The sequence below is a fragment of the Perlabentimonas gracilis genome, assembly GCF_011174675.1.
GTDB classification, from domain to species: Bacteria; Bacteroidota; Bacteroidia; order Bacteroidales; family Tenuifilaceae; genus Perlabentimonas; species Perlabentimonas gracilis.
In genome coordinates, this window is record NZ_JAANIG010000019.1 from 1 (window position 1) to 57,671 (window position 57,671).

At 44.9% G+C, this 57,671-nt stretch carries 48 protein-coding genes and 1 tRNA gene (1 of these 49 running past the window's edge); 26 read left to right on the plus strand and 23 right to left on the minus strand.

Features of this window, described 5'->3' with window-relative positions; all coding sequences use genetic code 11:
• The first annotated feature begins 264 nt into the window (after nucleotides 1–264).
• Both G8O23_RS09610 and G8O23_RS09615 read left to right on the plus strand, forming a co-directional pair.
• A complete protein-coding gene (locus tag G8O23_RS09610; RefSeq protein WP_166364197.1) occupies nucleotides 265–1,416 on the plus strand; it encodes an ATP-binding protein in 1,152 nt (383 codons plus the stop codon).
• 328 nt (nucleotides 1,417–1,744) lie between these two features.
• Complete coding sequence (locus G8O23_RS09615) at nucleotides 1,745–2,962, plus strand: ATP-binding protein (RefSeq protein ID WP_166364199.1); 1,218 nt, start codon at nucleotides 1,745–1,747, stop codon at nucleotides 2,960–2,962.
• Between the two features lie 720 nt (nucleotides 2,963–3,682).
• Here G8O23_RS09615 and G8O23_RS09620 read toward each other — a convergent pair.
• Both G8O23_RS09620 and G8O23_RS09625 read right to left on the minus strand, forming a co-directional pair.
• Nucleotides 3,683–3,991, minus strand: a complete 309-nt coding sequence (locus G8O23_RS09620) for a type II toxin-antitoxin system RelE/ParE family toxin (protein ID WP_166364201.1) — start codon at nucleotides 3,989–3,991, stop codon at nucleotides 3,683–3,685.
• Nucleotides 3,982–4,224 carry a hypothetical protein gene (locus G8O23_RS09625; RefSeq protein WP_166364203.1) on the minus strand — a complete coding sequence of 81 codons (243 nt, stop codon included), beginning with the start codon at nucleotides 4,222–4,224 and terminating at the stop codon, nucleotides 3,982–3,984. Before G8O23_RS09625 ends, G8O23_RS09620 begins: the two co-directional genes overlap by 10 nt.
• A gap of 571 nt (nucleotides 4,225–4,795) precedes the next feature.
• Between G8O23_RS09625 and G8O23_RS09630 the strand changes: the two genes are divergently transcribed.
• The 7 genes from G8O23_RS09630 (at nucleotide 4,796) to G8O23_RS09660 (ending at nucleotide 13,197) form a co-directional block, all read left to right on the plus strand.
• Nucleotides 4,796–5,941 carry an ATP-binding protein gene (locus G8O23_RS09630; RefSeq protein ID WP_166364205.1) on the plus strand — a complete coding sequence of 382 codons (1,146 nt, stop codon included), beginning with the start codon at nucleotides 4,796–4,798 and terminating at the stop codon, nucleotides 5,939–5,941.
• A 91-nt stretch (nucleotides 5,942–6,032) separates the two neighbouring features.
• Entirely contained in the window at nucleotides 6,033–6,326 is a 294-nt protein-coding gene (locus tag G8O23_RS09635; RefSeq protein ID WP_166364207.1) for a hypothetical protein, read from the plus strand.
• 214 nt (nucleotides 6,327–6,540) lie between these two features.
• Nucleotides 6,541–7,695, plus strand: a complete 1,155-nt coding sequence (locus tag G8O23_RS09640; RefSeq protein ID WP_166364209.1) for an ATP-binding protein — start codon at nucleotides 6,541–6,543, stop codon at nucleotides 7,693–7,695.
• 51 nt (nucleotides 7,696–7,746) lie between these two features.
• A complete protein-coding gene (locus tag G8O23_RS09645) occupies nucleotides 7,747–7,950 on the plus strand; it encodes a hypothetical protein (RefSeq protein WP_166364211.1) in 204 nt (67 codons plus the stop codon).
• A 140-nt stretch (nucleotides 7,951–8,090) separates the two neighbouring features.
• Nucleotides 8,091–9,245, plus strand: coding sequence for an ATP-binding protein (locus tag G8O23_RS09650; protein WP_166364213.1), 1,155 nt, complete (start codon nucleotides 8,091–8,093; stop codon nucleotides 9,243–9,245).
• Nucleotides 9,246–9,513: 268 nt separating this feature from the next.
• Nucleotides 9,514–11,193, plus strand: coding sequence for a capsule assembly Wzi family protein (locus G8O23_RS09655; protein ID WP_166364215.1), 1,680 nt, complete (start codon nucleotides 9,514–9,516; stop codon nucleotides 11,191–11,193).
• Nucleotides 11,194–12,405: 1,212 nt separating this feature from the next.
• Nucleotides 12,406–13,197, plus strand: a complete 792-nt coding sequence (locus tag G8O23_RS09660; protein ID WP_166364217.1) for a M48 family metallopeptidase — start codon at nucleotides 12,406–12,408, stop codon at nucleotides 13,195–13,197.
• A 463-nt stretch (nucleotides 13,198–13,660) separates the two neighbouring features.
• On the opposite strand, the gene G8O23_RS09665 is transcribed toward G8O23_RS09660, so the two are convergent.
• Nucleotides 13,661–18,274, minus strand: a complete 4,614-nt coding sequence (locus G8O23_RS09665) for an ATP-binding cassette domain-containing protein (RefSeq protein WP_166364219.1) — start codon at nucleotides 18,272–18,274, stop codon at nucleotides 13,661–13,663.
• 259 nt (nucleotides 18,275–18,533) lie between these two features.
• A tRNA-Ile gene (locus G8O23_RS09670) sits at nucleotides 18,534–18,607 on the minus strand.
• A 206-nt stretch (nucleotides 18,608–18,813) separates the two neighbouring features.
• On the opposite strand from G8O23_RS09670, the gene G8O23_RS09675 reads away from it, so the two are divergent.
• Together G8O23_RS09675 and G8O23_RS09680 are read left to right on the plus strand one after the other, a co-directional pair.
• The gene (locus tag G8O23_RS09675; RefSeq protein ID WP_166364221.1) at nucleotides 18,814–19,464 is read left to right on the plus strand and encodes an HAD family hydrolase; all 651 of its coding nucleotides are present in this window, start codon (nucleotides 18,814–18,816) and stop codon (nucleotides 19,462–19,464) included.
• Between the two features lie 14 nt (nucleotides 19,465–19,478).
• Nucleotides 19,479–20,321, plus strand: a complete 843-nt coding sequence (locus tag G8O23_RS09680; protein ID WP_166364223.1) for a restriction endonuclease — start codon at nucleotides 19,479–19,481, stop codon at nucleotides 20,319–20,321.
• A 20-nt stretch (nucleotides 20,322–20,341) separates the two neighbouring features.
• On the opposite strand, the gene G8O23_RS09685 is transcribed toward G8O23_RS09680, so the two are convergent.
• Nucleotides 20,342–21,322, minus strand: a complete 981-nt coding sequence (locus G8O23_RS09685; RefSeq protein ID WP_166364225.1) for a lipoate--protein ligase — start codon at nucleotides 21,320–21,322, stop codon at nucleotides 20,342–20,344.
• Between the two features lie 178 nt (nucleotides 21,323–21,500).
• Here G8O23_RS09685 and G8O23_RS09690 point away from each other — a divergent pair, with 178 nt between their 5' ends.
• Nucleotides 21,501–22,448 carry an NAD(P)-dependent oxidoreductase gene (locus G8O23_RS09690; RefSeq protein WP_166364227.1) on the plus strand — a complete coding sequence of 316 codons (948 nt, stop codon included), beginning with the start codon at nucleotides 21,501–21,503 and terminating at the stop codon, nucleotides 22,446–22,448.
• 19 nt (nucleotides 22,449–22,467) lie between these two features.
• On the opposite strand, the gene G8O23_RS09695 is transcribed toward G8O23_RS09690, so the two are convergent.
• Nucleotides 22,468–22,914, minus strand: a complete 447-nt coding sequence (locus G8O23_RS09695) for an EscU/YscU/HrcU family type III secretion system export apparatus switch protein (protein ID WP_166364229.1) — start codon at nucleotides 22,912–22,914, stop codon at nucleotides 22,468–22,470.
• A 55-nt stretch (nucleotides 22,915–22,969) separates the two neighbouring features.
• Entirely contained in the window at nucleotides 22,970–23,929 is a 960-nt protein-coding gene (locus G8O23_RS09700) for a calcium/sodium antiporter (RefSeq protein WP_166364231.1), read from the minus strand.
• A gap of 233 nt (nucleotides 23,930–24,162) precedes the next feature.
• On the opposite strand from G8O23_RS09700, the gene G8O23_RS09705 reads away from it, so the two are divergent.
• The 4 genes from G8O23_RS09705 to G8O23_RS09720 are packed head-to-tail and all read left to right on the plus strand — an operon-like array spanning nucleotide 24,163 to nucleotide 27,805.
• The gene (locus G8O23_RS09705; protein ID WP_166364233.1) at nucleotides 24,163–26,016 is read left to right on the plus strand and encodes an Ig-like domain-containing protein; all 1,854 of its coding nucleotides are present in this window, start codon (nucleotides 24,163–24,165) and stop codon (nucleotides 26,014–26,016) included.
• On the plus strand, nucleotides 25,946–26,236 hold the full coding sequence (locus tag G8O23_RS09710; protein WP_219932483.1) for a thiamine-binding protein: 291 nt from the start codon (nucleotides 25,946–25,948) through the stop codon (nucleotides 26,234–26,236). The genes G8O23_RS09705 and G8O23_RS09710 overlap by 71 nt, the downstream gene beginning before the upstream one ends.
• A 21-nt stretch (nucleotides 26,237–26,257) precedes the next feature.
• On the plus strand, nucleotides 26,258–26,968 hold the full coding sequence (locus tag G8O23_RS09715; RefSeq protein WP_166364237.1) for a porin family protein: 711 nt from the start codon (nucleotides 26,258–26,260) through the stop codon (nucleotides 26,966–26,968).
• A 6-nt stretch (nucleotides 26,969–26,974) separates the two neighbouring features.
• Nucleotides 26,975–27,805 (plus strand): septal ring lytic transglycosylase RlpA family protein, encoded by an 831-nt coding sequence (locus tag G8O23_RS09720; RefSeq protein ID WP_166364239.1) that lies wholly within the window; start codon nucleotides 26,975–26,977, stop codon nucleotides 27,803–27,805.
• A gap of 3 nt (nucleotides 27,806–27,808) precedes the next feature.
• On the opposite strand, the gene G8O23_RS09725 is transcribed toward G8O23_RS09720, so the two are convergent.
• On the minus strand, nucleotides 27,809–29,023 hold the full coding sequence (locus G8O23_RS09725; RefSeq protein WP_166364241.1) for an L-serine ammonia-lyase: 1,215 nt from the start codon (nucleotides 29,021–29,023) through the stop codon (nucleotides 27,809–27,811).
• A gap of 171 nt (nucleotides 29,024–29,194) precedes the next feature.
• On the opposite strand from G8O23_RS09725, the gene G8O23_RS09730 reads away from it, so the two are divergent.
• The 6 genes from G8O23_RS09730 to G8O23_RS09755 all read left to right on the plus strand — a co-directional run bounded on the left by G8O23_RS09730 (nucleotide 29,195) and on the right by G8O23_RS09755 (nucleotide 34,780).
• Nucleotides 29,195–31,603 (plus strand): ABC transporter permease, encoded by a 2,409-nt coding sequence (locus G8O23_RS09730; RefSeq protein ID WP_166364243.1) that lies wholly within the window; start codon nucleotides 29,195–29,197, stop codon nucleotides 31,601–31,603.
• Nucleotides 31,604–31,627: 24 nt separating this feature from the next.
• A complete protein-coding gene (locus G8O23_RS09735; protein WP_166364245.1) occupies nucleotides 31,628–32,101 on the plus strand; it encodes an alanyl-tRNA editing protein in 474 nt (157 codons plus the stop codon).
• Between the two features lie 107 nt (nucleotides 32,102–32,208).
• Nucleotides 32,209–32,589, plus strand: coding sequence for a YraN family protein (locus G8O23_RS09740; RefSeq protein ID WP_166364247.1), 381 nt, complete (start codon nucleotides 32,209–32,211; stop codon nucleotides 32,587–32,589).
• 9 nt (nucleotides 32,590–32,598) lie between these two features.
• Nucleotides 32,599–32,952 carry an MmcQ/YjbR family DNA-binding protein gene (locus tag G8O23_RS09745; protein ID WP_166364249.1) on the plus strand — a complete coding sequence of 118 codons (354 nt, stop codon included), beginning with the start codon at nucleotides 32,599–32,601 and terminating at the stop codon, nucleotides 32,950–32,952.
• 67 nt (nucleotides 32,953–33,019) lie between these two features.
• Nucleotides 33,020–33,859, plus strand: a complete 840-nt coding sequence (locus G8O23_RS09750; protein WP_166364251.1) for a hypothetical protein — start codon at nucleotides 33,020–33,022, stop codon at nucleotides 33,857–33,859.
• A 126-nt stretch (nucleotides 33,860–33,985) separates the two neighbouring features.
• On the plus strand, nucleotides 33,986–34,780 hold the full coding sequence (locus G8O23_RS09755; protein ID WP_166364253.1) for an energy transducer TonB: 795 nt from the start codon (nucleotides 33,986–33,988) through the stop codon (nucleotides 34,778–34,780).
• 5 nt (nucleotides 34,781–34,785) lie between these two features.
• Here the strand turns inward: G8O23_RS09755 and G8O23_RS09760 are convergent, their stop codons facing one another.
• The 7 genes from G8O23_RS09760 to ileS form a co-directional block, all read right to left on the minus strand.
• Nucleotides 34,786–36,003, minus strand: coding sequence for an alanine dehydrogenase (locus G8O23_RS09760; protein ID WP_166364255.1), 1,218 nt, complete (start codon nucleotides 36,001–36,003; stop codon nucleotides 34,786–34,788).
• Nucleotides 36,004–36,147: 144 nt separating this feature from the next.
• Nucleotides 36,148–38,715, minus strand: a complete 2,568-nt coding sequence (locus G8O23_RS09765) for an ATP-binding protein (RefSeq protein WP_166364257.1) — start codon at nucleotides 38,713–38,715, stop codon at nucleotides 36,148–36,150.
• A gap of 213 nt (nucleotides 38,716–38,928) precedes the next feature.
• Nucleotides 38,929–41,430, minus strand: a complete 2,502-nt coding sequence (locus G8O23_RS09770) for a tetratricopeptide repeat protein (RefSeq protein ID WP_166364259.1) — start codon at nucleotides 41,428–41,430, stop codon at nucleotides 38,929–38,931.
• A 103-nt stretch (nucleotides 41,431–41,533) separates the two neighbouring features.
• The gene (locus G8O23_RS09775) at nucleotides 41,534–42,214 is read right to left on the minus strand and encodes a 2-C-methyl-D-erythritol 4-phosphate cytidylyltransferase (protein ID WP_166364261.1); all 681 of its coding nucleotides are present in this window, start codon (nucleotides 42,212–42,214) and stop codon (nucleotides 41,534–41,536) included.
• Entirely contained in the window at nucleotides 42,204–42,845 is a 642-nt protein-coding gene (locus tag G8O23_RS09780) for a lipoprotein signal peptidase (RefSeq protein WP_317169003.1), read from the minus strand. The genes G8O23_RS09775 and G8O23_RS09780 overlap by 11 nt, the downstream gene beginning before the upstream one ends.
• 76 nt (nucleotides 42,846–42,921) lie before the next feature.
• Complete coding sequence (locus G8O23_RS09785) at nucleotides 42,922–43,299, minus strand: TraR/DksA family transcriptional regulator (protein ID WP_166364264.1); 378 nt, start codon at nucleotides 43,297–43,299, stop codon at nucleotides 42,922–42,924.
• 48 nt (nucleotides 43,300–43,347) lie between these two features.
• Nucleotides 43,348–46,785 carry an isoleucine--tRNA ligase gene (gene ileS, locus G8O23_RS09790; RefSeq protein ID WP_166364266.1) on the minus strand — a complete coding sequence of 1,146 codons (3,438 nt, stop codon included), beginning with the start codon at nucleotides 46,783–46,785 and terminating at the stop codon, nucleotides 43,348–43,350.
• 191 nt (nucleotides 46,786–46,976) lie between these two features.
• On the opposite strand from ileS, the gene G8O23_RS09795 reads away from it, so the two are divergent.
• The 4 genes from G8O23_RS09795 (at nucleotide 46,977) to G8O23_RS09810 (ending at nucleotide 50,274) form a co-directional block, all read left to right on the plus strand.
• A complete protein-coding gene (locus G8O23_RS09795) occupies nucleotides 46,977–47,366 on the plus strand; it encodes a VanZ family protein (RefSeq protein WP_166364268.1) in 390 nt (129 codons plus the stop codon).
• 72 nt (nucleotides 47,367–47,438) lie between these two features.
• Nucleotides 47,439–47,744 carry a hypothetical protein gene (locus G8O23_RS09800; protein ID WP_166364270.1) on the plus strand — a complete coding sequence of 102 codons (306 nt, stop codon included), beginning with the start codon at nucleotides 47,439–47,441 and terminating at the stop codon, nucleotides 47,742–47,744.
• A gap of 150 nt (nucleotides 47,745–47,894) precedes the next feature.
• Complete coding sequence (locus G8O23_RS09805) at nucleotides 47,895–49,544, plus strand: Na/Pi cotransporter family protein (protein WP_166364272.1); 1,650 nt, start codon at nucleotides 47,895–47,897, stop codon at nucleotides 49,542–49,544.
• Between the two features lie 127 nt (nucleotides 49,545–49,671).
• Nucleotides 49,672–50,274, plus strand: a complete 603-nt coding sequence (locus G8O23_RS09810) for a MarC family protein (protein WP_166364274.1) — start codon at nucleotides 49,672–49,674, stop codon at nucleotides 50,272–50,274.
• A gap of 43 nt (nucleotides 50,275–50,317) precedes the next feature.
• Here the strand turns inward: G8O23_RS09810 and G8O23_RS09815 are convergent, their stop codons facing one another.
• The 8 genes from G8O23_RS09815 to G8O23_RS09850 form a co-directional block, all read right to left on the minus strand.
• Nucleotides 50,318–50,848 carry a sugar transferase gene (locus G8O23_RS09815; protein ID WP_166364276.1) on the minus strand — a complete coding sequence of 177 codons (531 nt, stop codon included), beginning with the start codon at nucleotides 50,846–50,848 and terminating at the stop codon, nucleotides 50,318–50,320.
• Between the two features lie 138 nt (nucleotides 50,849–50,986).
• Nucleotides 50,987–51,580 carry a rhodanese-like domain-containing protein gene (locus G8O23_RS09820; protein WP_166364278.1) on the minus strand — a complete coding sequence of 198 codons (594 nt, stop codon included), beginning with the start codon at nucleotides 51,578–51,580 and terminating at the stop codon, nucleotides 50,987–50,989.
• Nucleotides 51,581–51,608: 28 nt separating this feature from the next.
• Complete coding sequence (locus G8O23_RS09825; RefSeq protein WP_166364280.1) at nucleotides 51,609–52,817, minus strand: YeeE/YedE thiosulfate transporter family protein; 1,209 nt, start codon at nucleotides 52,815–52,817, stop codon at nucleotides 51,609–51,611.
• A 70-nt stretch (nucleotides 52,818–52,887) separates the two neighbouring features.
• On the minus strand, nucleotides 52,888–53,406 hold the full coding sequence (locus tag G8O23_RS09830; protein WP_166364282.1) for a YeeE/YedE thiosulfate transporter family protein: 519 nt from the start codon (nucleotides 53,404–53,406) through the stop codon (nucleotides 52,888–52,890).
• A gap of 52 nt (nucleotides 53,407–53,458) precedes the next feature.
• Nucleotides 53,459–54,517, minus strand: a complete 1,059-nt coding sequence (locus G8O23_RS09835; RefSeq protein ID WP_166364284.1) for a rhodanese-like domain-containing protein — start codon at nucleotides 54,515–54,517, stop codon at nucleotides 53,459–53,461.
• Between the two features lie 8 nt (nucleotides 54,518–54,525).
• On the minus strand, nucleotides 54,526–55,182 hold the full coding sequence (locus tag G8O23_RS09840) for a cytochrome b/b6 domain-containing protein (RefSeq protein WP_166364286.1): 657 nt from the start codon (nucleotides 55,180–55,182) through the stop codon (nucleotides 54,526–54,528).
• Between the two features lie 23 nt (nucleotides 55,183–55,205).
• A complete protein-coding gene (locus G8O23_RS09845; RefSeq protein ID WP_166364288.1) occupies nucleotides 55,206–56,789 on the minus strand; it encodes a tetrathionate reductase family octaheme c-type cytochrome in 1,584 nt (527 codons plus the stop codon).
• A 139-nt stretch (nucleotides 56,790–56,928) separates the two neighbouring features.
• A protein-coding gene (locus G8O23_RS09850) for an ATP-binding protein (RefSeq protein ID WP_166364290.1) crosses the window boundary here: on the minus strand, nucleotides 56,929–57,671 show its 3' portion. Its footprint extends 451 nt past the window's final position; the window shows 743 of its 1,194 coding nt (coding positions 452–1,194); the start codon falls outside the window, past its right edge; its stop codon occupies nucleotides 56,929–56,931.

The following is a 57,671-nucleotide window of genomic DNA, read 5'->3' on the forward strand; positions in this document are numbered from 1 at the left end:
TTCGCCTGAAGAGTCCCATAATTTTAAAGTTTTTTGTCGAACTCAAAAATAGGGGATTCTGAGGGCATTTTTAAATTTCGTACTTTCGGATGCTAGTGAACCATCTATACAAAAGTCCGATTGATAGGGGGCTAAACCATTACAAAATACCTAGTCGGACCCTAGTGATAATCATCCTACAACTAGAATAGAGCCTTTGTTCTTAAAGCATTATTGTCTATATTTGCATTGCTGTTGCAAATTTATCCACTCAAATTTTGGTTAATGTTTATTAAAAGGGATATAGCGGCATTGATTGAGGAGTACCTAGAGTATTTCCCGGTGGTTTGTGTAACTGGCCCTCGGCAGTCGGGTAAAACTACGCTGGTTCGCAAAATGTTTCCCGACTATCATTACTTCTCCTTTGAGGATCCTGACCATAAGCTGTTATTTAACAACGATCCAAAGGGCTTTTTAGAGTCGGTAAAGCAAGGCGCAATACTTGATGAAGCTCAGAAAGCACCTGAAATTTTTTCGTATTTGCAGGGAATAATCGATGAACCCAACTATAATGGTAAATTCATTATTTCGGGATCACAAAACTTTCTATTACTTAAAAATGTAACTCAAACCCTTGCCGGAAGAGCAGGAATAGTGAATGTCCTACCTTTTTCGGTGGCTGAAATCGGTAAGGAATTTTCACTCGATGCCAATACTAGAATACTACAGGGCTTATATCCCCGAGTATTATCAAAAAATATACCCCCAGAGCTTTTCTATCCAAACTATATTCAAACATTTATTGAGCGAGACATAATAGATGTTAGAAGCATTACCGATAAAACGGCATTCTACCGATTTATTAAACTTTGCGCGGCAAGGTGCGGCCAAATACTTAACTACTCACAGCTCGCTCTCGATTGTGGAATTGCGGTAAATACAGCTAAAGCATGGTTATCGCTGCTCGAAAGTTCTTTCATCGTATTTCTTTTGCCACCCTACTTTGTTAATATTTCAAAGCAACTTGTTAAAAGCCCAAAGCTATACTTCTATGATGTTGGTCTTGTTTCCGCATTGTTGCAAATCAAAACTACCGATCAGTTGAAACATCATGCAATGTATGGTGCACTGTTCGAAAACCTCCTTGTAGCGGAAATGATGAAGCTTGCTGCATTATCCAAGGGGGCTATGATGAATTACTTTTTGAGGGATAAAACAGGGCATGAGATCGACCTACTGGTAAAAGGGAGCAAAACATCGTTTGTTGAGATTAAATCGGGCCATACCATAAAGGATGAACACATGAAAAACCTGTTATACTATGCGGGTATTATTACCCACGATGATAAATACATACTACACCAAGGCCAAAGTAATCTTAAAGTAAAGGGAATAAATATTCTAAATTGGATAGGTTTATTAGATATTGATTGGTAAACTAGTTCCAGTTCGTTCCTCATTAGGTTTTTTCGTCAGAAATAAAATTACCAAACCCTGAGCATTATCAGTGAGTCCTACTTCGATATGGATTTCGACCAGTTTTTCTACCTAACCGATAGGGCGATTATGCGAGAGGAAACGAGAGGGGTTAGAGCGAAAAGCGAGATCATCGCACATACGAAAAAACTAACCGATGAGGCGATAAGGCGAAGGGCAAAACGCACACCTCCACCCATAAATTTCCTAAGCAGATAAAAAAATTATGCGAAATGTAATGCATTACAAAACAAATGGCTAAATTTGTGTAATGCAATTCTAAAATGCTATGGAAAACCTATATGAACAAAGCCAACAGTTTATTTATAAACAAGAAAGCAAGAAGTACAGGAGCCTGTACTCGCAAATAGATTGGAGTAATAGGCTGATAGAGGTAAATGGTGCCAGAGGAGTAGGAAAAACTACCCTTTTGCTGCAGAGAGCCAAGGAGGTTCTTTCTGGCAATTCGCGGGAAGTGCTGTATGCTTCGCTTGATGATCCTTACTTTTACAGCAATAGCATTGTTGATACCGCCGAAATGTTTGTTAAGTACGGGGGAAGCTTCCTGTTTCTTGATGAGGTACACAAGTACCCACCAAAGCAAAGGGATTACGACTGGAGTGCTGAGCTCAAGGTTATATACGATCGATACCCCGAGCTCCAGATTGTTTACTCTGGGTCGTCGTTGTTGCAACTATACAAGGGGAGTGGTGACCTTAGCCGTCGTAAATGCAACTATAACCTGCCAGGGCTTTCGTTTCGTGAGTTTGTTAACTGGTACCATGATCAGACCTTTGAAGTTTTTTCGTTAGCCTCCATTCTGAATAGCCACGAAGGCATAGCAAAAGATATTGTTGCCCAAGTAAAGATTTTGCCACTTTTCCAAAACTACCTTAGGTTTGGCTACTATCCATATTACCATGAGGCCCCAAATCATTTCTATAAGCGATTGAAGGACACCATCACCGTAGTCCTCGAACAGGATATTCCTGCTGTAGCATCATTCTCTACAGAGAGCAGTATTAAACTTAAAAAATTATTGGCGGCTCTTAGTATTACTGTTCCCTATACCCCCAACCTCTCTAATCTCCGATCGGAGCTATTTATAGCAGATCAACGCACGCTTCTAAAATACTTAAATGCACTTGAAATTGCGGAGCTTATTGCCACCCTAGATAGAGAGGTCAAAGGAATAAAAACGCTACAAAAACCAGAAAAAATATACTTGAATAATACAAATCTTGCCCATTGCTTGGTGCAAGGCATGCCTAATATTGGAACAATAAGAGAAACATTCTTTTTGAACCAACTAAGAAGTCTGCATAAGGTAAGCTATACCAAATCGGGTGATTTTCTCGTCAACTCTTCTCTTAGTTTCGAGGTGGGAGGGAAAAGTAAAACGAGCCAGCAGGTGAAGCATATCGAAGGGGCGTCGCTAGCATTGGATGATATTGAGATTGGGTTTGGCAATCGCATCCCTTTATGGCTTTTCGGTTTTTTGTATTAGTCGGCTAGTATTACCTCAGTAGTACTATCGCCTATCAGAGCACGATGCAAGAATCTAATGAAAACCTACGACTACCAAACCCTAGGCATTATTGGCGAGCCCTACTTCGATATGGATTTCGACCAGTTTTTCTATCTAACCGATCTCATTTAGACTTGGCTCTTCCACAATGGGCCACAGTGCTTTGCCTTGAGCAGTTCGACAGGTGGTCAGTGAGTTTATCGAACTGCTCACTGTAACGCCTGTCGAAAGGTAACTCAGCGGGAACAGAGTGTAACACTCCCGCCATAGAGCGGCGGGACAGGTTGTGGAATTAAGAGCTGGTGTTGCAAAATGTGAAGAATTTGGTTAAGAGGGTTTTAGTTGTAGCTAACCGATGAAGTATAGCTTAAGTTTGAGGGCTTTAGCGGCGCATCTGTTATGCGAAGTTATTATATTCCTCTGCTGAAGCAAGATCTTTTGATATACAAACATAACGCTCCCAATTCTCCTCAATAGTTCTACTCTGAGATAGAGCTGAACATATGTATATCTGCGGTTGGGGTGTGGTCTCGTCTCGTCTCGTCAAAGTTTTGACGAGACGAGAGGAGTACGAAGCTGTGACTTCATCATTTTGCATTGAACATTCCTGCGACCGTTGTCTGATCGTGTAACTCATTCACCCAAAACTTGTCCCGCCGCTCTCTGTCGGGATTGGATACACCCCGTGTTGGGGGCTGGCTATATTATCTTCATTTTCTCGGGATTCTGACGACAATCGAACACAGATGCAATTGTAATTGTTTCATTTTCTTGCCAATAAATAATTTTATAGTTACTTTCTACAAGATATCGAAAGTCTTCTGACATTTCACTTAGAAGTTCTTCTTTGGGTCCAGACACTGGATTTTTAAGTAAAATCTCAACCCTATCAACAATCTTATTTACAATATTCTTAGCAATACTTGGACTGGCTTTAATAGAGTAGTAATCAAAAATATAATTTAATTGTTTTGTTGATAATTCAGACCATTCAATTTTTACTTCCATGATTTGATTCTCTTCTTTAATTCTTCATGCGAAATAACCCGACCGTTTGCTTTGTCTTGTTTTGCTTGGTCAATCATTTCATGGAAATCATTCAAAGACATAGGTTTTAATTCCCTATCATATTGTTTCTTTTTCTCAATTCTAATAAAAGATTCTAGTTTCTCAATGATACTCTCATCTGAGATTCTTAAAAATTCTTCTATTAGATTCAGTTTTCTTGCTTGTATGTTCATTTCTTCAATCTTTACTATCTACAAATATAACGAGTTTCGATTGAAAGTGTTTGGGTTGGTCGTCTTTTTTTAGCTTGCCCCCAACTATCATTTATATCTACTATTCTACGCGCACCACTCCTCTACTCTCACCCTTCAAATCCAAAAACACCCACCCCACCAATTACTCTTCACGCCAACGCAAATGAGATAAGCTAATCCTCACCCTCGCACTGTGTCTCGGATCTCGTCAAAAAAGATGACGAGATCCGAGATCAACGCATCAACATTGCCACCACTAGAGCAACTCGGCAGTGCCGTGGCTAAAGGAGTTGTTTTGGCAAAACACTAGAACCTATTAAAGAAGGCTTAAATTTATATTAGATAGCCACTCACATTAAGATGTGCGAAACAACTAACCACCGTGTAACTCAGTGTATGACATAGTGTAACTCAGTGGAATTAAGAGTTGGTATTGCAGAACGTGAAAAATTTGGTTAAGAGGGTAATTGCTGCAAAAAAACGATGAGCGCAAATAGATTATAAAATTTAATATGTATATTTGCAGTTCTAATGCATAATAGCATATTGTATGTACATTAAAAGAGAGATTCAGCCACATCTAGAGAAAATGCTGGGTCAATTCCCCGTTCTTTCTCTCACAGGGCCAAGGCAATCGGGCAAAACCACGCTCCTGCTTAACGCCTTTCCAAGCTATAAGTACTACAATTTGGAAAGGGTGGATTATCGTCAGCTTATTATGGAAGACCCTTTAGGCTTCCTAAAAAGCAATGGGCCAGGTATTATTTTTGATGAGGCTCAGAATCTTCCCGAGCTATTTAGCTACATTCAGGTAGTTTCCGATGAGAGTGGTGCGGCTGGGCAGTATGTGCTATCGGGTTCTCAAAGTTTTCTAATGAACCAGCACATTTCGCAATCACTAGCAGGCAGGGTTTACATTAGCCATCTGTTGCCTTTTTGCTTCAGCGAGGTAGGTGTATCAGCTGACCTGTTCAGCTCCATTCACAACGGTTTTTACCCGCGTTTAGTGGAAAAGGGAATTAATCCCACCGATTTTTACCCATCGTACTTGCATACATATGTAGAAAGGGATATAAGATCGTTAAAGGCAATTGAGGATTTAAATACATTCACAAGGTTTCTATCTTTATGCGCCGGAAGGGTTGGTCAGGTACTTAACCTCACCTCGCTTGCCAACGACGTGGGTGTTGCCGTAAATACAGTAAAGTCGTGGATATCATTGCTTGAGGCAAGCTACATTATTTTTTTACTGCAACCCTACCATAACAATTTTAGCAAAAGGATAATAAAATCACCAAAGCTTTACTTTACCGATACTGGTGTTGTCTGCTCTTTGCTGCGCCTAGAAAGTCCAGAGATGTTGAAAACACATTACCTATATGGATCACTTTTCGAGAATTTGGTAATTAGCGACATCCGCAAACAGCTCTATAACCTTGGAAAGGAACCAAATATATACTATTGGCGCGAAAGTAATGGTACCGAGATTGATTGCATCCTTGAACTTAGCGCCACAAACCGTATGGCCATTGAAATAAAGGCAGGTCAAACTTTTAGCAAAGATTACTTCAAGAATTTAAAAAATTATCCTGATAATACAGCAAAGAAAGTTGTTGTTTACGCTGGCGAGGAATCTATTAGCACGGGGGGTTTTTCATTGATACCGTGGTCCAAACTCACCAATATTGTTGATTAGGGTTTAACAAAGCAGAGTCCACCATAGAAAAAACCAGCTTAAGGAAAAACGACTACAGCCCCTGGGCGTAATTGGCGAGTCCTACTTCGATATGGTTTTCAACCAGTTCTTCTACCTTACCGACACCGCCCGCCGCTGGGATGGCTGGCGCACTAGCGTGCGGGATAGGGTTCCCCAGCAGGAGCGTTGGATTAAAGAGGGTCTGGTTTTTAAAACCACAAGCAATATTATTAAAGCTGCCATTTGCGGAAAACTTCCCCCTCAAATAATGATTACCGTTCACCCCCAGCGCTGGAGCAGTTCGGCTGCGCCGCGGGTAAAGGAGTTAGTGTTGCAGAACGTGAAGAATTTGGTTAAGCGGATTTTAATTGTTGGGTATAGATAGCAATTCATATTTAGTCTGGTTCCTCGAGAACGAGCCCGCCTGTGGCAAGATTATGAAGATGCATCCAGATTATCAGTATAATTTTAAATGAGTTAAGAACTAAGAGTTAAGCTATACCCACTACTCATCGCTTAAATCTCACTACTTCCGGTTCACCGCTAAATAAATGGCGTTTTGCGGATTGTGATTCCATATATTTCCATATATTTGCTGTATGATAACAAGAATCGCTTTACATAGGCTTAGGCATCTATCCTCAATGTTCAAAGTTGTTGCCATTACCGGGCCGCGGCAATCGGGTAAGACAACGCTGGTAAAAGTCGCTTTCCCTAACAAACCATACATTACATTGGAGAATCCCGACACCAGAAGGTTTTCAATTGATGATCCCCGTGGTTTTTTATTGCAATTTCCCGAGGGCGCTATCTTAGACGAAATACAGCGAAGTCCTCTTTTGTTTTCATATTTACAGGAAATTGTAGATAACAATACAATGCCCGGTCAGTTTGTACTAACTGGTTCAAACAACTTTTTGCTCAACGAACAGATTAATCAATCTTTAGCCGGTAGGGTTGGATTCTTAAACCTTTTTCCCTTTTCACTTGCAGAGATTAAAGCATATGATTTACCTTATTCTGAGAATGATTACATAATCAATGGGTTTTATCCACCTGTTTACGACCAGAATATCAGCATTAAGGAATGGATGCCCAGCTATATTAGAACGTATATCGAAAGAGATGTTAGGCAAATAAAAAATGTAACGGATTTGCTTGTTTTCGAAAAGTTTATGAGGCTACTAGCAGGGCGAGCCGCTCAGGAGCTTAACTATACATCCCTTGCGGTTGAGGTTGGGGTAGATGTGAAAACAATACAATCGTGGCTAAGTATTCTGGTAAGTAACTTTATTGTGTACTTACTCCCTCCCTTCTATAAAAACTATAATAAAACAGTTGTTAAACGGCCAAAACTTTTCTTTTACGACACCTCCCTAGCGTGTTCATTGCTTGGCATCCATAAGGTTGAACATCTGCAATCCCATCCGCTAAGGGGTCCTTTGTTCGAATGTCTTGTAGTTTCAGAAATAATCAAACAAAAGAATAATTCAGGCAGTACAGAATCCCTCTACTTCTGGAGAGATAAAACGGGTCGGGAAATTGATCTGGTAATAGACAAAACCACTTCCTTTATTCCTTTAGAGATTAAATCGGGTAAAACCATACACGATGACTTTTTTAAAAACTTAAGGTACTGGCTAAAGCTTACGGGAGAGAAACAGGGGAAGCTTATTTATGCTGGAGCCGAAAACCAGAAGCGTTCGGAAGGCATTGAGGTTATCAGCTGGGGGGAAATATCGCTTTTCGATTAACTTCAACATAACACTCTAAGCCAGAATCGAGAGGCAGGATCGAGAAGCCCATTGTCAAAATACGATAGTAAGGATCTATGTAAATACTACATCTACATGGGGTTAGGCATTATTGGCGAGCCCTACTTCGGTATGGATTTCGACCAGTTCTTCTACCTTACTGACACCGGCCGCCGCTGGGATGTTACCTTGGAGGAGCACATTGAGCGCAGGGCAAGTGAAGGTTTGACTGTCGCTGAGCCTGCGTTGCACTGAGCGTGTCGAAGTGTCGAAATGCAAAGTCAAGCCTTCACTGGTAGCCGATTACAAGTATAATTTTAAATTCACAAACTCGATTTTATTTTTTCTTAGCCTTACAATTCGGGAATTCAATTCCGATATTGTATATTTGTGCTATGGTAAAACGCGATGCAGAGAAAGAGTTGGTAGCGCTGTGTAAGCAGTATAAGGCAGTAGCACTAGTGGGTCCGCGACAATCGGGCAAAACAACACTTGCCCGTAGCGCATTCGCCCATCTTCCCTACGTAAGCCTCGAGAATCCCGACACCAGAAACTTTGCTCTTAACGATCCACGAGCCTTTTTAAAGCAGAACTCATCCGGTGCCATACTCGATGAGGCTCAGCGAGCCCCAGAGCTATTCTCATACCTGCAACAGGTGTTGGACGATAGCCCCGAAACAGGTCGCTTTATCATTACTGGTTCCAACAACTTCCTGCTTCAGGATAACATATCTCAGAGTTTAGCTGGCAGGGTGGCATACCTTTACCTTTTACCATTTACATTGGGTGAAGCGGATTCTACCAACGATATTGACTCCCTGATCCACAAAGGACTTTACCCAGCGATATACGATCGAAGTATTGAACCATCAAAATGGTACGCTAACTACATCAGAACCTATGTGGAGCGCGATGTGAGGCTGATAAAAAATATCACTAATTTAATTGCCTTCGAGAAATTCCTGCGGCTATGTGCGGGTAGGGTAGGCCAATTATTGAATATGAACAGCCTGGCCATCGAGTCGGGAGTCGACGGTAAAACCATAGCCTCTTGGATTGGAGTGCTGGAGAGTAGCTTCATAGTTTTTAGGCTACAGCCTCACCACGTTAGCTTTAATAAGCGCATAGTAAAAATGCCCAAGCTCTATTTCTACGATACGGGGTTGGCCTGCTCCCTGCTGGGTATTGGCTCGCCTCATCAGGTGAGCACTCACTATGCGAAGGGAAGTCTTTTTGAGAACCTCGTAATAGCCGAACTTGTAAAGCATAGGTATAACAAGGGCGAGAATCACAACCTTTTCTTCTGGCGCGATAATATTGGTCACGAGGTTGATATTCTGGCCGATACGCCCAATGGCATACTCCCTATTGAGATTAAAGCAGGGAGCACCATAAATGAAAACTTCTTTAAGGGCATTGAGTTTTGGAAAAAACTAACGGGCAGTAATAGGGGTATTGTTGTTTTTGCTGGCGATACTAAACAGGAACGGAGCTCGGGCATAAGCATTGTACCCTGGCTTAATTTACGTAGCATTTATGATCTTTTATAAATGGATTTCTACCAGTTTTTCTAACTAACCTATACCGGCCGCCGTTGGGATGGCTGGCGCTCTAGCGTGCACGATAGGGTTCTCCAGCAGGAGCGTTGGAACATACTTGGTCAAACAGGCAGGGATAACAGGTTTTTACGACTCTCGACTTCCAACTTTTGACTTTTGACTTTCCACTTTCCGACATTCAACCTTCCCACCCTCATCCACATAAATAAACAATTTACTACCTTTACAGTTACCTATAAAATCGATACACTAGACATTGATGAGACGAATTGCATACACACTCACCCTTATAATAACGGGTTTAACCCTACACGCACAGGTGGCATACCAGCATGTTAGCGATAGGGATATCTACAATTTCCTCGATGAGCTAGCCAGCATACACGTTATCTGTATCAACTCAACCGTGAAACCCTACCCCCGCACCACCATTGCAGGGTACCTGCAAAAGGCCAGCGAACAATCGCAAATGCTTAGCCGCTCGCAGAGGGCACGCCTGAGTCATTATATGGAGGAATACCAGATGGAGCTGGGCGAACTGAAGGAGGGCGAATGGCAGCTATTTAAGCGCGACTCATCCGTGTCGGTTCATTTCCTTCCCCCTGAGGTGGCCTACAGGGACTCGTTCTTTAGGGCGCTCATGCGCCCCGTTTATGGCTTTCGCTACTTCTCAGGCGGAGAAAGGGACTTCTGGGTATCGTACGGAGGGGCCGAAGCCATTTCGTACATGGGCGATACCTGGTCGGTTTACGCCAGTCTTCGCGACAACTACCAGGCGGGTGAGCGCTTGGCGCAACCGTCGTTCCTAACGCAGGAGCTGGGTGGAACATACAAGGCGCTAACAGGTGGTGGTCCAGGGGGCGAGTTTAGCGAGATGCGAGGTGGTATAACCTGGAGCTGGAACTGGGGATCCTTTGGATTAATAAAAGATCATATGATGTGGGGTGACAACCAGAACGGCAGTAATATCTTCTCGGGGCGCACGCCATCGTTTCCCATGGTAAAGCTGTATTTGAATCCTGCCAAATGGTTAGAGTTTAGCTACTACCACGGCTGGTTGGTATCGGAAGCTATCGATAGCGTTAACTCAATATTCCCAGCCGAGGGAAACGCACGCACCGTTCATAGACGGATGTACATAGCCGCCAATATGTTTACCGTTAAACCACTCGAGCGGCTAAACATCTCCTTTGGTAACTCCATTGTGTATGGCGATATGGATGTGCAGCCCGCTTACCTAATCCCATTCTTCTTCTACAAATCGTTAGTACACACCATTCACTGGGGATCGTCGTTTCAGAATAATGCCATGTTTATCAATATCAGCTCAAGGCAGCTAAAGCACCTGCATCTGTTCGGAACACTTTTTATCGATGAGTTCTCGGTGAAGCGTATCGGCGACCCCACGCGGCACAACTTTAACAGCTACAAGACCGGATTCACGCTGAGCCACTGGCCAATACGTAACGTGGTGCTGGGAGGTGAATACACCTTCACCAACCCCATTACATTTTTGCACGACGAGCCCACAACCAGCTTCTCCTCCAATAAATACAACCTGGGGCACTACCTAAAGGATAATGCCGAGGAGTTTTACGCTACCCTTCGGATATACCCAGCGGGAACACTGCAGCTTTCGGCATCGTACACCTATGCCCGCAAGGGGCATTACTACGAGTATATCCGTGGTATGCGCAATCCGCGGATTGATGAGCTACCTGTGCTTGAGGAGATTACCTGGGATAGCAGTAGCTTGGTATTCGCTGCACAGGTTAATCCGCTTCCAAATATCCGCATCTTTGGTAAGTACACCATTAGCAACGTGCAGGGTTACGATGTGGATGGCCGCACCGCCCAGCAGTACCTCAACATGTTCTCGGCACCCTACCTACACGGCAAAAACAACATTTTTGAGATGGGATTTGGAATGGGATTTTAAGGTTTGGTTTAGCATCATTCCTTCGATCCTTAAACCCAAAGACACTAAGCCACAAATTTAATCTAGATTGACTTGATTGTAGCCTTCTGTCTATGTCTTCGGTCTTTGGTCTTCGGTCAATCTTATAGTTGGCAGTTGACAAAAAATGCAGCTGGCAATGGTTTACCATCGTAACTTGTTTAAAACCCGACGCTGCCAGCTTGCCTGCCCTTTGGTTGGTTTACCTGCCCTTGGGAGGGACATACGAATCCTGCCTACCGCTTACTGAATACTGATTACTGATTACTGATCACTGATTACTGTTTACCGCTCACTGATTACTGATCACCGCTCACGGATCACTTTCCTCCGTCGTTATACTTCGCCTCCCGAGACAAGCCGAGGCAGGCGTCTTCTGTCACCCGACTCCTGTCTCCTGTCTTCGGTCTTTGGTCTTCGGTCTTCTGTCTCCTGTCTCCGGTCTTCGGTCAATCTTATAGTTGGCAGTTGACAAAAAATGCAGTTGGCAATGGTTTACCATCGTAACTTGTTTAAAACCCGACGCTGCCAGCTTGCCTGCCCTTGGGAGGGACATACGAATCCTGCCTACCGCTTACTGAATACTGATTACTGATCACTGATTACCATTTACCGCTCACCACTCAATGCCTACCGCTTACTGAATACTGATCACTGATCACTGATTACCGTTTACCGCCCACTGATTACTGATCACCGCACACGGATCACTTTCCTCCATCGTTATGCTTCGCCTCCCGAGACAAGCCGAGGCAGGCGTCTTCTGTCACCCGACTCCTGTCTCCTGTCTTCGGTCTTTGGTCTCCTGTCTTCGGTCTTCTGTCTCCGGTCTTCTGACTTTCGACCCTGCGGCAAGAGGTTAGTAAGCCTGTCGAACTACTCAGCGCATGCTTTCGCTTTCCACTGTAGGCACTTTATAAAAAAAACATTTTAACCTCAACTTTTGGGCTAGTTTTCGCCATACATCCACTAAAAAACGCTGTCATGCCCTACGGACAATGACAGGTTTTTCCCTCTTCGGTCTCCCTATTTCTGACTTTCCAACTTTCGACTTTCTGACTTTCCAACTTTCGACTTTCCGACTTTCCAACTTTCGACTTTCCGACTTTTGACTTTCGACCCTTCGGATTTCAACTAAAATAAACATTTTCCGTACCTTTGCGTACAAACAACAACCATCAAACTAACAAGATTATGAAAAGGATTCTGCTACTACTCTTTCCCGCCATTGTGCTGTTGGTTACAAGTTGCGACGACGGAAGGGTTAACTTTTTCACCCTTGATGACGATATCGCTTTTGGGCAGCAGCTCGACTCCACCATCATGGCCGACCCCACCACCTATCCCATCCTCGATGAGGATGAGTACCCCGAGGCATACGATCACATCAACAGAATTCTTAACAACATATTACAGTCCGATGATCTGCGCTATCCCACCACATTTCCATGGACCGTTAAAATAATCGATGAGGATATTCTTAACGCATTTGCTGCACCTGGCGGATATATGTACTTCTACACCGGCCTTATAAAATTTCTCGATAACGAGGCACAGTTTGCGGGTGTTATGGCTCATGAGATTGCCCATGCCGACCGTAGGCACTCCACGGCCATGCTTACCAAACAGTACGGATTTAGCGTTTTAGCAAGCATTATCCTGGGCGATAACCCAACCATTCTAGAGGAGATCGTTGTTTCTCTGGCCCAAGGCCTTGGCTCGCTTAAGTATAGCCGTGATAACGAGTACGAAGCCGACGAGTATGCAGTGAAATATCTTTGCGATACCGAGTATCATCCTAGGGAACTGGCTGGATTCTTCGAGAAGATGGAGGGCGCACCACAGCCCCCCGAATTTTTAAGTACACACCCCTCACCCGAGAACAGGATTGAGGCCATTGAGGCGGCTTGGCAGGCACAGGGCGGTAAAGATGGAGAACTATTTATTGAGAGATATCAAGAATTCAAGAATAGCCTACCCCAATAATTTACCATTGATTAGGTAGATGATAGTTGTTCCACAAACAGAACTCCCGATTGGTACCATCAGGTACTTTCGGGAGTTTTCTTGTATTCACATCTGTGTTTTATTCATGCATTCCCCGTCTTTCAAATTTTAACGCGAATACACAAAGACGCTAATGCTGGTTAGATAGCCTGACAAGTTTTCCCATCTTCTGACATCTCTCGTCATCCGCCAAAGAACAGCGGTTTACGAGACAGGCGTCTTCTGTCTTCGGACTTCGGTCTTCCGACTTTTCGACTTTCCGACTTATGACTTTTGACTACTTTTAACTCCACACAATCAAATCAATAGTTCTAAATATCCCAAAAAACGCTGTCAGGTTCTACGAACCCTGACAGGTTTTTCCTACTTCCGTCTTCTGACTTCAGACTTTCAGACTTTCAGACTTTTGACTTTCGACTTTCAGACTTTCGACTTTCAACTCTCAGACTTTCGACTTTCTTAACCCCACATAATCCGCCAACGGTTCAACCTCCTGTGAGTCGGCAATTACAATGGTGTGACCCTCGCGTATTAACCTATCGAAAAGTTGAAACAGCTTCTGAGTGTTGGCCCAATCGAGCCCTCGAGTGGGCGAATCGAATAGGATAATGGCCGGCTCACGCTTCAGCCCGGCAATACTCTCGGCCAGCATTAACCTACGCCGCTCGCCGTGCGATAGCGTAGAAATCTCTTGCCCACAGGTTAGGTAACCCAGCCCCACCAACTGAAGCTGCAGCAGCATCTTCTTGCTTTTGGGTGACATAAAACTTGCTCCGTAGATTTCATCCACAGAAACCCTAAGCCATTGGCTTAAGGTTCTACCCTCCACTTGATAGGTTAACCATTCATCCTTATACCTTAGCCCATTGCACTCGGGACACACCTCCTTTACATCGGGTAAAAAATCGAGCGTGGTGGTAACAAAACCCAGCCCTTTACACCTTGGGCACTGCGATTTTTTGCTGTTAAAGCCAAAATCGGCTTCCGCAATTCCCTTCGCAATGGCCTCGGGGGTTACAGCAAAGGCTTTTTTCAAATCATTCATTAGGCCAACTCGGGTAGCTATAGCGCTCTGGCTATTTGCCTGCGGCAGTCGATTTGTTGCTCTTATCAACTTCAGCTCATCCTGATGTTCGCATTCCAAAGCAATTCTACCCAGCAGTTGCGTTTTGCCACTTCCAATTGATCCTGTAATAAGGTTTATGCGCTGTGGATAAATTGTGGCTGATTTAATTTGCGGAATGGGCTCAACACCATGCAGGCTCATCTTTTCTCTCACAAACCTATCCCCCTTGTAAAGAATTCTGGCTGCAACGGGCGATATTTGGCTATCTATGTCCTTTGGATGAATATCAGCAACTATCTTTCCTCCGTCCTCGCCTGCGCTAGGGCCAAGCTCAATAACCCTATCGGCTACGTTAATAATCTCAGGCCGATGGTCGCTAACCAATATTGTGTTTCCCCTCTGCTGTGCCTGCTTAAGTGTATGCACCAGGTGCTCTCGCGATTTGGAATCCATTCCCCAGGTGGGCTCATCGAGTATAATACACATCCCGCTTTGATGCGATGAGAGAACACCCCCCAGCTGAATCCACTTGAGCTCGCCGCTCGATAGCCATGCGGCCGGCCGACCCAACGTAAGGTAACCTAATCCGGCTTTCGATAGAAATTCTAACTTTTCGCGCAGTTGCATCACCAAAGGCTGAGATACTTGCCCGTAAGCAGGTTGTTTGGTCTGCTTCAGCAGCCCATCGATAGGTTGCTCTAAAACCTGGCCAATACTTAATCCATTGAAGGTGTATTTTAGCAACTCGGGTCGCAGCCTGTGTCCTTTGCACTCCGTACAGGGCATATCGGTAAGCAACTCCAGAGCACTCCTACCCTTTGCCGAAGGAAAATGAGTACGATACTCCTCTTCAATCAATTTACACAGCCCATCCCAAGTCCCATCAAACAAGTGGCTCCCCTCGCCTCCCTTGCGTTTAAACTGCCATTGCGCCTTGTACTGCTGGCTGCCAGTACCCCACAGAATCATCCCCCTTTCGCACTCACTTAAATCGTTCCAAGGCTTTTCGGTATCAATCCCATGATGCTGACCCATTGCCTGCAGGAGCCATCGATACTTATTCCTCTCGTCGACAAAAAACTGAACCGTTTTGTGTGATGATAACGCACCATGGAGCAAGGGCCGGTTGGGATTAATTACAACCCTATCGATACTACAACGCTTTATGTGCCCAGTACCCTCGCAAACCTTGCATACCGAATGCTTATTTACTAGCGAAAAGTCGGCAGCCGTAAGCTTTCTGCCATCGGGATTGTTGGCAAAGCGAGCGTAGAGTAACCTCAGCAAATCGTAGATTCCGCTGGCCGAAGCTACGGTCGATTGCACATCGGGCCGAGGAGTATCGGCCTCGATGGCCACCGTGGGCAGCATGCTGAGCACTTTGCCTATCTGACCCGAGGTGTTAAGCCTCATCTGTAGTCGACGAAAACCAGAGATGTTCTCGGTAAAAAGGCGCTGCCCCTCGGCATGCAGGGTTTGCATAAGTAGCGACGTTTTTCCGCTACCCGACACTCCCGTGAAGGCAACCAGCTGCCCAGCATCGATATGCAGGTCGATATGCTTGAGGTTGTTGGTGTAAATATCTTGCAGATGAATTGCTGGCGATGCACTTTTCACCTCAGCATAATTGTATTCTTGTTTCTTACCAATTGCTTGGGTTGTGGGTGAACTATGCGATGTGAAAAACTGCTGAGTGGATCCACAGAAAAGGGATTTTCCCCCATCATTGCCTCCCTCGGGACCAATATCTACAATCCAGTCGGCCGAGGCAATTAGCTGTGTGTCGTGCTCAACCACCACCACGGTATGCCCCTTGGCTGTGAATGCGTGCAGCGCATCAATAAGCTTCTTAATATCCATAGCGTGCAAACCGGTGGTGGGTTCATCGAGCACGTACATACATTGCCCCTTGGGCAATTGGTAGAGTGCGCTGGCCAGCTTCACCCGCTGCGCTTCGCCCCCCGATAGTGTGGTCGACGACTGCCCTAGGTGTAGATACCCCAAGCCCAGCTTTTCCAAAGCCTGTAGGTACGGTAACAAGCTTGGAGTATTTGAAAAATGCTGCAAAGCTTGGTTAACGCTTAGCTCCAACACCTGAGCAATGCTTAATCCCTCCACCATTACCTTGAGCACCTCGGCATTGTACCTTGTGCCACCGCAAACAGAGCAGGGTTGCACCAAATCCTCAAAAATATGCATACCAGTTTTTACAACCCCTGTACCCAGACAGGCTTCGCACTGACCCTGCTTCCCGTTAAACGTAAAGTGACTAGCCGTTAGATTAGCTGATTTAGCATCTGCCGATTGGGCAAATATCTTTCTAAGCACATCGAGAAGCCCAGTGTAGGTTGCGGCATTACTTCGCGATGTGCGACCGATGGGTTTTTGATCGACATGTATTACCTGCTTAAACCCATCAACCTTTAGTAGTCCGTAATTTACCAAAGTGCTCTTGCCAGCACCCGAAACACCTGTTATTACATTTAGTGCACTTCGGGCAAAAGTGAACATTTGATTTTGGATATTATGCTGGTTTTGGATAAAAATATCGAAGGTATCAAAATGCTCCGTTCTACTGCTTAAAAGTTTATGAGGATTGGCAAAGCCATTATTAAGCATCTGTATTGTAGGGCTCTCCAGTGATTTATGGTTAACCATTTGGCTAACCGAACCGCTATATATCAGCTGTCCCCCCTTTGCGCCTGCGCCTGGCCCTAGCTCGATAATGTTCTGTGCGGCACGAATAACCTGCTCGTTATGCTCCACCACAACCACCGTGTTGCCCTGCTTCACCAGCGAGTACATGGTGTCGATTAGGGTATGGGTATCGCGCTGATGCAACCCAATGGAGGGCTCATCGAAAAGGTATAATACCCCAGTTAGTCCACTGTGATTTAGCTGCGCCAAGCGCATTCGGCGGAGTTCACCCTGCGATAGGGTTTCGCTTAGACGATTGCAAGCAATATGGCCAACGCTTAGGCAGCATAGCATATCCAGTCGGCTTGCTATGGTGCTAAGTAAAGCACTTTCGGCCTGCTGAGTTGATTTGTGTAGCTTAATACTCTCGTATAAATCGCGAATGGGAAGCGATTCGTAATCGTAGTAGGTTTGCCCGTTCCAAGTAACCCCAAGCGACTCGCTATTTAATCGATTGCCTTGGCAAGCTGGGCATTCGCGAGCCGACATAAACCTAAGGATATTGTCGTTCCTATCGCGCCGAAGAATATCCTCCATAACGGGAATAATTCCCTTGTAGTAGCCCTCCTCCCTTGGCCGTGCGGTTATGCCTGTCCACTTTAGTCTAGACTCGAGGGAGTGTTTGCCGTAAAGCACTTTCACCTTGTCCGATCCATTAAGGATTATGGCTCTCTGATCGTCACTCAAATCTTTCCAAGGGGTATCAACGCTAAACCCATAGTGTTGGCAAACCTTGTTAAGTTCATCAATAGTTACCTGCGAGTAAATGGTATATCCATTGGGTAGGGTAATAACCAGTGCCCCTTGCCTAAGCGACAAGTTGGGGTTGGCAATCAGTTTGCCGATATCAATAAACTCTTCAATACCCAAGCCCTTACAATGTGGGCACCACCCCTTATCGGAATTGAACGAAAAGGCATTACGGTTTAGGGTCATCCCCTGATCGTTGAAGCGAGAGAACAGCTGGCGCAGCAAGGGCGATATCTCGCTAAATGTACCTGCGGTGGAGCGCCTATTGGCCTGAACCTGCGTTTGACCAACGCTTACCACAGGAAGCATCCCCTCGATGCTAGCCACTTTAGCTGGACGGATTTTACCCAAACGTGAACGGGTATACGACGAGAAGGTTTCGAAGTACATCCTTTGTCCCTCTCGGTTCAGAACATCGTACACCAAGCTACTTTTACCGCTTCCCGAAACGCCAGTAATAACCGTTAGCTTGTTGTGCGGGATGCAGACATCAACACCCTTTAGGTTGTTCTCCTCGGCACCCCGTATAATTATTTGCCCCATAAATATCGAATTGTATAGCAAATATAGGGTTTTGTGGGGGGATTGATAAGTATTATCAGAATAGTAACCTAGATAATATAGCTTGGTTTGTTTGTAGAATGTTTGTATAAAACTAAAAAACGCTTACCTAGTATTTGTAAATGCTTTATTTTATGCGGTCATCACGTCTCGTTAGAAAGTGACGAGACGACCCCCAAGATTATGAGCCTACAAATAAAAAAAGCAGAAAAAGCGCCGATTGGCGCTTTTTCTGCAAATGTGGGCCCAGCTGGGCTTGAACCAGCGACCCCCTGATTATGAGTCAGGTGCTCTAACCAGCTGAGCTATGGGCCCTTATCGGGAAATTAATATTTCTTAGAACTACTTTATTTTTAACCCCTGATTATGAGTCAGGTGCTCTAACCAGCTGAGCCTGCTTGTTGCGAGGCAACCGAGCAGACAGGCTATGGACCCCGACAAAAACCTCAAAAGGTTTTTTTATTGGATTGCAAAAGTACATATTTGTATCCGAATTTTACAACCCTAACATTACTTTTTTTATGTCGAAACCCATTTTTATCCCTTTTGCCAACCAAAACATCAAGAACATTATCTTCGATTTGGGCGGCGTTATTCTAAATATCGATTACCACCTAACCATCGATGCCTATAAAAATCTGGGGATTACAGATTTTGATTCGATGTTCACCCAAGCCCAACAGGTTGGGCTGTTCGATCAGCTGGACAAGGGATTGGTTACCCCAGCACAGTTTCGTGATGGAATCCGCCAAATAAGCAACCCAGCGCTTACCGATAAGCAAATTGACGATGCGTGGAACGCCATGCTGCTCGATTTCCCTCCTCAGCGACTGGATGTGCTAGAAAAAGTAAAGCCACATTACAGTACTTTTCTGCTTAGCAATACCAATGCCATTCATATTGAGGAGTACAACAAGGTTCTGCACAAAACTTTTGGAGTCGATAACCTATCAGTATACTTCGATAAGGAGTACTACTCGCATCTAATACATATGCGCAAACCCGATGCCGAGGCCTTTGAAATCATCCTAAGGGAGAATAACCTTAACCCAAGCGAAACTCTTTTTATTGACGATACCCAACAGCACGTTGAGGGAGCGAGAAAATTAGGTATCTTAGCTCATCATTTAAACATCCCTGCTGGGGAGTGCATCGAAAAACTTTTCACATAATTACACCGATTGATATGAGCAACACCATACAAATCACTAAAGCCACTGGCGAGAAGGAGTCGTTTCAGAGTGAAAAACTTACCGAGTCGCTAAAGCGTGCTGGTGCCAACGAGAAGCTAATTGCCGATATAGTTGCCGAGGTGGAGAATTGGCTCACCGAGGGCGTTAGCACCAAGAAGATTTACGCCAAGGCATTCACCCTACTGCGCAAAAAGCGCCGTAGCTTTGCCGCGCGTTACAGTTTGAAAAATGCCTTAATGGATTTGGGGCCAACAGGGTACCCGTTTGAACACTTCGTTGGACAAATCTTTGCCATTCAGGGTTTCGACACTAAGGTTGGACAGCTGGTGCAGGGTCAGTGCGTACAGCACGAGGTGGATGTGGTGGCGTCGCAAAATCATACTCAGTACCTTGTGGAGTGCAAGTTCTACAACACACAGGATAAGCACGCCAATGTGCAGGTTCCGCTATACATTCGCTCACGGGTAAACGACATTGAGGCCAAGCGCAAGCAGCTGCCCGAGTTCAATGGCTACACATTTTATGGTTGGATTGTTACCAACACCCGATTCACCACCGACGCTATGGATTTTGGGAAATGCTCGGGGCTACATCTGGTAAGCTGGGACTACCCCAAAGGACATAGCCTTAAGGATATGATTGATAAGTACCGCATGTTCCCCATTACCACCCTTACGGAGCTCAACAAGAGGGAGAAGCAGCAATTAATGGATAAGGGCGTTGTGCTTTGCCGCCAGGTGGTTAGCAACCCTAAGGTTTTGGAGGATATTGGAATCAAGAAACCAAAAATTACCAAGGTCCTGGATGAGGCAAATGATTTGTGTACTGAAAAATGATGCTTTATTGATACAGATTTTTAGAACATCCCCCCTACAAACTCCTCAACCTTAATGTTTTTGAAGTAGCTGTTGAAATCGAACTGCGATAGGGTTTGCATAATGGCTGCGTGCTCGTGCTTAATGCCCACTAAAGATTTTTGCACCTCATCGATATCATGCTTGTGGAAAAAGTCGCCAAAAATGCGGATATCCTTAATAACACCTTTAGATACGTTGATATGAAACTCAACGTTTCCACCCTCGGTGCGGATTAGCTTTTCGAAATCGTACTTTGGCGAGTCGCCAAAATTCCATTCCCACTGCGAGAACTTCTCATCGCGCAGCTTCTCAATACCTGCAATATCCTCGGGGCTGTACTCGTACTCCTTCGAGTCGGGGTACATTTGCATGATGTGCTTCATAATCCTGTCGCGAAACTCCAGCACATCCATCTTTTCAGTCAGGTGCTCGCTGATATTGGTAACCCGCGATCTCACCGATTTTACGGCTTTATCCTGAAACTTAAGCGGGTTTACCTTTAGCGCAGCCGACAGATCGGTCATTACGGCGGAGAAAAGCAGCGTTCCGTGGTGTAGCACCCTGTTCCTCCAGATGCTCTCGGCATTGCCCGAGAATTTTTTCCCATCTATGGTAAGGTCGTTACGCCCCTCAAACTTGGCATTTATGCCCATACTCAGCAAAACGTCGAGGATAGGCTGGGTAAACTTGCGAAAATCGCCTTGTGCGCCTTCGCCAGCGTTTTTCACAAAGGTGAAATTTAGGTTGCCTAAGTCGTGGAAAACGGCCCCACCTCCCGAGATTCGCCTAACAACCTTTATGTTGTTCTCTTTAACGTAATCGACATTGATCTCGGCAAGGGTATTCTGGTGCTTCCCAACAATTATCGATGGCTCATTACGCCAAAGCATGAAGCAATCGTCTTTTAAATACTTAAGCGCGTACTCGTCGGCTGCAATGTTGAAGTATGGATCGGTGTGGGAATCTTTAATGCAAAGCATAGCTATTGGGGTTTATTCTGATTTTTAACTCTAACTAAAACAAGCAATAGGTTTAAAGGTTGACAAAAATACAAATGTTTACCAACATTGACTGGCAAAAGGCTTTCGATAAGCTATTCGGGTGCGCTTTCGGCTATAAATGCTAATTTTGTGGATCCGAAAAAAAAATCAACATACAATGATAAAAATAGTTTTTGCAGAGCCCATAGGCCTTGCCGAAGATGACAAGGCGGCCTTTACCTCCCAAATGGAGCAGCAGGGAAACTCCGTAACATTCTACAACGATGTTCCACGGGATAACGATGAGCTAATCCAACGAATAGCCGATGCTCAAGTGCTTGTGGTTAGCAACCTGCCTGTTCCCGAAACAGCCATAAATGCTGCCCAAAACCTAAAGTACATATCGGTGGCATTTACTGGTATTGATCATATTGCGCAGGATGCCTGCAAAAAGCGCGGAATAACCATATCGAATGCTGCTGGATATAGCACGCAAGCCGTTGCCGAGCTAACCATTGGTATGACAATCGATCTATACAGAAAGATTACCCCCGCCGATGCGGTTACACGTAGCTTGGGTGGCCGCAATGGATTTCTTGGGCGGGAACTAGCTGGCAAAACCTTTGGTATTCTGGGTGCTGGAGCCATAGGGCAACGAGTTGCCCAGCTGGCAAACGCCTTTGGATGCAACGTGGTGGCTTGGTCGAGAACTCGAAAAAACATCGCTAACGCAAAGTTTTTAGAGTTTGATGAGGTAATTCGTACCGCCGACATTCTATCGCTACATCTTCCGCTAACCCCGCAGACCGAGAATTTAGTTGGTATGCGTGAATTTGAGATGATGAAACCCGATGCCATCATAATCAACACGGCAAGAGCAAAGGTGGTAAACACCGAGGCGCTTGTTGATGCACTGTACCAGAAATTAATTGCAGGTGCTGCCATAGATATTTACGAATACGAACCGCCGCTAAAGCCTGAGCATCCCTTGCTAACTGCAACCAATACGCTTCTACTGCCACATATTGGGTTTGCAACCCATGAGGCCATAGCGCTGCGCTCGCAAATTGTGATGGATAACGTTAGGCTATGGCTAGAGGGAAACCCACAGAATGTGATAGCCTAAGGCCAGGTAAACCACCCCTTTATTCCTTATTCTGCCTTATGCCAATGTAAAGCATCCTAAGCATAACAAGCATAAGGGCTGGAAAGATAACCGTTTGCAGCAGACGAAAGAAGAGGTAGTCGATTACGTCGATATGAATAAGTAAGGCCAGCACAACAATAATAAGCATATCAAAAAGCATAACCACCATATTGGATGAGCGGGTGCGAAAGATTTGCGGCAATGGGCTGTCCTCCAAATTACCCAGCATTGGCATCAGTGAGTATAGGCAAAAGGTGAAAAGGAGTGGCGACACCACCCCGAATACCACCAGCATATACATCGATGGCCATACACTAAAGCTAAAAAGAGTTCCGCCCGTAAGGGTTAGCATTATGTTAAACCCGAACCGCCCAGGGGTTCCAACCAGGTTGTCGACCCAGTGTATGGCAATATTCGATTCCTTATTCGGCTCTCTATTTGGCATCTAACAAATTATCAAAATACATCTTGCTTTAGCTGATATCTTACACAAGTCAACCCTAAACGCTTATCATCAGGTAAACAAGGTACGCTAAGTAGATTATGACGAATATGCTGCCCTCTATCCTCGAAATTTTTTGCCCTTTGCCAAAAAGCGCAAAGGCAAACAGCAGAATGCTAGCCAAACCAGCCACCATAATATCGATGTTTGCAGCTGGATAGAAAGGTAGCGGACGTATTACGCTCGATATACCCAGTACCATAAAGATGTTGAAAATATTTGACCCCAACACGTTACCTATGGCAATATCGGCATTGCCCTTGTAGGCCGCCACCACCGAGGTTACCAGCTCGGGCAACGAGGTGCCCACAGCCACCACGGTAAGTCCTATTATGGCATCGGAAACGCCCAGCGAACGGGCAATTTCAGTGGCAGAATCAACTATGAGCTTTCCACCAAAGTAGAGGCCCAAGATTCCCCCTGCTATCATCAGCAATGAAATGTAGTTCTTACGCTCCTTCACCTGTGTGACGGGGGCGTACTTATCGGACTTTGCAGAATAGTACGTGTAGTAAAGGAAAAGGCCAAGGAAGGTAACCAGTATTAATCCATCTACACGCGACAGGATTGAGGCCTCGGCTCCATCAATCAGCATATCGTTGGCCAAAAAGAAAAGTACTACAGCCGCCAGCAGGCTATAAGGTATCTCAATTCTTATGGTTGAACTCAACACCCTTATGGGCCTAATTATGGCCGTAATACCCACCACAACAAATATATTGATGGTGTTACTACCTATCACATTGCCTATGGCCAAACCGCTATTCCCACTGAACGATGCGATAATATTCACCACCATCTCGGGCATAGATGTACCAAAGGCCACCACGGTAAGGCCAATGATGAACGCCGAAACTCCAAGCTTAGCCGCCACCGACGATGCCCCCTCAACCAGCTTATCGGCACCATAAATAAGTAGAACCAGCCCTAATATCAGCAGAAAAATTTCAAGTACCATACTCTATGTTTTGATTGCTCCCCTCAACATTTATAAACCATCGAAATGTATTACCACAGCATACTAACAGGCAGAAATGAATATGCAAAGATTGCAAAATATTTCCTGCTTCCAAAGGGTGCTCGTCGGCTCAATGGCATCGTATTAACATTATTTACGGTTAATAACACTCACAGCCATAAAGGTCTGCCCAAAGATTTGTAAATTTGCTTCGGAAATTTAAACCATCAACATTGAAGCGACTAGTTTACCTCATTCCTTTGGCTTTCATCCTTAGCCTTCTGTTCCCCCAGTGTGCAATACAGGTGGCCCCAACGGGTGGCCCCAAAGATACCATCCCACCCGTACTGCTGCGAAGCGTACCACCAATGTACGCCACCAATGTTACGCGCGATAAGATAATCCTAACCTTTGATGAGTACATTAAGCTTGAAAAGATTAGCGAAAAGCTGGTGCTGTCGCCACCTCAGGAGCAGCTGCCTTCGTTCAGAATTAGGGGAAAAGGCATTGAGATAACCTTTGAGGAGGCGCTGGACGACAGCACAACCTACACCCTATACTTTGCCGATGCCATTGTGGATAACAACGAGGGCAATAAGCTCGAGAACTTTGAGTTTGCCTTCTCCACTGGCCCCATAATCGACTCGCTGCGTTTTGCTGGAAAAGTTCTGGATGCCTACACGCTTAAACCTCGCGAGGGAGTGTTCGTAATGCTTTACACCAGCCTTGAGGACTCAATCCCAATTAAAGAGCGCCCACGCTACGTAACCAAAACCAATAAAGAGGGGCAATTCTTCCTCAGCAACCTAAAGTGTGGGAACTACAAGATATTTGCGCTAGCCGATGGCAACTCGAACTACAAGTTCGATCAAGTGTCGGAGGAGATCGCTTTTCTCGATTACCCCATCGACACCTCGATGCTAAGAAGGCCATCGGAGATGATGCTAAACACCGAAAGTTCCGTTACTCTGCACCTTTTTGAAGAGGAAAATAGGGTGCTAAGCCTTACCGATTATAGCCGACCCCAGAGACGCAGACTCAAAATGGGTTTCTCACGACCTATTGTTGGAGACATTGAGATGAGTCCAGCTAATGTTGAGGTTGACACATTGGAGCCTTGGTTTGTAAAGGGTAGTAGCGTGGCTGGCGATTCCATTGACTTTTGGATAACGAACAACGAGCTAAGCATTGTTGATACTTTGGTGGTACTTGCCTCGTATCAAAAAACCGACTCGCTTATGAATTTGGTTCAAACCCATGATACGCTTAGGATGTTCTACCAGGATCGCCCTCAAGCCGCTCGCCGACCCAGACGAGGGGAAGAAGAAACAAAGGAGGAGCAGAAACCCGTGGTAAAAAAGTTATCCGTTAGCACATCTGTAGGTAGAGGCGCAAGCCTTACCCCCACCGAAAAAATTCGATTAACGTTTGGTATGCCCCTACAAAAGGTTGATACCACTCAAATCTCGCTATTCAACCAAAGCGATAGCATAATGATTCCTATGCTTGGGTTTAAAGCCGACACCCTTGACCCTCGGCTTTATTACATCAATCATCAATGGGAAAATAATAAAAGCTATGAATTAAGCTTACTACCTAATGCATTTACAAACCTCGATGGTGCTACAAACGACACCCTAACCTACAACTTTAAAGGGGCAAACCCCGAGCAATTTGGAGTAATTAAGGCAAGCCTAACTGGGGTTTCTCCCAATGTTATTGTTGAACTCTTGACGGATAAGGAGAGTGTAGTAACGCAAAAAATAGTGGATACCGATGGCGAGGTAGTTTTTAGCTATGTGAAACCTGGGAAATACTTTATCCGATTTATTCTTGATGCCAACAAGAATGGAAAATGGGATACAGGTTGGTACTTGAAAAACCGCCAGCCCGAAACAGTATTCATATACGAAGACCAAAGTGCAAATAATGAGATACAGGTAAGAGCCAACTGGGAGTACGAGCTAAACTTTAACCTAAAAAAAGATAACGATGTCAGTAGTGATGAATTTCGCGATGTTCCCAACCAGGAAGAACACGAGCATCAGCCCCTACGTATCCCGAATAGTGAAGAGCGTTCGCTCTAAAGGGTACCAAAATCAGCTTACCGCCATGGGCACAATTGTTGAAACAAGCACATTAAGAGAAGCCCTAGAGGTTGTTGAGGATGCCTACAAGGAGTTGGAAAACGACTGCGATAGGGTTTATGTTACCCTAAACCTCGACATACGAAAAGGCGAACTTGGTAGAATTGAGTCGAAGGTTCAATCGGTTGAACAAAAAATAATATTAGCAGACGATAAGTAAACCAATACGCATACCCCTTTCATGAAGAGGATTTTAACACTATTTGTAACGCTACTAATTAGCCTATACTCTTTACAAGGCTACAGCCAACTTTTGCTTGGGGTTAGGGGTGGACAAAGCATCTCTGGAATCACTTTTACCCCCGAGCAGGACACACGACCCCTTACCAACCCTTTGATAGACGTGGGGCTAATACTTAAACACTTTGCTCACGAGCACGTTGGCTTTCAGGGTGAACTAAATTATACGCAACGAGGTTACCTCTCGTTTGTTGATTCAACATACTACTACAAAAGGGTAAACTCCTTTGTTGAAATTCCACTCTTTTTTCAGGTTCGAACTACTAGGAACAGTTTTTTTGCCCACGTTAACATTGGGTTCTCCGCATCGTTTTTAACCCACTCTAAAGCAGGGAAAAACACTACCATAAGCCAAATTGAACTTTCGAACTACAAACTTAACGTATTGCGCGACAACTACTTTAACTACGGGTTGAAGGGAGGCGTTGGATTAGGCTACGACTTTAGCTGGGGCACCATACAGCTTGATGTAAGGTATTTGTATGGCTTGGGCGATTTGTACTACTACAACTACTCCGGAAACCCAACACGATCGCCAGCCTGGGCTTTAAACGGTTCGGTAAGCTTTATGTTTAATCTTTCCAATGCTAAAAAAGAAAGAGCTATTTTTGAAGATAATAGAGATATTAGTCCCAATATTAACCAAATATAGGTAGCCATGCGAAACTTCTTCTTACTCCTCACCATTTCCTCTCTACTGTCAACATCCCTCAGGGCACAAACAGGATACGTTCAGGAGGGAAAAGCATCCTTCTACGCCGACAAGTTTGAAGGGAGAACCACAGCATCGGGCGAGAGGTACAGCCACTCGCGCAGCACCTGCGCTCACCTCACCCTTCCGTTTGGCACCCTTGTAAGGGTAACTAATTTAGAAAATAGCCAAACAGTAGTTGTAAGGGTGAACGATAGGGGTCCGTTTGTGGCCAACCGAATTATTGACCTTAGCCGATCGGCTGCCGAAAAGTTAGGGTTTGTTGATAAAGGCCTTGCCAATGTTCGAATTGAGGTGATTGATGAGGACGGCAAGGTAGTGGCAACGGCTCAGCAGTCAAGCAAAGCTCAAACAACACCCACACCCCAAAAACCAATTGAGACTGGTACACCAGCCAATAAGCAAGACCAAACAGCGAAACAACCCGAAAGGGTAGAACCAGTAGCTAAGCCTAGCACCCCCACCCCCAAAGCAGTGCTCAATTCGCCTATGGTTGATTCCGGCATTGAGCTTTACGAGTTGAAGGTAACCCGTCAGAAACCAAATGGTTTCACCGTGCAAATTGGTAGCTACAAGGAGTTGGTAAACCTGCTCCGAATTGCCGACGACCTTAAATCATCGCTCAAAAAAGATGTTAGGGTTCAGGTAGCAGAAGTAAACGGCGAAAAGATATATCGACTAATGGTGGGTGAGTTTAACTCACGCAGAGAGGCCGATGCATTTAAAAGTAAAGCAGCCCAGCTTTACCCAGACTGCTTTATTGTTGAGCTAAAGTAATAGCTATTTCTTCTCGCTAAAGGGTTCCCAGCTTTTGGCTAGGCCACCCATACCTGTTTCGCGGTAAGCCACCTGAATGTCGCGACCAGTTTCGGCCATAGTGCTAACCGCCTTGTCGAAGGAAATCTTGTGGCCACCATCCGACGATAGTGCATAAACAGCACACGAGTAAGCCTTTGTTGCTGCAATGGCGTTACGCTCTATGCAGGGAATTTGTACATATCCCAATACAGGGTCACAGGTTAGACCGAGGTTGTGCTCCATTCCCATCTCAGCGGCGTACTCTATTTGGTTGGGCGAACCACCCAATATTTGAGCCATAGCAGCCGAGGCCATTGCGCAAGCTGTGCCAATCTCTCCTTGGCACCCAACCTCGGCTCCTGAGATTGAGGCATTGGTTTTGACAAGGTTGGCTATTAAACCTGCCGTTGCCAGCCCTCTTAGTATTTTGGGCTCGGTTAGATGCTCGTCGCGGCTCAGGTAGAATAGTACTGCTGGCAGCACCCCCGACGAGCCGCAGGTTGGTGAGGTAACAATTCTTCCTCCAGAAGCATTCTCCTCCGATACGGCCAGTGCAAAGGCAAAAAGTAGCCCAATGTTTTTAACTGTACCATGCGCATTAAGTGCTTTAGTATAATGCGACGATGCCCTTCGGGCTAGCTTTATGGGGCCAGGTAGCACACCCTCATTATCAATTCCCCGCTGAATAGTCTCCTTCATGGTGAGCCACACATCATGCAGAAAAGGCCAAATCTCTGGCCCCTCATTATCCTCAACAAACTCCCAAAGCGATTTACCTTCGCTCTTACACCACTTAAGTATATCGGCCATCCTGTTATGACTATATATCTTATTGCTGTTAAGCACTCCTGTAGCATCGCGCAAATCGCCTCCACCAATGCTGTATACCTCCCAGCTATCGATAACTACGTCGGTATCCTCCGAAAGGGCCTCGAAAACCATACCGTTGGGATGCAATGGCAACTCCTGCGAGTCATTCCACACAATCTCCAAGTCGTTGGGCATAAACTCCTTTTGCAAAGCATGATCGGTGTGGTGACCTTTACCTGTTAGCGAAAGGCTCCCGTATAAGGTTACTCTAAACTTATGCACACCAGGATGCTTCTGCGCAAAAATTGCGGCTGCTCGAACTGGCCCAATGGTATGACTGCTGGATGGGCCATACCCAATTTTGTAAATCTCTCTAATTGACTGCATGGTTGTGGTTTTTATTGGCCAGCAAAAGTATTAAAAAAAAGTGTACGAATTAAATCATAATCTGTACGAATACGAACACCAAACCAAAACACTAAAATCTTCATTCACATTGACTATCTGCATATTAAATCGGTTGGCATTGCGATTGGATTGGCATAAAAAAAGATAAATATGAGAATACTAAGTAGAATATCATTTGCCTTTAGGTTTGTATTTAAAAGGAAGGGTTATGCCGCAATAAATATTCTGGGGCTGGCCCTAGGCATATCGGCATGTATTTACATTACCCAGTACGTAATGTTTCATCGTTCATTCGACAAGCACATTCCAGAACCAAATCGAACCTATAGGGTAACCTACCAACGTTGGAAAGATAATGGAGACCGGGTTGAGTTCGCTTCGGCGAGTCCTACCATTGGGCCAACAATAGCAAGGCTATTCCCCGAAGTTGAAAAGTTTGGCCGCGCATATAGGGTTGGTGGAGTTTTTGCCTACAACGATTTTGTGTGGGAAGAGGAGAATGCCTTCTGGGGAGAAACTGAGCTTATCAAGATCCTTGGGTTCGAAATTATAAATGGTTCAATCGACTCATGCCTTACCCTGGCCAATCAAACCGTAATATCTGAGAGTATTGCAAATAAATACTTCCCCAATATCGATCCGGTTGGCAAGGCGTTACTACATAATGGGAATGAAAAGTATATTGTTACTGCAGTTTACAAAGATCCTCCTGCTAACTCCCACTTTAAACCCGACCTATTCATCTCCTTAGAAAACTGGATTAGACAGGACCAACAATTTTTTGATCAAGGATGGTTCTACAGTGGGTTTTATACGTACGTTCTGCTTACGGAAAATGCCAACCCCAAAGATGTTGATAAAAAAATAGAGGAGTTCATTTCTGATGAGTACGGCGAGTTCCTTGAACAGTATCAAACGGGAATATCCTTCTGTCTCCAGCCACTTGCCGACATTCACCTTAACTCGCACTACATGCACGAGCTGGAGCTCAATAGCGATAGCAATTCCATTGCGCTTCTTCAGATCATTGCATGGTTCATACTAATTGTCGCTTGGGTAAACTTCTTCAATCTAAGTACTATAAGTTCTCTTAAGAGAGTTAAAGAGATCGGTATTAGGAAAGTGAATGGCGCTACCCAAAGGCAGCTCATTGGGCAGCTGCTTCTAGAGTCTGCCATTTTAAATCTATGCGCTATTCTGGCTGCCATTGTAATATTTGAGCTGGGTTATAATACATTTGCCAACATAGCAGGTCTGCCTCCGCAAACCGACTACTATCAGCATACATGGTTTTATATACTAGTTTGTGTTGCATTTATTGTAGGTACATTCTCCTCTGGAATATACTCTATTACTAGGGTAAAAGACAGCAGCCTATCGGAGAGCCTACGTGGTGCGCTTGTCAATGTAAAAGGAGGCACAATAGTTAAGAAGGGGCTTGTAACTTTTCAATTCGCCATAGCCATAGCCCTTATTGCTGCTACAATGGGAGTATATAGGCAATTCAATCTGTTGCAAGAGATAGACCTTGGTTTTAGGCTCAACGATATGCTGGTAGTTAAAGTGCCTAGAGTTGGCGACAACACCTTACATAGCAAGTTTGATGTGTTTATCAATACGGCATCAACGGTACCATCGGTCAAAGGCGCTACCTACTCTTCAGTTGTTCCAGGTAAGCCCAATACTTTTAACCGTGGAGGAATACATAGGCAGGGCGATGACCCAAATAATGGGAAAAATATGCGCCTTACCGAAATTTTTTCAAACTTCCCAGATACTTATAGCATTAACCTCCTTGCTGGGAAGGGGTTCACTGGCAATCCTACTGAAGACGCCAATAACGTAATGCTAAACGAACAAGGAGCACTATGGCTGGGCTTTGATAATTTTGAAAATGCAATAGGGTCACAAATTGTACTGGAAGGTATTCCCAGAACCCTTGTGGGTATACTTTACAACTTTAAACAGCTCTCACCCAAAGAAGAAATTGAACCTCAAATATTTCGATACCCACAGCGCTTTCAAGGCTACTTCACAGTGCACATTGATAGAGAAAACAGGGAGAAAACCATTAGAAAGATTAAGGATGTCTTTGATTCAATCTTTCCGGGCAATGCGTATGAATATTTCTTTCTCGACGAGTTCTACAACCAGCAATACCAGCACGACAAACGATTCAGTCTGGTATTCGTACTTTTTGCAGGATTGTCAATAGTAGTAACCATAATGGGATTACTTGGACTCTCGGCCTACTCGGCCGAACAGAGAAAGCGCGAAATTGGTATTAGAAAGGTGCTGGGTGCATCACCCTCATCGGTAGTTCGTCTTCTCTTCAGAGAATACTTACTGCTACTTGTAATTGCTAGCGGGGTAGCTATTCCCGTTGTGTATAAATTCCTAAATGAATGGCTCAACAATTTTGCCACAAGGATTGATGTAGAGTGGACTCTGTTCATGCTCCCTCTCGTTGTTGTATTCTCTGTAGCTTTTGTTACTGTATTCGCTCAATCACTTAAGGCTGCTCTAGTAAATCCGGTGGAAAGCGTAAAGCAAGAGTAACCTATTCGTTCGGGTTTTGTATCTTTGAAGCAATACTCTACACTAAAAAAGATGAGCGAAAAGAACTATGACCCCCAAATGCATACAGCCGAACATATCCTGAATCAAACAATGGTTAAGATGTTCGGCTGTTCGCGTTCAAAGAATAGCCATATAGAGCGAAAAAAATCGAAATGCGACTACCAGATACCCTTCGAGCCTACAATCGAACAGATTCAAGAGATTGAAAAATCGGTAAACAATGTAATTGCATTAAACTTACCTGTAACCGATGAAGAGGTAGCTAAAGATGCAGCCTCTGAGTTTCTCGATCTATCGAAGCTACCCAGCGATGCTCCTGAACTCATAAGGGTTGTTAGAGTTGGCCATTTCGATGCCTGCGCATGCATAGGCCCACACGTCGAAAACACTAGCCAGGTGGGCGAATTCTGCATCACATCGCACAGCTACAGCGATGGAACCCTGCGGTTGCGATTCAAGCTTAACAGGCCTAGCTAGCTTTAGGTGAATTAAAATACCTTTCAGCTCAAGTGTATCTTGAGGAACTCCTTGGCTTTTTCAAAAATTCTTTACCTTTGGTAGGGTACAATCACAAATGCTGCTCAATGGTCTCAAGTGGAAATAAATCGAAGCACTACGCCCTGGGCAAACAGGGCGAAGCATATGCACAGGAGTACGTTAGGGCAAACGGGTACAAAATCCTTCACACCAACTGGAGACACGGCCAAAAGGAGCTGGATATAGTTGCGCTAAAAAACAACATCCTAGTTGTGTTCGAGGTGAAAACCCGTACCGACAGCTACTGGGAGGAACCAAAGGATGCTGTAAAGTTTCGAAAGCAAAAGAATATGGTGGAGGCTGCCGATGCTTATGTTCAAAATTACGATTACAACTTTGAGGTTCAATTCGATATCATTAGTTTAGTTTACAATGGCAAAGGGTTTGATCTTGAACATATCCCCGATGCTTTTTACCCACTTGCATAGGAACACCATATGAATGTTGAAGAGATTCGCAACTATTGCATTTCACTAAAGGGTGCAACCGAAAGTTTTCCTTTCGACGATGTAACGCTTGTTTTTAAGGTGGGCGGCAAAATGTTTGCCCTGCTAAGCCTTGACGACCCCTTGGCCATTGGGCTCAAATGCGACCCCGATTTGGCCATTGAGCTAAGGGAGCATTACCCCTGCGTTACCGCAGGCTACCATATGAACAAAAAGCATTGGAACACCGTGCTAATTGACGGCTCGGTTAAGCCAAGTACAATACAAGGCTGGATAGACGATTCCTACAAGCTAATTCTTGAGTCTCTTCCAAAAATCAAGCGGAATGCTATTCTTAATCAGTAAGATTTAATACTTTTGGTACAAGAGTTGTATGTTAACGTTGAAATTTGAAATCCAAATCCATAAGAATATGAAACCTATAAACTTAGCATTCGCGTTGTTAGCACTCCTAGCGTTCAGCTCGCAAGCACAGGAGGCTTACCACATTACAAGGGTAAGTGGAGAGATTACCATTCTTAGCTCAGGCAAGGAAGTGGTTGCTGGAGACATACTTGCCCCCGATGAATTTCTGCTGTTCGAAAGCCTTGAGAGCTACGCCATTGCCATTAACGATGAGATGGGACGGTTCCAAATCAAGATTCACGATAACCTTATTGATGGCGATCCACAGATGCTAACCTCAACCGTGAAGGATGCCGCTGTACCCACTAAAATGCGCAACCTTATGCTTGCCCGTTTCGATCCTGGACAGCAAGAGATATCAGACCTTAGGCAGTACTTCGGAAACGATAAGTTTTCGGTTATAGGCGATGCCGTGAATGTGCCGCTTAACAATCAGAAGTACCCACTATCCGACGATAAATTCATCGTTTTTTACTACCGTGTAGATGATAAGCCAGTTTCGAAAAAGGTTGGCCATGACCAGCATACCCTAATCCTCGAAAGGGACAAGCTTTTCACCAGTAGTGCCGGATCCATTGATGGTAACGAAATTTCTAACCTTGCTGTTTACGAATACGAAAACACCACTAAGCGTGGAAACGAGATTACCCGCTTTACCCTCGTTTTTGTCGATAAGGACGAGTTGCTAAAAGAGTTCCACACCATAATTCCAATCCTCAAGCGACAGCGAATGGGCAACGACGAGATTAAAAAATATCTGATTGAGTACTACTACGATTTTTACGGAGCAACCGACTCTAAAACTATCGATACCTTCACCGAGCAGATTGTTAAGAGCTACGAATAGCACACCAAATGGTTGATATTAGCCCCGTAAATGCGGGGCTTTTTTTTCGCTTTAACCCATCGATGTTTCGAAATGCTAATGGAATTACCCTAAGGTTTAGTATTTTTGCAACCTATTGCAAAACAAATGAAAAGCTTCTCGGACAAGTTTTCTCGTTTCGAAGTGTGGCTCGATGTGATTGCCCATCGATTTTTTAATTTTTGGGAAAGGCACAAAGTCGGGATTCTTGGTACCGTAGCTTTAAACCTATTGCTAACCATACTTTTTTTTGTATTCGAACTCAAAAGCCGCCCTTACCTGCACGATACGATGGTATTGGTTGATTTTGAAAGGGAGTATGAAATTGCTCCCGAACATGAGCCCGACCCAAACCAACCCCTCCTACCCGACGATGCCCTTGATCCAATGCAAGAATATGAGGCCATTAGAAACATTGCTGTAGATGCCACCAAGGAAGACCTAAACCCAGGATTAGTCGACGAAAAAAACATAAATGCCGATGAGCTGTACCAAGAGGCGCAGCGCATAAGGGAACAGATGGAGCAAAACCGACAACTCTGGGAGGAGTCGCAGTCCGAAGAGGCTATCAATATCCCAAATGTAGAGGATAAAAACATAACTACCGATGAGGGGCAATTCAAAGGCCCATCGGTTATAAGCTACTTTTTGGAGAATAGAAGAGCTTTGCGTTTACCTGTACCTTCGTATAAGTGTGAGAATGGGGGTAAAGTTGTTGTTGATATTGAGGTGCAGCGCGACGGGACTGTATCGAGAGCCAGTATCGACCAAGCAAATTCAGTTCTCGACGATTGTATGAATCAAGCTGCCATTGAGGCTGCGCGCCGAAGCGTTTTCACCGTGTCGAGTGGGGCACCACATCGTCAGGGCGGGAGCATCACCTATCTATTCGTTGCGCAGTAGTTCAACTAAAATGCTGCCATTAGCAAGTTAATATCCCTAGCAGGGATATTGTAAAGCCCCCCAAGGTAACTGTTAGTAAGTATCCCATTGTATATGTATACTCCGTGCCGTAGGCCAGAGTCTTCCTTCAGGTGCTGCTTAATACCTCCCGTATCGGCAATATCAGAAAGTAGGGGGGTAAATACGTTGCTCAAGGCAATGGAGGAGGTACGTGCTACCCGGGCAGTAATATTTGGTACGCAGTAGTGTATAACGCCGTGCTTTACAAATGCAGGATCAGTATGTCGCCTAACTTCAGAAGTCTCAAAACACCCACCCTTATCAATGCTTAAATCGACGATTACAGAACCTTTCTTCATAAGTTTCACCTGATCCTCAGTAATCATTAGCCTACCCTTGGTTTCCTCGGGAATAATGGCCCCAATAACAACATCAGCTGTTTTAAGCACACGCTCAAGCACCTGCCTATGAAATATGGATGTGTACAGTCGTTGTCCCAATATATCCTGCAGCTCCATTAGTCGCTTCACCGAATCATCAAAAATCTTCACATTTGCACCAAGCCCCAGTGCTGCCCTGGCGGCAAACTCACCAGCTGTTCCGGCTCCCAGAATGACCACCTCTGTGGGCGTAATTCCCGACACACCACCCAGCATTACGCCTTTACCCTCATTTACATTGCTTAGGTACTCGGCTGCCACGAGTATTGATGTGCTGCCTGCAATTGAACTCATAGCCCTAACCACAGGGTAGGCTCCATCATCGTCGCGTATACTCTCAAAGGCGATAGCTGTGGTTTTCTTTTTCATCAAACCCTTAATCTGTTGCCCAGCTTCTGGGGTAAGGTGTAGCGACGACATCACCACCTGATTCTCGGTAAGCATATCGATCTCAGCGTGAAGAAGAGGTGATATCTTAAGTATGATCTGGGCTTTAAATACCTCCTGACTTGTTTTTACAATCTGGGCGCCTTTCTCGCTGTAGTCATGATCGGTGTAGTTGGCCAATTTGCCGGCCTCAGACTCGATTATAATCTCATGCCCCCAGTTCACAAGCAGCTCAACGGCCTCGGGGGTTAGGGGTATTCTACTTTCGGTTTCGTCACTCTCCTTGGGAATTCCAATTACAAGCTTCTTGTTCTGTCTGCTTACCTCGAGCATCTCCTCCTGGGGTAGCAAGCCTCTAACAAATGAAAATTCTTTTGATGAGGATAAACGGGTCATGGGGTGTTTAGGTTAGGTTAACGGCTATTTTTACGCAAAAGATACGCAAAAGTTTTAAACCGTTGGTTGCCCTGCAGATATTTAATGCTTAGGGCGGCTGTAAACCTTAATAGAATTTTTTATGATAATACATCCCGCTATAGGCTATGTAGCCTTCTCCTTCATGCTATCAATATCGCGACGGAGTAGGGTTTGCACCTTCTTAACCTCCGATAGCACCTCATCAACTGTGGTATGTAACCACTGGTCGTCAATCTTAGTTGGATCGATGTTCTCTAGCTCTTCGAGCATTTGGCCCAACCCCTCAACCTTAAGCTGCCTAAAGGCCGACTTCATACGATGTGCAACCTCGCCAATGCCCTTCCAATTTTTTTGCTCAACAAACATTTTTAAATACTTGACGTTGGCCATAGAGTTGTCGATAAACGATTGCAGAATCTCACAGGTTGACTGATCATCGTCGCCAGAGAAGCGTCTGATTTCGGCAATGTTGTAACCCTCTGTTTTATCTACTGGGTGTGCTAATCTATTTTTCACGGTTGAAAGGCCAAGAATTGGGGCTATAGTATTGTATAGTGTAATCTCGTTAAAGGGTTTTGTTATGGCGCAATGAAAGCCAGCGTCGATATACTTATCCTGATTCCCAGATGTTGAATTTGCCGTTAAGGCAATTACGTTAGGCCGCTTACCCCTTCGAATGGTACCAATTTTTTTTACCATATCGAAACCACTCATCATAGGCATTTGAATATCGGTAAGGACTATGGATGGCGGATTCAATTTAATGTCGTTAATGGCATCGAATGGATTCCCGAAAACCTTGGGTGTAGTCCCCAGCGTTTTTAGCATCTCCTCAACCAACATTTGGCTAATGGGGTCATCGTCAACCACCACAATACTCAAGTCGCTTGGAAGTTGTGGTGTGTTCTGCGCAAGGGTATCGTTACTCTCCGTATGCTCGCCCTCAAAAATTCTGTAGGGCATTGATACGGTAAACGTTGAACCTTTCCCATATTCGCTTTGCACCTCCACCGTCCCCCCTTGCAGCTCGGTTAGCTTCCTAACAATGGCCAGCCCAAGCCCAGTGCCACCATACAAGCGAGTCGTACTTGAGTCCACTTGACTAAACTCATCGAATATGGTATCAATCTTATCACTCGGAATGCCAATTCCAGTATCGGCAACGCTGAAACGACAAATAGCAGTGGTGTTCGAACTTGTCTCCAGGGTAACACTAACTGAGACCCTTCCTGAGTTGGTAAATTTAATGGCGTTCCCTATCAGGTTAATAAGCACCTGCCTAAGCCTAAAGGCATCACCAATAACTAGCGCATCGTCATTTACTGGCGACACCTCGAGCTCAACTCCCTTTTCGTCGGCTTTTATGGCAAAGGTGTTGGCCACCTCGTTAGCAATAGCATAGGGGTTAAAAGGAGCTTTCTCGAATCGCAGATGTCCGCCCTCAATCTTGGACAGATCAAGAATATCGTTCACAATATCGAGCAGATGCTGTGATGAACTATTGAGTGAGTCTACAATAAACCTCTGCTTTCCCTCGAGTTTCTGTCCACGGAGCTGTTTCGACAGGCCAACAATTGCGCTAAGCGGTGTGCGGATTTCATGGTTCATATTGGCCAGAAACTCCTCCTTTACCCTAAGCAACTTCTCGGCATACTGCTTGGCGTTTAGCAACTGGTTACGGTAAAAATTGGCCTTTGACACATCGCGAAAAATAAGCGCCGTGAAAAGCACAAACATAATAAAAGCCATACCGCCTAATACCAATAGGAGCTGGGTGGAACTTTCAACGGCCAAATCTACATCTTCGGCCATTTTAAGGGAGTTCATCAGCTCTTCTCGCTCAAGCAAAGATACGATGGTTCGGATTTGATCCATAATCTCCTTATCGCTGCGTAGCAGCTCCAGCTCCTTCTCACCAATATTGTATAACGACATCTCCTGCTGAGTCTGTATCTCGGTTAGTATCTTTACCACTTCATTTAGGAGGCTATCGGAGGGCGACATGACAGATCGCTCCAGGGTGTCGATCTGCGTTTCCACCTCAACAATGAGCTTGGTGATGATGCTATCTGTGGGTTCGCGCTTTGAGAACCAGCTGAAGAATCGACTAAAGCCACTTTGAGAACTCTCCTCAGGCACCTTGCTTATAACTGAGTCGCGATGCGATGTGCGTGTGGTTGTAACACTGGTAATAACAGATGATTCCTGAATAGAGTCGAGATTAATCATCTCAACCTGTTCAAGTGCCTTTTGGTAAAACCTTGAGGTTTGATCGTCCTGCTTAAGCACCACCAGCTCGTTTAGCACCCTTTGCTTACGTCGTAAAAGATTCTGAATGAAGTTTATCTTCTCTGCCTGCACCGGGTCGTCAAAAGCTAGCGCCTGTAGCGAGTCTACCTTGCTATTGATGGTTCCCATGAACGAAAGGTAAATCGAAAGGTAGCTCTCGTTCTGAGTTAAGGTATAGGTTCGAATGTTGCTCTCGGCCTCATAGATATCTGCAATAATGGAGTTAAGCATTATAAGCTTTTGGCTGGGAGTGGATAGGGTATGCCTTGTTTCGGATAGCTCTACAAAAGCCTTGTAGGTTACAAAGAGTGCCGCTGCAGCAATACTGAGTATTACTACAAACCCCAAAAAGACTTTGGGTTTAATCCGCCCCGTCCTAACCTTATCTTTACTCTTTTTCATTCTGTTTAACCATTATCTACATATAGCCACAAAACTTTTTAATGGGCTAAAACTATGCTGTGCCAAATTTGTACCAATATATGAAGTATTATTGATATCGTAAACCAAATGGGCTAACGACAGGGATTTGGGAGGATGTTGGGCACACAAACGAGTTTAACCATGTGCAATAAAATCAACAATATGAGACTGTTTGCAATGGCCAGTGCCACATTATGCTAGTGTTGGCTTTTTAAGGTGGAATGCAACAATCCTTAAAAACTCATCGGGATCGATGGGCTTGGGCATATAGTCGTCGCACCCTACGCCAATACACTTCTCCCTATCGTAACTCATGGCATTAGCGGTTTGCGCTATAATGGACATGTGGGGATTAATGGATTTTATCCTTACGGTAGCCTCATACCCATCGATGAAAGGTAACCGCATATCCATCACAACCAAGTCGATATCCGATCGTATCTTAACGATTTCTATGGCATCCTCGCCGTTCTTTGCATGTAAAATCTTTGCCTCTGTGGGCCTTAGCAATGCTTCAATAAATTGGTAGCTTATCAGGTCGTCCTCAACCACAAGGATTACTCTACCCTTAAAGGAGATGTTTTGGACAGAAGATCGGGATACATAGGAGCTGTTCTCGCTTTTACCGGGGATAAAGGGAATAGTAAAGAAAAAGGTTGTGCCCAGATCGACCTCGGTTTCGAACCAAATTTTCCCGTTCAACAGCTTCACCAGACCCTGACAAATGGGGAGTCCAAGACCTGTTGTAGTGTACCCTTGAGCTAGCTCCTCATCGGTTCGGTTAAACCTTTTAAACACGATATCAACCTTTTCTGGAGGAATTCCAGGGCCTGTGTCGCGTACAAAAAACTTAATGGTATTATTTGGCTGTACGGTATAGCCATACTCTATTTCGCCGTGAACGGTAAACTTAAAGGCATTGTCAATAATATTGCTAACTACTTGTTCAATACGATTTGGGTCGGACACAATCATGCTTCGCGAATCGCTTAAGGATAGGCTCAACTTTAGCTCAATCCCTGGTTTCCTTTTGTCGTAATCGCTGGATGTAAAAACGTTATATATATCGTACATAAGCTGATTTAGGTTGAACGAGATGTTGTTTACCTGAACCTTTCCCGAATCGATAAGCGAGATATTAATTATATCATTAACTATTTGAAGTAGATTACGCCCTCTGCGGTTAATTAACCCTACATACTCATTACGTTCGCTTGATGTTAGTGAGTCGTCGGTAAGGAGCTTGGAGAACCCCAGTATACCATTAAGCGGGGTGCGAATTTCATGACTCATATTGGCCAGAAAGGCCGATTTCTGCTTGTCGCTTTCCTGAGCTTTCTTTAGGGTTTCGAGGAGGTCGTGGGTACGGGAGTCTACAATTGTTTCGAGGTGTGAGTTTATATGGTTTAGCTCCGTGTTTAAGGCCTCCAGCTCAGCACCTTTCCTCTTGTAGTTTCTTACAAACAGTAGCGATACAACTAGTAAGACAAAGAAAAGTATGGCAAAGAAGGCTATTGCATATTGTTTTATCATCGCTTTCTGCACCCTCAAACGCTCAATGGCAAGGTTCATTTCCAGCAAGTGCTTTTCTTGATTTACCCTGTCGCTTTCGTACACAAACGACAGCTCCGCTATTTGGTTGTTAACCACAGCGTTTTGCACCTCCTGATAGCGTTTTACATAATCGGCTAAGAGTTCTCTAGATTTTATATAATTACCTGTCCCAAGATAGTAATCGGACTGGAGCTTAAGGTTGTCGAGGGATAAGTTACTAGTTTCATCAGGATTAATAAGTTCCTTCGCCTTATCGATATACTCTTTGACGCGAGTATAGCTACCCAGTGAATTGTACACTTCGGCGATTGCATTATAGGTATCGGCAAGGCCATAGCTGTTCTTGGCTGCCGAATAGAAGCTTGCAGCTATCTTTAGTTTTTTTAACGCTAGATCGTTTCTTCCAGTTTTATAATAAACCTTTCCCAAACTATTGTAGGTAGTAGCCATATTAAGGGTATCGGCTATCTGGGATTTAAGGTCGAGCGTCTGTTTTAAAAACTCTACTGCACCAGAATAATCCTCCTGGTTAATAAGTACACGCCCTATGTTATTCAGAGAGAACGACTGCCCAACCACATCACCCATCTCCTTATACAGTTCGTAGCTACGCCTGTAGTTTGCTAGTGCTGCTTCGTACTGCTGGGTCGATCTAAAGCAAATGGCAATATTATTGAGTGTAGAGGCCAAAAGTAGCTTGTCACCAATCTCCTCCCGAACTTCAAGGGCCTTTTTGAAAGTTTCAATTGCCTTACCATGCTGATAAATACGAGTTAGCGAAATACCCTTTAGGTTTAACGCCCTGGAATACTCTAGTTTATTGCCAGACTGTAAGGTCTCGTCTATGGCTTTATCGTAGTAACTGATTGCCGAACGGAACTGGTTAATCCTTGAGTATCCTAATCCTACTTCGATGTATGCTTTCGCTTTCTGATCGCTCGATAGATTGGGAAGGGAATCGAGAAGCGCAGCAATAATTTCGACTCTTTGCTGGGGAGGAGTATTCTTATGCTGCTCAAGAATTGAGTCCAGCACCACATTATGGTTAATCTGCGCTAGGGTTACCGGTTGAAACCCTATGGAGAAAAATATGCTAAGGATAAATGCCAGCCGAGCCATACCAAAAGTGTATTGCCACAAAAATAGGGTTTTATTGGATATGGATATTAAAAAAACACTTTTTATGCCAAAGGTGACGTGAATGAGTGGCTAGACTACAGCGTGGGTTGGATTTATAAGAAAGTTACACGTCTCTACTCAACAATATAGCTTCGGCAATTGCAATGTCGGCAGGGGTAGTAATCTTGATGTTTTCCCTCTCACCTTCAATTATCCTAATCGACTCTCCCCCATGCTCAGCCACCGATGCATCGTCGGTAAAATTGGGGTTATAGGGGCTAGTGTAACATCTTTTGATAACGCTTAGATTGAATACCTGTGGGGTTTGTACCAGCCAGCAGTTCTCTCTACTTACCTGTTTACTATTGCTTTCACCTCCCATACGAACCGTTTCGACAGGTCTTACTGCAGGAATTGCATTGCCATAGCGCAGGGCTTCGTTGAAACATTTATCGAGCAGTGCCAAAGAAACCAATGGCCTCACACCATCATGTATTGCCACAAGCCCATCGCCCTTAATGGAGTTAAGCCCATTCTTAACCGACTGGTAGCGAGTATCGCCTCCAACAACAAGGGTGTGAGGGATTGTGAATGAGTGTTGCTTACACAAATTGTCCCATCTACTATGTTCTCTTTCGGGTAATACCAAGAATATTGATGGGCAAGGCGTAAGGTGCTGAAAAGCCTTAAGAGTATGCATTAGTATAGGCAGTCCATTTACACAAAGGAACTGTTTGGGAATTTCTGCTCCCATTCTCACGCCAGAACCCCCGGCTACTATAAGTGCATACCTACTACTCGGCATCTATTTCAATTACCTCGTCATGAAAAAGTCTCTTGCGCTGGAATAAAAGAAGATAAAAAACACCAATGGTAATGGCTGAGTCGGCCACATTAAACACTGGCCTGAAGAAGATAAACCGCTCTCCACCAACCCAAGGTACCCAGCTGGGCCAGATGGTATTAATTATTGGAAAGTAAAACATATCGACTACCCTACCATGCAGAAACGAGGCGTATCCACCGTCGGGGGGTAGAAAAGTTGCTGGGGTGGCGTACCCCGATTCACTGAAGATAAGACCATAAAAGGCGCTGTCGATAATATTACCTATTGCCCCAGCCATAATAAGTGCTATGCCAAGAACTAAACCTGCTGGCATTTTCTTTTTAATTAGCGATGCGATGTAGAAACCAATGAGAATAACAGCTACAATCCGAAATATACTAAGAGCCAACTTTCCGTACTCCCCCCAGAACTGAAGGCCAAAAGCCATTCCATAGTTCTCGGTGAAATGGATAAGGAACCAGTCTCCAATCACATTAAAACTTTGGCCTAGGCTCATGTTGAGCTTAATCCAAAATTTTGAGACCTGGTCAACAACAAGTATGCTGCTAATCAAAAAAACCACCTTTGCTTGTAACGATATCTTCATGATACCCATTCCATTAAAAACACAGAAAAGTGGCAAGTTGATTGCCACCTTTCACATTTATATCGTAAAATTGGACTCACTACCTCTGGTTATTCTTAGCCTCAATGCTAAGGGTAGCATGGGGTACAATGCGAAGCCTTTCCTTGTCAATCAGCTTACCGGTCTCCCGACAAACCCCATAGGTTTTATTCTCTATGCGCACCAAAGCGGCCTCCAAGTGCTGGATAAACTTAATTTGGCGTTGGGCTAATTTTCCTGCCTCTTCCTTTGAGAGGGTTGCAGCTCCCTCTTCAAGCACTTTAAAAGTGGGCGATGTATCCTGAGTATCGTTGCTCTCGCTCATGGTAATGGCACTCTTAAGGATATCGTAATCCTTACGGGCCTTATCGAGTTTTTGCAGAATTATCTCCTTAAATTCTGCCAACTCCTCATCGTTATACCTAGTTTTTTCTGCCATAACACAAAAATTTGCTAAATGTAGTAATAAACCGTTATATCACCAATACTACCCAATCTTTTCTACCTTGATTGATGTAAATAGATCGGTATCGAGCTCTACGCTCGATGCGCTTCCACAAGGCATTGCATCAACCATCAGAATATCAAGCGCTAGGGTTTGGCTTGCAATGTACTCCTTGTGGTTCTCAATGGCTTGTTCTATCAGTTCATGCTTCAATATACTTATTTTTACCTTATCGGTTACATCAAAACCGGCATCTTTACGTAGATTTTGAATTCGATTAATTAGCTCGCGGGCAATACCCTCCTGCTTAAGCTCCTCGGTAAGGGTTACATCGAGTGCCACGGTAAGCCTATCCTCGTTGGCCACAAGCCAACCGGGTATATCTTCAGAGATAATTTCTACGTCTTCCAGGGTTACTGCCTGATTTTCACCAGCCACCGTAATCTCGAACTTGCCATCACGCTCAATCTGGCTAATATCAGCCTGCGACATTCCCATGATGGCTGAAGAAACCTCTTTCATCGATTTTCCAAAGCGTGGCCCAAGGGTTTTAAAGTTGGGCTTTATCTTTTTCACCAGAACGCCAGTGGAATCATCGAGATACTCGAGCTCTTTAACGTTTACCTCCGCTAGGATTAAATTCTCAACACCCTGCAACTGCTTACGGAACTGCTCGTTAAGCACAGGAACCATCATCTTGCTAAGGGGCTGCCTTACCTTGATGTTCACCTTGCGCCTTAGGCCAAGCACCATCGACGAAAGGCTTTGTGCAATCTCCATCCTCTCTTCCAAATCCTTGTCAATTAGCTCTATTTGGGCTTTGGGGAATGTTGATAGATGTACACTATCCTCGCTGTAGCGCGATGTAACAACATTAAGATCTGAGAAAAGTTGATCGGAAAAGAATGGTACAATTGGAGCAGCCAGCATAGCCACTGTCTCCAAGCAGGTATATAGGGTTTGGTATGCTGCAATCTTATCGGTATCGTACTCGCCACCCCAAAAACGCTTGCGATTAAGCCTTACGTACCAGTTACTCAGGTTCTCAATCACAAAATCCTGAATTGCCCTGCCTGCACGGGTTGGCTCGTAGCTGTTGTACGCATCCTCCACCTCGGCAATTAGGGTGTTTAGCAGCGACATAATCCATCTGTCTATCTCTTGCCTCTGGGCAATGGGCACCTCTGGCTCGCTGTAGGTAAAGCCATCAACATTGGCATACAGCGAAAAGAAGGAGTATGTATTGTAGAGGGTTCCGAAGAATTTACGCTTCACCTCATCCACCCCATCGATATCGAACTTGAGGTTATCCCATGGCTGTGCATTGGTAATCATATACCAGCGCAGTGGGTCGGATCCGTACTTTTCAATCACCTCGAATGGGTCAACAGCATTACCCAAGCGTTTGCTCATCTTGTTCCCCTTCTTGTCGAGCACCAAACCGTTGGATATGATATTTTTGAACGCCACCGAGTCGAACAGCATAGTGGATATGGCATGCAAGGTAAAGAACCATCCACGGGTTTGGTCAACCCCTTCTGCAATAAAGTCGGAGGGAAACTCCTCGCCAAAGTTCTCTTTATTCTCAAACGGATAGTGAACTTGGGCATATGGCATTGCTCCCGAGTCGAACCAAACATCAATCAAATCGAGCTCACGGAACATCTTTTTCCCCGATGCAGATACCAGCACTATATCGTCGACAAATGGGCGGTGTAGGTCAAACTTCTCATAGTTTTCCATTGAGTTATCGCCGAGCTGGTACCCCTCAAGTGGATTGGTTGTCATAAAGCCAGCCTTTACCGATTTTTCGCACTCAGCCTTCAACTCCTCAACCGAACCGATGCAGATTAGCTCCTGACGGTCGTCGGTTGCCCAAATGGGGAGCGGTGTACCCCAATAGCGCGAGCGCGAGAGGTTCCAGTCCACCAAGTTCTCGAGCCACTTGCCAAATCGTCCGGTTCCTGTACTTGCGGGTTTCCAGTTGATGGTGTTGTTCAGCTCGAGCATTCGCTCCTTAACGGCAGTGGTTTTAATAAACCAGCTATCGAGCGGGTAGTAAAGTATTGGCTTATCTGTTCGCCAGCAGTGAGGATAGTTGTGCGTCTGCTTCTCGATTTTGAAAGCCCTTCCCTCCTTCTTAAGCCAAACGCTCAGATCCACATCGAGCGACGATCCATCAGCAGGAGGATTAGGGTTGTAGTCGTTCTTCACAAAGCATCCGGCAAATTCATTGTAGGCATCTATGTTTACGTAATTCTTAACGAATTCGGGATCTAGATCCTCGATGGAGTAGAATTTACCAGTCCGATCGACCATGGGCTCGGGGTTGTTCTGCTTATCGCGAAGGATAAGTGGCGAAATGCCTGCCACCTTGGCCACGCGGTCATCGTCGGCTCCAAAAGTAGGCGCGATGTGTACCACACCAGTACCGTCCTCGGTTGTAACGAAATCTCCAGCAATAATCCTGAAAGCATCACCTTCAGGCTTAACGAATGGGAATAGCTGCTCGTACTGAACGCCTACCAAATTGGTTCCAACGTACTCGGCTAAAACTTTGAATGGAATATTCTTGTCGCCGGGTTTGTAGTCATCAAAAGAGCGTTCAGCGTTCTCGGGTTTGAAGTATACGTTCTGCAGATCCTTAGCAAGGATAACGATTACGGGATCGCCTGTATATGGGTTAAAAGTTCCTATTTTAACGTACTTAATTTTAGGGCCAACGGCCAATGCTGTGTTCGAGGGCAGGGTCCAAGGTGTGGTAGTCCAAGCCAGAACAAAAAGATCGGAGGTGATATCGCCAAAGAGCGGCTCCGATTTCTTGTTGCGAACCACCTTGAACTGCGCCACAGCGGTTGTATCCTTCACATCGCGATAGCAACCGGGCTGGTTAAGCTCGTGGGTACTTAGCCCTGTGCCTGCAGCAGGCGAGAATGGCTGTATGGTTTTCCCTTTGTAAAGCAAACCCTTTTCGAATAGCTGCTTTAGTAGATACCATAACGTTTCGATGTATCGGTTATCGTATGTGATGTATGGGTCGTCCATATCGACCCAGTAGCCCATCTTTTGGGTAAGATCTTCCCACAGGTCGGTGTACTTCATCACCTCGCGCCTACAGGTTTGGTTGTACTCCTCAACGGAAATAGATTTTCCAATATCCTCCTTGGTAATACCAAGCAATTTCTCAACGCCAAGCTCTACAGGCAAGCCGTGTGTATCCCATCCAGCCTTACGATGCACCTGAAAGCCCTGCTGGGTCTTGTATCGGCAAAAGATATCCTTAATGGCTCTGGCCATTACGTGATGAATACCTGGAATACCATTGGCAGATGGAGGTCCCTCGTAAAAAACGTAGGCTGGGTGCCCCTCGCGAATGGTTAAGCTCTTACGAAATGTATCGTTCTCTTCCCAGGATTTAAGAACATCCTTGTTTACCTGCGATAAATCTAACCCTTTGTACTCTTTAAACTTGGCTTTCACTTGACTACTGTATTATTATTACAAATATGATAAACAAATAGTTACACTAAAATATGCGTTATTATTTACCTTTTATTAAAATCTCACAAAGATAGGTTACAACGTGATAAAAACAAACCGTATTAACCGAAAAGGAGTATTTTGGCTGTTCAAAAATTGTGTGGTAAATTGCATCCTTAATTTGTAAATCGATGAAAGCACTAAAATACTGGAGGTCTAGCGTTTGGACTGTAATAATAATTCTGGCGACAACATTGCCAAGCAGTAGTATTCCCAAAAGCTCCCTGCTTCAAATTCCACACTTCGACAAGCTGGTCCATTTTGTGCTATTTTTTGTACTGGCCCTATTCATCCTGTCGGAACGAAACTCGCTTAGGCAGCAAGGGAAACTAGCTAACAGGGCGATAACTTTTGCTTTAAGCATATCGATTGCATACGGATTAATAATTGAGCTGCTGCAGTATTTTCTGCTACCGACTCGCAGTGGTAGCCTATACGATTTTATGGCCAATGTGCTGGGTGCCATAATGGCTGTGGTTTTATACCGACTGGCTAATAGAATAACAGCTGGTTGGATATAGATATCATTTGACCTGAATAGCGAAAGCGTTTTATTGCTAATTTTACTATTCATTTCTATTTTGATTAATTGAGTGCACAGACTATTAGCCGCCATAGCATTTTCCCTAATTGCCTCGTTAGGCCAAGCCAACGAAAGGGATAGCACTGCCAGCAATTGGAAGGAAACCATTAGCTACCGAATTGAAAAGCTGGGCAAGGGCCTAAACCCAAAACTTTCGGGTAATAACCAGTACCAAGTTGCAGAAAAAAAACTGAGCAAGCCATTTGCTGTAAGGGTTACCGATAGTCTTGGTGAACCCATAGCCAATGTTAGGGTGTTCTTTGAAATTATTCAAGTTCCCGATGATGCTGAAGAGTTCGCTATAGAGCCGCTCTAATCGCGCACCGATAGCCTGGGCGAAGCCCATTGCTGGCTAACTCTTGGGAGCAAGCCGGGCGAATATCAGGTAGCCGCTAAAATTAAAACCGAAAACCTTGAATCGTTTGTAATATTTACAGCACACGCCCCTAAGCAGAATTGGGTTCTGATGCTAAGCGTTGGGCTGCTAGGTGGCCTTGCCCTGTTCCTTATGGGAATAAACCTTATGAGCACTGGGTTTAGACATAGTGCGGGCGAAAAAATCCGATCGGTGCTTGGTACCCTAACGCAAAACAGGATATATTCAACCGGATTTGGTGCATTTATCACCATGGTTACCCAAAGCAGTAGCGCCACCACCGTTATGCTGGTTGGGTTTGTGCAATCGGGGCTATTGAAGTTTAGGCAAACCATTGGGATGATCTTTGGTGCGGCCATAGGAACCACCATCACCGTGCAGCTTATTGCATTTAGAATTGCCGACTACTCTCTACTGCTCGTTGCCCTGGGGTTTGCGCTTAATGCCTTTGGCAAAAGGGAGGGTGTAAGATTTGCAGGCGAAGCCATTCTGGGTTTCGGAATTCTTTTCTTTGGGATGCACCTCATGAGCGAGGCGATGTACCCGCTCAGAACCTTCGAGCCCTTTATCGATTTGCTGGGCAAGCTGCAAAAACCCATTCTGGGAATAATAGCTGGTACCATTTTTACGGCACTAATACAAAGTAGCGCCGCATTTATTGGAATTATGCTAACCCTGTCCACACAAGGGCTACTAAGCCTTGAGGCTGCTATCCCCTTGCTGTTAGGCGCCAACCTAGGAACATCAATTACTGGAATAATTGCAGGTATTACATCAAGCCGAGAGGCTCAAAAAGTGGCCATGGCCTACACGCTTTTCAAGCTGGTGGGTGTAGTAATTCTGGTTTGGATTATTGACCCCTTTGCTCAACTGGTGAGATATATAACCCCCGATACCATAACCATTGGAACCAACGTAGCAGTGGAGAATACTCCTCGATTGATTGCAAATGCTCACACCATTTTCAATGTTCTTCTCACTTTGGTTGTGCTTCCGTTTACGAATGTTTACGCACGATTTATCGACTGGCTAATGCCAGCAAGGCCACCCAAAAGCCCAACCTTCTCAACAAAATTTATCGACAAAAATTTGCTTTCCACACCTACCATTGCCCTAAAGCTGGCTAAGCAAGAGGTAATAAGGCTAAGCGAGATTGTGGATAGAATGGTAAATGATATCATTACACCCTTTGTGGCCAAGGACAAATCGACCCTAAGCCGTATTGAGCGCGACGAGGTAAAGGTTGACTACCTTAGGGATCAGATTAATGCATACCTACTTGACCTTACCCGACAAGATGTTACAGACCAAAGCATACAGGAGGCTTTTCAGATAATGTACGCCGTAAAGGAGCTGGAACAAATTGCCGACATTGTCTCGAAAAACCTTTTGGAACGGGCAAAGTGGTGGTTACAAGTTGAGCATGAATTCTCACCTGAGGGGAAAAAAGAGCTGCTGGAGTTTCACCAGCTTACCCAAAAGCAGCTAAAAAGGGCAAAGGCTGTGTTTTCGGATCTGAACCTTGAGAAGGCACAAAAAATGGCGCGAAAATACCAGGAGTATAAAGACTTTGGCCGTGAGCTGGAGCGGCAGCACTTCTCGCGGTTAAAACAAGATGTGAACAAGTCGGTTGCCAGCTCCAAAACCCACCTCGAGCTGGTGTCGATGTTCCGAACCATAGGTAGCCACGCCAACAACGTTGCCCAAATTATACTGGAGTGGCCTAGCAACAGGGAGTAATATCTCCAAAATATTATATGTTGGATAGGTAAACCTATTGGCTATAAATCGGTCATAATGGTTGTAAAACAGTTACCCTCATCATCTTAAAAAACACAGCAATTACTCACTACTAGCACTGCGCACCATGGATTACAAACTGTTAATGGGTTGCTTTGTGGCTTTTGTCGCCCTGGTAAATCCTTTTCAAAAGGTTTTTGTGGTAACCTCGCTCCAGCAGCAGTTCGATGTTAGGACCACCCGCTCAATTTCGGTTAAGGCCACTTTCACTGCATTTGCAATTCTACTCTTCTTTCTACTAGTTGGAAATGTGGTTTTTAACTACGTGTTCCGAATTGAGCTCTTTGCCTTTCAAATAACCTGCGGAGTGGTTCTGTTTTACAACGGCATCAATGGGTTGCAAAAGGGAATGTTTATTAAGCTTGACAACAATATGACGATGAAGGATATTGTTACCGTGCCCATTGCGTTGCCGATGATTGCCGGCCCAGCAACAATAACTGCAGCAGTAACCTTTCCTGCGGAGTTTGGTAAACTTTTCACCATTATATCGATGGTGGCAGCGCTGGGGATAAACCTAATATTTATGCTGTATGCAAATGTAATAGGCAAGGTAATGGCGCGATACAACATGATGAACCCCTTGATTAGAATTTTTGGACTTATTGTGGCAACCATTGGGGTACAAATGGTGTTCAATGGCCTGAAAAGTTTTATTGCTTCTATATAGTGGAGGGCGATAAAAATTAAGGACTTTCTGTAAGTATTTAAAGTCAGAATTTACGGAGGATAAGCTTAACGAAAACATATGCTGTTTGGGCTACAATGCCAATATCGAGCCACAAGTTCCACTCTCTAACATATCTAATATCATCCTCTATACCCTCGGAAAACTCAATCTTTTCGTAGGGGTTTTTAAGCTGCCGAAGGCAGGTGATGCCAGGCTTCACAGCCAACCGTTCGCGCTGCCAGGGCATATACTGTGCAACATGCTCGGGGGTATGTGGCCTTGGGCCAACCAGCGACATTGAGCCAGTGAGGATATTAATGAGCTGGGGTAACTCATCGATATGTGTAACTCGAAGAAAAGATAAGACTTGTTGCATTCTACTCCCCGGTTTCTCGGCTAGGGTTTTTAACTTAATAATTCTGAAGTGCCTGCCATTCTTACCTACTCGCTCCTGGACAAAGAAAGGATTTTCCCATAAACCAATCCAAAGCCATAGGCAGATAATGAGAAGAAAGGGGAAAAGGATTAGCAATAGGATGAGGGCCAAAAATCTATCGGAAATATTCTTAATCAACAGCACGGCAACAGCAAGTTTCTTTGGTTAAACAGTAAAAATTGATACCAAAGATAGCACAATATGCTGGCAAACCTAAGCCCTTTTCTTGCATATGCTAGAAATTTGGTGACCAATTGTTAAATCCATAGAAGAGTGCTAACACCCACCACGCGGCACCGACACATCTACCACCACCTCATCGTTGGCTGGTTGCGATGATTTTGCTCCGTTGGGCATAAGCGTACCGTAGCTATGGCGCATCTTCTCGTCGGAGTAGTGAAAGAACGATGGCGTAGGGTTCTTAACCACTCGATTGTTGGCAATTTCGAAACCTCCATTGAGCACCTTAAACCCATAAAAGCCATTCATCGTTAGCAGGGCGTTAGCCCGTATGGCTTCAGCCTCACTATTTGCATACAGCACCTTCAACTTATCGCTGCGCCCCTCTATATACTCGGCATAATCGCTGTGAAAAAGTTTGCTCAAAGGTACATTTATGGCGTTGGGAAGATGACCCTGTTGGTACTGCTCATCAGTTCTAATATCGATAAAAAGGATATTGGGATCATTAGACCTAACTGCCAACGCCAGATCGTAGAGCGAGAATGATGACTCCAAGCTAACCATCATCTCCATCTGCTCCTGCACGGAGTGCTTGTAGGGCGATGTAAGTAGCTTCTTACCCACCATCGACAGAAGGAGAATACCTGCAATTATGCTTATAACAATAGTTAGTATATGCTTTTTCATGGCTTATCGGTTTTTTATTTTGATAGTTCTAGCATCCTCCTCTGGCCGCAGCGGTTTCGGAGAAATCAATCTTCGGGCTGGGCTCAGCCTTTTTGGCCTCCAGAGCTCCCTCGCGGAAAGCCTTTTTGGCACGCTCGCGGAACCTGTAAGCAAATTCTGCCTCCATCTTAAGATTGTTGGGCATAGTATTGTTCTCAAGTATATCGAACAGTCCATTTAGTCCGCCCTCCATAACGTAGATATTTTTAAACCCCATACGACGTGCGGCGATCCAAGCCTTCTCTGCAAGGGCGGTACCATTGGAGTAAAGTATTACCTTTTCGCCCTTAGGCGATAGAACCTCTCGCCACCGCTTCCGGGTAATCTGCTCGATGGGGATATTTACCGATCCGGGCAGGCTAAACTCTGCGGCATCGGATCGTGAGCGAACATCAACGAGTGTGGCTGGATGGTAATCGTTTAGCAACTTAAAGGCAACCTCATCGGGGTGTACGTAGTGGCTTCCGGCGAGTATCTCATCCTGTAGCTGTTCCTTGTCGATCTCATTTACACCGGTAATGCTTTTGAATGGGGTAAAGATTAACACCACTCCCATAAGTAACGCGATGCTAATAGGCAAGAAGTAGCTCGTTCCCTTGGTATCGGCCAAACCGTTCTCGGGGTCAACCTTTGCCTCAATCATTGCGGTAACACCAAAAGCAATTAGCGCAATAGCTATAAGAAGAAAGGCAAACCAGCCAGCTGAAATTCCTAAAGAGTCGAAGATAAACAGACGACCAAGATTACCGCTTACGGAAAACTCCTCGATTAGAGGGAATGCCTCACCGTAGAGAGTAATACCTAGAAAAATTCCGATGAGAAACACCATAGCATCGACCTTGCCAATGGCCGCTGCGGTTACGCTTGTTCCCGGACAATATCCTCCCAGAATAAACCCAAACCCCATAACCACACCACCCACTATGGCTGGCCAGATAAATGTTGGGTTTACGTAAACCAGCGACATATCAATCCACCCCAGGTAGTTCATGGCAAATACCCCCACCATGGCGGTAACACCTGCGGTAAAAAACACGCGTAGCACGGTAAAGTCGTATCCGTAAAAAACGCCTGCCAACCTACGAGACGAGGAGAACCCAGCAGATTCGAGGACATATCCAAATGCTATTCCAATAAGTAGGGCAAAAACAAGATCCCATTCCATTCCAATAATTCCTTGTGGTATAAGTGGTCCCATAGCAAAGGGTTGTTTTGTAGTAAGATGTTTTTAACTGTGTTTTGTATGATCGATATATAGACCTAACTTATTAAATCCATAGCTTACGGAAGAAATAGGCAACGGCGTAGCCTGAGCCAAAAATTGCCATCATGGTAATTATTCCTCCCGTTGACATTACTGCCATTCCGCTTAGCGCAGCACCACTGGTACAGCCTCGGCCAAGCTGAGCCCCAATGCCAAAAAGCATTCCGCCTAACAGGGCAAAACCAAGGCGAGTGCCAGCGTTAACACGCGGACCTCTCTCTACTTTAAACTTCATCCTACCAGAGAGAATGCCCGAAAGCAAACCACCAATAAGCACACCCAGCACTTCGATGGAAAGCCATGATTTCAGGGGATGCGTTTCACCCGACAGGTTGGGCCCCCAAAAGGTTGACTCCGCTGCATGCTCGGGGGCAACAGCACTAACAGTAACCGTGGCCAAATCTTTAAATGCTCCGCTGGCACCAAGTCCCCGACCCGCTATAAATATGGCCATTAGCAGCACTAGGCCTAGCAGAACACCTGCTAGGTATGGATTGATGTATTGGCTTTTTGACTGTTCCATGATCATCTAATTAAATTTTGGTAACCCAATATTTACTGCCTACAATATTAACTTAACAACCACCCCTGGGAACTGCAACCACCTCAACCTTCTCAAGGTTTTGAGGAGCACCACTACCCGAGGAAACAGGCAATCCATATATCTCCTTCTCGGTAAATGCATTACCCGTATTCTCCTTAACCATAACGCTATGCATAAAGCTATTGGCTCCATACACAAGGGTTAGGGCATCGTAACCAAGCAATCGTAAGTAAGCTGTTACAAAGGCACTATGCTGACCTGTAAAGCAGTACACCACAATACTTTTATCCGTTGGTAGGGTGTTTAGCTGCTCCGATCGCTTCAGCGATTTTTTGGGTTGATACTGAATTGCTCCGGGGATATGGCCAATATTATACAACGGTTCGGGCCAGTAGTTGGCAATGTAAAAATTTTGTCCTGCCTCAAATAGCGTGTCGGCTGTAATGGTAATTGGACTAAAGTCCTCGGCAAAAAGCATATGCGCTCTTTCTCTCAGAATGGCAAAGCCATAGCTCTCGGAGGTTACTATTTTCGGAAACTCACCTGCCGGGTTCTTTCGGTTGGCTTCGCGCTGCAGCACCTCGGAATATTTACTGGATCTACGCGCCATCCAGCGCTTTTGTGCGGTGTCGTTATGCCAGCTGCTAAAGCCCCATTTTAAGGCATACACATTGTCGTAACCCAAAAAACGGAGTATCGATGTAGCATACGATGCAGTTTGCCCAGCATTGCACACCATAGCAATTGCACTAAAGCAAGATGGATTGATTTTATTCTCGAAAAAGTTTAGCACCTGCGTAAATGGTACATTCACGGAATTGGCTATGTGTGCCGACGCAAACTCTTCGGCGCTACGCATATCTATAACCAACACGTTGCTGTCGAGCTTGGCATATAGTTCTCCAGCCGAAATCATTGCAGGCACCTGTGGGCTGTTTATAAAATCACCCGATCGCTCAATGTAGGTAATCAGCGAGTCGAATGCTACTTCTGGTGCTAACGCTGTATAGCTTTTCTGCTCAACACCTCCACCACAAGCCGATAGTAAACCAGCAACAACAATGAAATAAGTAATCTTTCTAACATCCATAGTAAAACTTATTTAGATTTCTCTGATTGCTCAACTGTATTCTCCCCTTCGTCTTCATCATGGTCCAGCTCTTCCCAACCGGTAATCATAGCCTTAATGGCTGCAGTGGGTTTGTGACCAGTAGTTGTTAGGTACACATGGGCAATTACAAATGCTATTAGCGCAAAGGCACCTATGGTGTGGATAATTGCTACCAATTCGAGGTTTATCATGTCGATGGATTGAATCTCACCCCCTGAGGGGTACTTGTAGTAGTAGTACAAGAAACCAGTGATAATCTGTACCGGTATGGCGAAAATCTTTAATCCAAGGTAAACCATCCTTTGCAGGGGATTAAACTTATTGTAAACCGTTTTCTTGGTTGGGTGCGGTGCTCCCTTAAAAATTCCGGTGATATAGTACTCAACCTGAGCTTTAATAAACTTGGTTGTGGGGATATATTGTCGCCACTCGCCCGTGGTGAAATGCCAAAAGATGGCAAATACTATGAGCCAAACCAACGCCCATAGGGCGTAGTTGTGCCAGCGCACAGCGGCATCAAAACCCATTAGATCGAACGAACCATGTATTTCGAATCCAGTTACTGCCAAAAAAAGGATAAGGAAGGCCTGGCTCCAGTGCCAAAACCTTTCAAAAATCTTGTAAACATATGTGAGCTTAGCCATTGTGATAGTATTTCGGAGGTTAATTACTGATTACGTTTACGAGCCATTACAATGCGTAGTGTTCCGTGGAAAAGCACCCCGCCCAGCGTACCCAGTATTAATAGGATGCCGATTATATCAACAGTAGCGCTCCGGTCGCGCCCAGGCATGTAGAAATCGGTTAGCCCCTCAAGGCGTGATCCCTCGCGGGTATGGCAATCGGTACAGCTTAGCGCCATTTCCTTGGGCGATACCATATGCGAAATGGGCAGGTACATTTCGGTTTCTACAAACTCCCACTCGCCACTCCAAGGCAAACCGGCCAATTTCATCCCCTCTGTTAGCGATGCTTCCCAATCGAAATCGACCCAAAGTCCTCCCTTACCTGGCTCCTTATCCCAAAGCTTTGCCTTCAGTACTCGTTGGTAATTGGGGTCGAATGGTTGTTTGCCTCGATGGATTTTCACTGGCCATATTTGTGCTTTGGAATCGTTGTAATCGCCAAAAAGAGTATTGATTTTAACTGGAAACTCGGTAATTGTGTCGCTAGCTAACATATGATCGGCTTGGCCGTTAAACCAAACGTACTCTGGTGCGGCATTGCTCTCCCAGTGGCCTGTACCCTTTATGGATTGGTACGAAATACGCCCTGTTGAATCCATCATCTCGTATGGTTTGCCATCCTGCAAATCGCAAGCGGTGGACCAGTCCCAGTACATCTTAGTTGGATTAACCTTAGCATAGGTTGGAATGTGACAGGTTTGGCACGCAACCTTTACCGTGTGCTCGTTGAGCTTGCCTACGGCATGGGGCTTTACTCCATGGCACTGCGTACAGGTGGCACGGTTATAGTCGTTCGATGCCGTACCGTAATACCGGCCTTGCATAACATGGTTTTGGGTTTTGTGGCAATCGGTACAGCTCATATCCATACCCTCACGATTCATATGTACGTCCACATCGCGGGTGGTGTTGAGCAGAGCCTCCTCGAGATGACCATGCTTTATGTTATTACCCCCAGCGCTATAGAAGTGACAGTATCCGCAGTTATACTTTGTGGGCATACCCACATTGGCTGTAATAAAGTTATAGTCGGGAGCAAATGGACCATCGACTGGTGGGTAACCTGCTGCTCCTCCGCTGGCTTTCTCGTAGGTACGTGTATTATCATGGCATACTAAGCAGTCCATATTGTGCTGCTGGGTAAAATCGAAGCCATTTTCGTCCCAACCATAGCCAGCATGGCACTTATTACAGGTAGACTCGCTACCGCCAATACCTGTACAGAAGTTGTTTATCAGATTCTTTTTACCCAGATAAACAACACCGCGCCCTTCGATAAAAGCCTCTCGCTCCCACAGCCAGTGGTGATTATTTAGCAATTCCTCACCTCGCTCGGTATGGCATGAAAGGCAAGCCTGGGTAACCTCCTGCGGCGAATTAAACTCCTTTTGCAGCTCGGCAAGCTTACCATGGTCAACAGCCTTCTTTGGCTTATTCCCAACTTCAACCTTAAGTGCTTCCAGAACCTCGGGGTTCATCTGCTTTGGCTTGTCGAGTATGGCAACTGCAATAAATATTTGGGGTATTAGCACAATGGCCAGAAAGGGGATCAACTTGTTCTTCATTCGATTACAAGTTTGGTTAACAACTCGTGTAACAATATATGCAAATATATCGAAATATAGAAGTTAAAAGTTGCGAAGACACATACAAAAATGATATGGTGTCGAAAATTTAGAACGATTTTAAAGAACAATACGTGGGCTAATACAAAAGCCCAAGTGTCCATAAAGGAACATTATCTTTAGCCCCCACCTCATATCCATCAGCAAAGGTATAGATAATCCTATCGGTTGGTGTTCTGCGTATCCTTTGGTTTAGGGTAGAGACCACCATATGCCAGTTTGAATCAATCTCAAAAGTATTCCTATTAATCAGCGTAACCGGATAAAGTGCACTAAGATGATTCAGAGCAAAGCCATGTGCCACGGTACTTCGGTTGGGTTGAATGGTGGCCAGCATATTTGCCATATTTGTATTGCTTAGGTAAACCCTTTCGGGCTTTTGCAGTATGCTAATGCTAACCCCAGCCGGATATATAAGGCTTATAAGTTTTGCTTTCTCCAGATGAAAAAAGTAGCCAATAAGGGTATTCCGGTGTACACCAACCTCCTCACTTAGCTGAACCAGGTTGGGTTTAAATGGTGCATTCTGCGCAATAATGTTTACAAGTTGCCTCACCTTGCTTGTGTTCCGCGGGTCAAATCCTTCTAGGGACTTCATATCGGTCTCTATCGTAGCGTTAACAAAACCTTCGAGATGCCGCTTGTACTCCTCGTACGAGTCGTTGGCAACGGGGTAGCAACCTCGAGTTAGGTAGTCGTCGATATGAAGGTTTGGCGAGAACTGCTGAATATGCTCAGTGGCTATCTCGATGTGCGAATCGAGAATTGTTTGCAAGTCGTATCGAGGTAGCTTGGCAATCCCCTTAAAACTAAGGTACTCGC

Bases quoted from the DNA above. Each gene is read 5' to 3' on its own strand.
- G8O23_RS09610 (WP_166364197.1), top strand. From the start codon at position 265: ATGTTTATTAAAAGGGATATAGCGGCATTGATTGAGGAGTACCTAGAG.
- G8O23_RS09615 (WP_166364199.1), top strand. From the start codon at position 1,745: ATGGAAAACCTATATGAACAAAGCCAACAGTTTATTTATAAACAAGAA.
- G8O23_RS09620 (WP_166364201.1), bottom strand. From the start codon at position 3,991: ATGGAAGTAAAAATTGAATGGTCTGAATTATCAACAAAACAATTAAAT.
- G8O23_RS09625 (WP_166364203.1), bottom strand. From the start codon at position 4,224: ATGAACATACAAGCAAGAAAACTGAATCTAATAGAAGAATTTTTAAGA.
- G8O23_RS09630 (WP_166364205.1), top strand. From the start codon at position 4,796: ATGTACATTAAAAGAGAGATTCAGCCACATCTAGAGAAAATGCTGGGT.
- G8O23_RS09635 (WP_166364207.1), top strand. From the start codon at position 6,033: ATGGTTTTCAACCAGTTCTTCTACCTTACCGACACCGCCCGCCGCTGG.
- G8O23_RS09640 (WP_166364209.1), top strand. From the start codon at position 6,541: ATGATAACAAGAATCGCTTTACATAGGCTTAGGCATCTATCCTCAATG.
- G8O23_RS09650 (WP_166364213.1), top strand. From the start codon at position 8,091: ATGGTAAAACGCGATGCAGAGAAAGAGTTGGTAGCGCTGTGTAAGCAG.
- G8O23_RS09655 (WP_166364215.1), top strand. From the start codon at position 9,514: ATGAGACGAATTGCATACACACTCACCCTTATAATAACGGGTTTAACC.
- G8O23_RS09660 (WP_166364217.1), top strand. From the start codon at position 12,406: ATGAAAAGGATTCTGCTACTACTCTTTCCCGCCATTGTGCTGTTGGTT.
- G8O23_RS09665 (WP_166364219.1), bottom strand. From the start codon at position 18,274: ATGGGGCAAATAATTATACGGGGTGCCGAGGAGAACAACCTAAAGGGT.
- G8O23_RS09675 (WP_166364221.1), top strand. From the start codon at position 18,814: ATGTCGAAACCCATTTTTATCCCTTTTGCCAACCAAAACATCAAGAAC.
- G8O23_RS09680 (WP_166364223.1), top strand. From the start codon at position 19,479: ATGAGCAACACCATACAAATCACTAAAGCCACTGGCGAGAAGGAGTCG.
- G8O23_RS09685 (WP_166364225.1), bottom strand. From the start codon at position 21,322: ATGCTTTGCATTAAAGATTCCCACACCGATCCATACTTCAACATTGCA.
- G8O23_RS09690 (WP_166364227.1), top strand. From the start codon at position 21,501: ATGATAAAAATAGTTTTTGCAGAGCCCATAGGCCTTGCCGAAGATGAC.
- G8O23_RS09695 (WP_166364229.1), bottom strand. From the start codon at position 22,914: ATGCCAAATAGAGAGCCGAATAAGGAATCGAATATTGCCATACACTGG.
- G8O23_RS09700 (WP_166364231.1), bottom strand. From the start codon at position 23,929: ATGGTACTTGAAATTTTTCTGCTGATATTAGGGCTGGTTCTACTTATT.
- G8O23_RS09710 (WP_219932483.1), top strand. From the start codon at position 25,946: ATGTTCCCAACCAGGAAGAACACGAGCATCAGCCCCTACGTATCCCGA.
- G8O23_RS09715 (WP_166364237.1), top strand. From the start codon at position 26,258: ATGAAGAGGATTTTAACACTATTTGTAACGCTACTAATTAGCCTATAC.
- G8O23_RS09720 (WP_166364239.1), top strand. From the start codon at position 26,975: ATGCGAAACTTCTTCTTACTCCTCACCATTTCCTCTCTACTGTCAACA.
- G8O23_RS09725 (WP_166364241.1), bottom strand. From the start codon at position 29,023: ATGCAGTCAATTAGAGAGATTTACAAAATTGGGTATGGCCCATCCAGC.
- G8O23_RS09730 (WP_166364243.1), top strand. From the start codon at position 29,195: ATGAGAATACTAAGTAGAATATCATTTGCCTTTAGGTTTGTATTTAAA.
- G8O23_RS09740 (WP_166364247.1), top strand. From the start codon at position 32,209: ATGGTCTCAAGTGGAAATAAATCGAAGCACTACGCCCTGGGCAAACAG.
- G8O23_RS09745 (WP_166364249.1), top strand. From the start codon at position 32,599: ATGAATGTTGAAGAGATTCGCAACTATTGCATTTCACTAAAGGGTGCA.
- G8O23_RS09750 (WP_166364251.1), top strand. From the start codon at position 33,020: ATGAAACCTATAAACTTAGCATTCGCGTTGTTAGCACTCCTAGCGTTC.
- G8O23_RS09755 (WP_166364253.1), top strand. From the start codon at position 33,986: ATGAAAAGCTTCTCGGACAAGTTTTCTCGTTTCGAAGTGTGGCTCGAT.
- G8O23_RS09760 (WP_166364255.1), bottom strand. From the start codon at position 36,003: ATGACCCGTTTATCCTCATCAAAAGAATTTTCATTTGTTAGAGGCTTG.
- G8O23_RS09765 (WP_166364257.1), bottom strand. From the start codon at position 38,715: ATGAAAAAGAGTAAAGATAAGGTTAGGACGGGGCGGATTAAACCCAAA.
- G8O23_RS09775 (WP_166364261.1), bottom strand. From the start codon at position 42,214: ATGCCGAGTAGTAGGTATGCACTTATAGTAGCCGGGGGTTCTGGCGTG.
- G8O23_RS09785 (WP_166364264.1), bottom strand. From the start codon at position 43,299: ATGGCAGAAAAAACTAGGTATAACGATGAGGAGTTGGCAGAATTTAAG.
- G8O23_RS09795 (WP_166364268.1), top strand. From the start codon at position 46,977: ATGAAAGCACTAAAATACTGGAGGTCTAGCGTTTGGACTGTAATAATA.
- G8O23_RS09805 (WP_166364272.1), top strand. From the start codon at position 47,895: ATGCTAAGCGTTGGGCTGCTAGGTGGCCTTGCCCTGTTCCTTATGGGA.
- G8O23_RS09810 (WP_166364274.1), top strand. From the start codon at position 49,672: ATGGATTACAAACTGTTAATGGGTTGCTTTGTGGCTTTTGTCGCCCTG.
- G8O23_RS09820 (WP_166364278.1), bottom strand. From the start codon at position 51,580: ATGAAAAAGCATATACTAACTATTGTTATAAGCATAATTGCAGGTATT.
- G8O23_RS09825 (WP_166364280.1), bottom strand. From the start codon at position 52,817: ATGGGACCACTTATACCACAAGGAATTATTGGAATGGAATGGGATCTT.
- G8O23_RS09830 (WP_166364282.1), bottom strand. From the start codon at position 53,406: ATGGAACAGTCAAAAAGCCAATACATCAATCCATACCTAGCAGGTGTT.
- G8O23_RS09835 (WP_166364284.1), bottom strand. From the start codon at position 54,517: ATGGATGTTAGAAAGATTACTTATTTCATTGTTGTTGCTGGTTTACTA.
- G8O23_RS09840 (WP_166364286.1), bottom strand. From the start codon at position 55,182: ATGGCTAAGCTCACATATGTTTACAAGATTTTTGAAAGGTTTTGGCAC.
- G8O23_RS09845 (WP_166364288.1), bottom strand. From the start codon at position 56,789: ATGAAGAACAAGTTGATCCCCTTTCTGGCCATTGTGCTAATACCCCAA.